The sequence below is a fragment of the Cesiribacter sp. SM1 genome, assembly GCF_020178975.1.
GTDB lineage: Bacteria > Bacteroidota > Bacteroidia > Cytophagales > Cyclobacteriaceae > Cesiribacter.
In genome coordinates this window covers 1-57,671 of record NZ_JAHXBU010000040.1, presented here as the reverse complement: position 1 = coordinate 57,671, position 57,671 = coordinate 1, and the positions used below count along the sequence as shown (strand labels likewise).

Genomic DNA, 57,671 nt, shown 5'->3' with positions numbered 1-57,671 from the left:
ATAAAACCCTGCTGAAAGCAAACATCTTCAGCGGCAGCGAGCAAACCTACCAGGCCTGGTACGGCACGCCCGAGGCAGTTGTACGGGGCGACAGAGCCGGCATAGAGGCTTATATTGCCCGTAACTGGATAGAGGATGAAGATGAGATCAACAACCTGCTGAATGCCGGCCGCACCTACAACTACTACACCTACGACAACGAAACCGACAACTACCAGCAGGACCACTACCAGCTGCTTTTTGGCCGCGACCTTACCGATAACCTGCAGATAAACCTTGCCGGGCACTACACCCGTGGCCGGGGATATTATGAGCAGTTCCGCAATAACGACATGCTTTCTGATTACGGCCTGCCAGATGTGGTTATTGCCGACAGCACCATAAGCGAAACCGACCTGATACGCCGCCGCTGGCTGGATAACGACTTCTACGGCTTTACTTATGCTGCTGCCTGGGAGCCTGCCGGTAAGCTTAAATTAACTTTAGGCGGTGGCTGGAATAAGTACGAGGGTGGCCACTTTGGCGAGATCATCTGGGCCCGCTATGCCAGCACCAGCAACATACGCGACCGCTATTATGACAACAGCGCCACCAAGCGTGATTTTAACACCTTCCTGAAAGGCTATTATGAACTCACCACCAAACTTGATTTATTTGCCGACCTGCAGTACCGCAGCATCAGCTACCAGTTTGGCGGGCTCGACCAGGGGGGTATCACCATAGCCGGTGATTTTGATTACCATTTCTGGAATCCAAAAGCAGGCCTAACCTACCGCTTCAACCCCGGCAGCCGCCTGTATGCCTCTTACGCCATAGGCCAGCGGGAGCCGGTACGCAGCGATTTTATCGATGCACCCACCAACGATATTCCGGAGCCGGAAGTGCTGCGCAACCTGGAAACAGGTGTGGAGGTGCGGGTTAACCGCCAGCTTCAGTTCAGTGCCAACTATTACCTGATGAACTACAAGAATCAGCTGGTGCTCACCGGTGAGCTAAACGATGTAGGAGCCGCCATTCGAATTAATGTGCCGGAAAGTTACCGCACAGGCGTAGAGCTACAGGGGGTTTACACACCCTGGAAAGTACTAAGACTGCAGGGAAATGCTGCTTTCAGCCGCAATATTATCCGCAACTTTGATGATGTGCTTTTCAACTACGATGATGAAACATTTGTAAGAACTGAGTTAAGAGATTCTCCCATTTCTTTTTCACCTAATGTTGTAGCCAATGCCATTGTTACGGTGCTGCCGGTACAAAACCTGGAGCTTAGCCTGCTTTCGCAGTATGTGAGCAGGCAGTATCTCGATAATACCGGCAGCACCACCCGCAGCCTGGATGATTATTTGATAACCGATTTCAGGGTAAATTATGTGCTGCGCCCCCGCTTTGTAAAAGAACTTCGCCTGAACCTGCTCGTAAATAATATTTTCAATGCCATGTATGCCAATAATGGCTATACCTACGGGTATATATCAGGCGGAGAAACCATATATGAGAACTTCCTGTACCCACAGGCCGGCACCAACTTCCTGTTTGGTGTGTCTGTAGGTTTCTGATTGGCAGTTGCTCTTTGCTAAGGTAAAATTGAGCAGTCTTTCTGCAATAAGCCGGAAAGACTGCTACTTTTTAGACTAATTCTTTTATTTATAGAAATAAAGCAGCATTTTTAAAGCCGTATTTTTTACCTGCATGCCTGCAAAGACTTTTATTCCTTTTTCAGCTATCCAGGAACACAACGATGTACTGGTGGTAGACAGCTACCATCCGCGTGGATTTGTGCTCTCGCACTGGAGGGGTGCCCCAAAATTACCCGAGCTACATGATGATACCAGCACCGGCATTGTCCTGAATGCAATCAAGGCAGACCTTCCCCAACTGCAAACGCATCAGTATATAACCAACAACCACTTCGATGTAGATGGCTTCCTGGGCATCTGGAGCCTTATGTACCCTCAAGAGGCTCTGGCGCAAGAAAACCTGCTGCGTGTCATGGCACTGCTGGGCGATTTCAGAGAAATGTATCTTCAGTCTGAAGAAGAACACCTGGCCCTGAAACTGGTCTGCTGGATTAATACGGTAGAAAGCACAAGGTTTTATGCACCTTTTGCCTCCTATGCGCCACGCCAGAGCGAAGTAAAGCTTTGTGTACCAAAGTATAAGTACTTTCTGCAGGAGTTCGGTAATGTGCTTGCCAATCCGGAGGCATACCGGCAAGACTGGGTGAAAGAATACACACAGGTAGTGAAAGACTGGGAGGTACTCATCAGCCCAAAATCTACCCTCACCCTGGATAAGAGCCTGCGCTTACTCATTGTAGAAACACCAGAACCTCTCCACTATTATGCTATTTTTGGCCAGAGCGCACCTGCCGATGTGGTTATGAGCATCTATAGCGGCAACCGCTACGAACTTGAATACAAATACACAACCTGGGTAGATACTGCCTATAGGCCTTCTTATCCACGCCTGGAACTGCAACAGCTGGCGCGCCAGCTCAACCAGCTCGAAGAGGGCCCCTATCGGTGGGCTGCTGATAAAATTACTGATACAGGGCCCATTCTGCGGCTGCAGGGAAAAACCCTTACGAAGGAAGAGCGCTTCGACCACCCCTGCAACCGCCCCATTTATTCCTCCAGCATTCCGGTACGGAAGTTTAAAGCAGTTGTATCCCAATTTTTTGAGGAGGCTTACAGAACACTATCTAAAAAAAGCCACTGGAGCTGGCCGGAACTCAAGGCAATCAACGAACAGTTGTTTAGCAGCGATGGCGATTTAAAGCTAGACCCCCAGGGGCGCAAAAAAGGAAGACTGCCTTCTGCCTGATAGCTGCCAGCTAAAATAAACTACCAGGCTTGCAGAGGTAACACCCCAGCCGTACACTAATTTCGGCAGATCCCTCAATCAAGTCTACTCCAAAACAAACATACAGGCATGTCGAGCCACCACATTGTACGCGACGAACAGGAGCCGGCCCTGCTACTGTGGCAGCCCGGGCAGCTTTCTTTTGAGCAGGCAGGCCAGCTGCTGGAGTGGAGCCCGCGGGTAGTGGTACACCAACCTGCACTGCAGGAAGCACTGACCTGGGGCATCAAGCTCGATGCCGTTTGCACAGCACCTGGTGACATGCCAGAAGTTGTAGCAGCTGTTGAACACCAGCAGCCGGTAAGTATACTCACACTTCCCGGGCATAACGCCTTGCAGGCCGTACTTCAATGGCTAAAAGATAAGCAGCAGGCCAGCCTCTATCTTATTGCCGATGCTTCCGCAGATAATTTTTTGCTTTTACGGCAACTGGAGCCCCTGCAACAGCTGGCACAGATACAGGTAATCAGCCAGGGTTGGCGCTACAGTTACTTTAAACTGGGGCAGGCACAAAAATGGCTGCCTACGAGCAGCATACTAAAAACCATTGCTTTTGATAAGCAGCCCCTGCTAAGTGGTGCAGAAGCTATCCTTAGCAGGCAAAGTGCTGTGCTACAGCATATAGCATTACAGCAGTCGGGTATAATACAGCTACAGTCCGAAACACCTTTTTGGGTTGCTGAAGATATATAACAGAGGGGGGTGGAACCTTCTGCCATTCTAAGGCAAAGCAGATGTTTAGGCACGGGCTGGCTTTATGCCTTCTGCCATGCGCATTTTGCCCTGCATATCTGGTAGTACCTGCACATGTTCAAAGTCAAGCTCCCGCATAAGACTAGCTACCTCTTCTGCATAGGCCTCGTTGATTTCAAAATAAAGCCAGCCGCCGGGTTTAAGCTTTTTTGCTGCTTCCCCGGCAATAGCCCTGTAAAAAAGCAGGGCGTCCTCATCCGGCACAAAAAGGGCTAAGTGAGGTTCAAAGCTAAGTACGTTGGGTTGCATCTGCCTAGCCTCGCTTTGCCGCACATAAGGAGGGTTGCTCACCACCACATCAGGTGCTGTTAGCGGAAAAGGGTGCTTCAATGCATCTGCCTCGACGAACTGTGCCTCCACCTCCAGGCGCTGCCGGTTCTGCTCGGCAACAGCCAGCGCTTCGGGGCTAATATCGGTTGCCCAGATTTTTCCGGCAGGCAACTCTTTGGCCAGGGTAAGGGCAATACAGCCACTGCCCGTGCAAACATCCAGGATGTTTAGCTGGCCCTGCGCTTTGTGGCGCTCCACAATCCGGTGCACCAACTCTTCGGTTTCAGGTCGGGGTATAAGTACGGCAGGCGTTACTAAAAAACTGTAGCCATAAAAACTGGTTTCTCCTAACACATACTGCAAAGGCTCATGCTGCAGGAGCCGCTCTACCGACTGCTGCAGCCGTGCCTCTTTTTCAGGAGGTAGCTTTACAGCCTTGTCCAGCACCACATCCATCAGGCTAATGTCCAGCACCGCCTCCAGCAGCCAGTAAGCCTGCTGGCTGGCCGATTCGCCCAAAGGGCTTAGTTGCTGATAAATATTCCGATATAAAGGACCTGCTGTTTGCATAGAAGCAAAGATAGTAAGGATAGCTTTATGACACAGAAGCCCTTTGAATACAAAACATAAGCCTTTGCCCTTTCTTTTCAACTCTTGCTATAGATCAAAACAATAAGCGCAAAATGCTATATTTGCGTAGCAGCAACAATCATGTCTACAGTCACTTCTACTCCCCACCGGCCACTTCCCTTTTACCGCGATAAGTGGATAATACTGCTGGGGGTTCCGGTTATCACAGCTTTTGAATACTACCTTACTTACAACAACATAAAGTTTAACTGGCTCTTCCTGTACGAGTTTACCAGCGACTGCTTAAAAATCCTGGTGGTGTGGCTCTCACTTCGCACTACCATTGTGTGGCTCGATAAACGCTATGGGTGGGATATTGGACTTATAAAGCGACTGGCCCTGCAGATACCGCTCAGCTGCCTGGTAGGCTGTACCGTATTAACAGTGCTGGTGCACCTGGAGTATTGGCTGTTGCGCCCCTACCCTGTGGAGCATTTCTTCTCCTTCGATCTTATTATTGCGCTTATCTTTCTGTTGCTGGGCAACCTCATCTACATTAGCCTCTACTACTACGACTGCTACCGCATTAGCCTGGCCGATAAAGACGCACTTGTACAAAGCCTGCATCAGGTAAAAAAGCAGCAGTTGGAGGTGTTTACTGTTCGTATGGGCAGGCGGGAAATTTTGATTCCTTATACCGATATCTACTGCTTTTATTCCGAAGAAAAAGAAACTTACCTGCTCACCAACGAGCATAAAGTTTTCCTGACAGACCAGTCCCTGGACCGGCTCGAAAGCCAGCTGCCGGGGCATCTCTTTTTCAGGGCTAACAGGCAGTTCATTATTTCGCTCGATGTGGTCTCGGGCTTTAATTCAGAATCCCATGGTAAACTGGCAGCCCAGCTCAGGCCCTGCCCAAAGCTGCCGGAGCAAATCATCATCAGCCGCCAGAAAGCCCCTGCATTTCGTAGCTGGATGAAGCGCTAGGCTTCATTTCATCGCCATTTTATGTGCGGTTCATCGGCAAAAGTGGCTTTCTTGTCTTTCTAAGGTTTCTTTTCTTTCGTGTTTTGTGTCAGCAAAAGCAACAACTGCAGACATGAAACAAATACCTTTCGTTCCGCTGGAAGGCCAGCGCTTTGCAGGCGACTTCTTTGGCAATAACTGTCTGGTTTTTACCACTGCCGCAGATGGTAGCATTTCTGGCTTCTACTTTAACCGGAAAGGTGTTAGTAAGCTGCTGTTTCACAGACAGCATTAAAACAGCTGCACCAGAACCACTAACTACTCAATGTTAACTTTTAATTTCTATCAAATACAAACATGAAAAAGCTGTTTTTCATAAGCTTACTCCTGTGCCTTTCTGTTACTGCAACAGCACAGCTCCCAAAAAACGAGATCAGACTCTCTGCCGGAATTCTCGATGGTAAAATGCTGGATCTGCAGGCTTCGCCACTGGTGTACCACCACCAGGCAACCGCAGCTGCCATTAGCTATGCACGCAGAACCAGCCGCGCCCGCTTTACAGCCTTACTCTCCCCTGCTTTGGGCACCAACCTGCCCTTTCGCTATGGAGAGCGCACCTTTGGGGATGAGCAGCACCAATACACAGTTGCCTCGGCTTACTACGGTGCCGATTTAAGCTTCAGCTACCTGCGCAGCCTTAGCAAAGTAAACAAAAAGTTAAAGCTGTTCCTGGGCGGAAGGCTGGAGAATAAACTGGCAGTTTCTGATGCAGTTGCCAACTTCTACTGGGCTACAAATGTAGCTGCGCTCCAGGCTCAGCTACAGGGAGAATATAAAGTTGGCTCAAATCATCTGTTCAGTGCCAGTGTAAGCACACCCTTACTGGCTGCCGTTACGCGACATAACTACGCCAACTTTCCTAAATCAGCCGACGACACCAATTTTAAGGCATTTTTCAAGCAGGGAACAGTACTTACAGGGCCTCACCGCCTACACGAGCTGGCTACACAGGCAGGTTACCGTTTTCAGCTTAGCTCCCATTTTGCCTTTGGTGCCGACTGGGGTTTTCGCTGGCTGGTGTACAGCAAACCCAGAGCCATACGTACCTACTCCAATTCTTTTCTTTTCAGCACTGCTTATACTTTCTAACGCTCTTTTTTAACAATCCATCATCATGTCAAGGCTCATACTTACCCTTTGTACCTTCCTGCTTTTACTGCTAAATACTGGCTGTGAAAAAGAACTGCTAAGCCATGAAACACCCAACAGCCCGGAACAGAATTTTGAAGTGCTCTGGCAGGAATTTGACCGCATGTATGGCACCTTTGCCGTAAAGCGCATCGACTGGCAGGCCCTGTACAACCAGTACCGCCCGCAGGTAACACCCACCACCACAGATGGGGAGCTGTTTACCATTATGACCCAACTGCTGGAGCCCCTGGATGATAACCACATTTACCTGCGTGCACCCCGGAAAGCCGGCCTACCAGATTACAGTGGTGGTATTCTGGGCAGAAAGCAACAGAATGATTACGAAAGCAATGTGCTGGACCACTACCTGCAGACAAAGCATAAATACGGAGAAGCTTTTACCTGGGGCTGGCTTAGCGATGGCACTGGCTACATCCATATACATGATTTCAGCTACGACTATGCCTATTACCCCAAGGCCATGGACCATATTCTGGGAGCCCTGAAAGAGGCAGATGCCATTGTAGTAGATGTGCGTGAAAACTGGGGCGGCGAAGACCGGGTGAGCCAGTACATTGCCAACCGCTTTGCCTCCTCAACAAGCCTGTCGTTTACCAGCCGCTTAAGAAACGGGCCCGGCCATAACGATTTTGGCCCCGAGCTACGCTTTTACACCAGGCCCGAGGGCACATTTCAGTATACCAAACCTGTTATGCTGCTTACCAGAAGAGCAACCTTTAGCTCCGGAGAAACCTTTGTACTGGCCATGCGCCAGAACCCCAACATTACCGTTGTAGGCGACACCACCGGCGGCGCCTTTTCAGATGCCATCCGCAGAGAGTTACCTAACGGCTGGATGTACCGCCTGCCCATAGCCGATGTACGCGCTGCAGACGGAAAAAACTACGAGAGCATAGGACTGGCCCCAGATGTGTGGGTTAAAAACACCAGGGAAGAGCTGGAGGCCGGCCAGGATAAAACCCTGGAACAAGCCCTTGCGCTACTGGAGTAAAGCAGCAGGGCAGATACCCTCATCTGCTTTAACTTTTATTACCAGGTAAAGCAGAGCAGCAGCTAAGTCCTACCCACCAATGTATTTAGATTTTGGTAAATAACGGCTCCTTTCAGAAGCTGTCAGGTGAGTGATTTCTTTGCCTGACAGCTTTTTACATTTGTTAAGCTGGAGCAGGTATATGTATCTTTAAGGATAAGCCAAAAAACCACACGCTCTACTCCTGTAGCGCAATGAGCCAGAAAACAGATTTTGATTTTGTTGTGATTGGCTCAGGCTTTGGCGGCAGTGTAGCTGCCCTGCGCCTGAGCGAAAAGGGCTATAAAGTAGCCGTAATGGAAATGGGCCGCCGCTGGACCCCCGAAACTTTACCAAAAACCAACTGGTCGCTCTCCCGCTGGTTATGGTACCCCGGGCTGGCCATGCGTGGCTTTTTTCGCATGCGGCTTTTCCGGCACCTGCTGGTACTGCATGGCTGTGCCGTTGGGGGCGGCTCCATTACCTATGCCAGCACCCTGCTACGGCCAAAAAACAGTATCTGGCGCAGCGGCAGCTGGGCAGGCCTGGCACCCTGGGAGGAGGAAATGGACCAGCACTACGCCACCGCCAGCCGTATGCTGGGCGTTACTGAAAATAAAATACTGGGCCCTGCCGATGAGCTGCTGAAACAAGCCGCTGAAGCTATAGGCAGGGGCAACACCTTTTATCGTACCCAGGTTGGGGTATTTCAGGAAGCTAATGGGGAGCCTGGCGGCAAAACCTATCCCGATCCTTATTTTGGTGGCGAGGGACCGGAGCGTACCACCTGCACTGGCTGCGGCGGCTGCATGATGGGCTGCCGCCATGGGGCTAAAAACACACTGGACCTTAACTACCTTTACCTGGCAGAAAAACGGGGCGCCCGGATTTATCCGGAAACTAAAGTGGTAGACGTAAAACCACTGGGCAACAAAGCCGACGGCAGCGAGGGTTACCAGGTTACCACCGAAAGTGCTACTTCCTTCTTCAGGAAGAACAGGCAAACCTTTACATGCAGGGGGGTAGTATTTTCGGCCTCTGCCCTGGGAACTATGGAATTACTGTTTCAGCTAAAAGACAAAGGCTCGCTGCCCCGCATAAGCCCAGGGCTCGGCAGCTATGTTCGCACTAACTGCGAATCGCTGATTGGGGTGCGTACGGCAGGCCAGGTAGATTACAGCAGGGGTGTGGCCATTGGCTCCGGCATTTATATCGATGATCATACCCACATTGAGGCCACCCGCTATCCAAAGGGGTCCGATGCCATGAGCCTTATGACCACCCTGCTTACCATTGGCAGGCCAGACCCCTCCCGTATTCTGCTGCTGCTGAAAAACCTGTTTTTTTCTTTTATAAAGCACCCCTCTAAAACCTTTCGCGTGCTGCAGCCTGCCGGCTGGGCTAATCAGTCGGTTATTATGTTGTGCATGCAGGCACTGGAGGGGCATATTAACATGCGCTACAAAAGAAGCTGGTACTGGCCCTTTGGCAAAACCATGCAGAGCAGCGGACAAAAGATTCCTACCTTTATACCAGAAGCAAATGCCTTTGCCCAAAAACTATCGGCACTTAGCGGCGGCACAGCCATGAGTATGGTTTCAGAAATTCTGTTTAACATTCCCAGCACCGCCCACATCCTGGGAGGCTGTGTAATGGCCCCTTCATCAGCAGATGGAGTGGTTGACCATCGGCATCGCGTGTTTGGCTATCAGAATATGTATGTGTGCGATGGTTCGGTAGTATCGGCAAACCTGGGTGTAAACCCCAGCCTTTCCATTACCGCCCTTTGCGAACGGGCCATGAGCTTTATACCAGCCGCCCCGGAAAATAAATGGATCGATACTGCCAGGGCAGATCCCAGCGTAAAAGAATTAATAATTGATGAAACTGTGCTGGCCACTGGCGTTAAAAACCAATAGTCTTTGATATCCACAATTAAGCATTCTAATCCTTCCAGCATCCTGCCGGTCATTGTTATTTCACAGGTAGCAGGCACATCGCTCTGGTTTGCCGGCAATGCAGTAATGGCCAGCCTGCAGGCCGAGTTGCAACTGCCTCTCTCGGCGCTGGGCCATATTACCAGTGCCGTACAGATTGGTTTTATCATAGGCACCCTGGCCTTTGCCATACTCACCATTGCCGATCGCTTTTCCCCCTCTAAGGTTTTCTTTGGCTGCGCGCTTTTAGGAGCTGCGGCTAACCTGGGGGTATTGCTTGCAGAAGGCTTTATTTCGCTGCTCCTGCTGCGGCTGCTTACAGGCTTTTTCCTGGCGGGCATTTACCCGGTAGGCATGAAAATAGCCGCCGACTGGCACGAAAAGGGTCTTGGAAAGGCCCTTGGCTACCTGGTAGGTGCACTGGTGCTGGGTACAGCCTCACCACACCTGTTAAAAGCACTTGGCGAATCACTACCCTGGCAGGGCATATTTGTTGCTACCTCCGGCTTTGCGTTGCTGGGCGGTATGCTTATGTTGCTGTTTGTTCCCGATGGCCCCTACCGCCGCAGGAGCCAGGGCTTCGACCCAAAGTCGTTATTGCGCGTTTTCAGCAACCGGTCTTTTCGCGCTGCTGCTTTCGGTTACTTCGGGCATATGTGGGAGCTTTATACCTTCTGGGCTTTTGTACCCCTGCTACTCATGGCATATGAGCAGCAGCAGGAAAACCTTTTACCAGGTATTTCGCTGCTTTCTTTTGCTATAATTGCCATAGGGGCGCTTGCCTGTATATGGGGCGGATACCTCTCCCAGACAATCGGCAGTGGCAGGGTAGCTTTCAGAGCACTGCTGGTATCCCTTTGCTGTTGCCTGCTTTCTCCTCTGCTATTTTATGCCCCGCCACCCCTGTTCCTGGTATTTTTGCTGCTCTGGGGAATGGCAGTGGTTGCAGATTCTCCACAATTTTCGGCACTGGTAGCCCAGAATGCACCCAAAGAAGCTACCGGAACAGCACTCACCATTGTAAACTGCCTGGGTTTTAGTATTACCATCTTCAGTATTCAGCTCATGAACCTGCTTAGTACCTGGATTGCAGCAGAATATCGCTTTATGCTGTTAGCCATAGGCCCTCTGCTCGGCCTTTTTGCACTCAAAAGAGGCATAAAATTCTAAGCAGCTGCTACTATAACTAATAAAAAGACTCCTTTGGCCTTGCAGAGCTAAGTCAGTAAGATTTGTTTGATTTTATCAGACAATATTTCATCAAACATAAAACACTAATTCCGGCAGTGCTCAATAAGGCTGAACAGCATTGCTGCCAGACATTAGGGCGCTTCTTAATGCTGCCCCCGGCCAACTGGTCTTCAAAAAAGCTTCTGCAGGCTGTTACAATATATTATGTATAGCATAATCCCTAAACTGCCACGCAAAGCCCTGGCAGTTTTATGTACCGGCATTATAAAGATATGTTGCCACTACAACTGTACAGCAAGTTTTATCGTAGCATTTCTGTATTATCTTTTCTATTAAAAATAAAACAACTTAACTTAGTCCTTATAAGGCTGATGCTTATTCTTTGCATTAACCCACTCTACCGCTTTACACTGGATTTTTTAAAATATATTAACATGAAAACTAAAAAGAGTAAGCCTTTAAAAGCAATTCCGCTCCTTTGCTGGGATGTGTACAAGATGCAGGAGTACACAATGAACCTGAACAGGGAAGACATGCGCCAGCTGGATGCACTGGCTACTGAAAAGGGCTGGAAGCACAGCTGGAATTTTGAAGAAAAGCTATTCCGGCAGAAAAAAACTATTCTGGTAACAGATACCAGGCAGCAGATTGTTTTTGCCAGCAACAGCCTGTACGATATGGCTGGCTATACCCCTGCCGAGGTATTAGGCAAAACACCTCACCTGTTTCAGGGGCCGGAAACCAGCAGTCAGGTAAAAGAGCATATCCGGAATGCTATTGCCCAAAAGCAGCCTTTTAGTGGTACTCTGACTAATTACAGAAAGAACAAGGAGCCTTACAACTGCTATATAGAAGGGTTTCCTGTATTTAACCGCAAAGGAGACCTGATGAATTACATTGCCTTTGAAACCGAGCTTTCTTAACTCTACTTTAAAATAAACCCATAAATGGACCTGGAGGAAAAGATCCAAGAATCAGAAACACGCATTTTTAAAGCCGTTTTTCCTAACACCACCAATCATTACGATACCTTGTTTGGTGGCACTGCCATGCACCTGATGGATGAAGTAGCCTTTATAACTGCTACACGCTTTAGCCGCAAAAGAGTAGTAACTGTATCATCAGATAGAATTGATTTTACCAAACCCATTCCCGCAGGCAGCATCATAGAGCTGATAGGAAGGGTAGTGCATATTGGCAATACCAGTTTAAAAGTACAGGTAGATATATTTATTGAAGAAATGTACTCCTTCCATCGGGAGAAGGCCATTAACGGCACATTTACTTTTGTAGCGGTAGATGAAAACAAAATACCTGTTAAGGTGCTTTAAAGGAAAAGAGTTTCTACCAACAATGCCCGTTGCTGATGTATAGCTACCTCAGCATGAGCATTTACAGCAGAAGCGTAATAGGCCTCTCAAGCAGGCTTAATTGTGTAATTTTACCAAACAATTGTGATGTTCTGATAAAATTGCACAAATTCGCTTACCTTTACAGGCACTTGTGTATGAAAGATTACTACCGAATACTACAAATCAATCCGGAAGCCTCACAGGAAGAGATCAAAAAAGCCTATAGGCGTCTGGCAAAGGTGCACCATCCCGATGTTGCGGCGAACGGCAGACAAGAGGTGTTCATTATAGATTTAAACGAAGCTTACCGTACACTTAGTAATCCTGAAAAACGAAGCCACTATGACTGGATCAGAACCTACGGCAACAATTACAGCAGTGGGTCCGACAAAGTACAGGATACATTTGTAGCATACACCTCTCCCCAGCAAGCCTACAAGCGCAAACCTTTTTATAAAAATTACAAAAACCCGCTGCCTGAGCGGGAACTGGTTAAGCCTTATCTGGCATATACCTATACCGTTAGTAAAATAGCACTTGTTTTCTGCATTTTGCTGCTCATCGATTTTTTGCTACCGCTGCGCCTGCAAAGAGATCGTGCCGTGTATTTAACAAACATTTACTCTGTGCAGAAGGGTAATCCCATACATGATCACACTCAAATTGAAACATGGTCGGGTAAACAGGTGAAAGTATCTAAAGAAGCGGCCATGCAATTTTCCAGCAACCCTAATATGCTGGTGTACAAAACCAGGCTTTTTTCTAAAGCCCGCTATGTTACCTCTGTACTGAAGCGGGAAACCCGGTACCTTATTGGCCGTTCCATTTACGGAAATTTTATCTTTCTTCCACTTTTACTGCTCCTGACAGCTTTTATGGGCAGCCTCAAACGTTTTCCTCCCGAGCTTGATTTTTCCCTTGGGCTTGTATCGGGAGTACTGATGTTCATTTGCGCAAGTCTGTTACTGGTTTAGTCAACATCTAAACCAATGTACTCCTGCACAGCAGCGAACAGGGCTATCAATGCATATGGTAAATAGCTCAGGCAGCAAAAGCCCCTTTATCAACCTTTTACCGGTAAAAGAATAGTAAGGCCAGGCCTGTTTGTTCCACTTTAAAAATTGCAGCTCCCCCTTTTTACTTTTACCTTTATCGGCATATGCAGGAGCATGACAGGCTATTTATGCAAAGGGCCCTGGAGCTGGCCAGGCTTGGGCTGGGGTACGTAAGCCCTAATCCAATGGTGGGTTGTGTAGTGGTACACCAGGGGTGCATCATTGGCGAGGGCTGGCACCGCCAGTATGGTGGCGCGCACGCCGAGGTGAACGCCATTGAAAGCGTTGCTGATAAATCTTTACTCTCCCAAAGCACGGTTTATGTAAGCCTGGAGCCCTGTAACCACTGGGGCAAAACACCACCCTGCACCGATTTGCTACTTCAGCATAAACCCAAACGGGTGGTGATCTGCAATGCCGATACCAACCCAAAAGCAGCCGGTGGCCTCCAAAGGCTGGCGGCTGCCGGTATAAAGGTAGAAGCCGGCCTGCTGGAAAAAGAAGGCCGCTGGCTCAACCGCCGCTTCTTTGCAGTTGTGGAACAGAACCGCCCCTACATCATCTTCAAATGGGCGCAGACCGCCGATGGTTACATGGCCCGCAGCGACTACAGCAGCAAATGGATCAGCAATGCCTACGCCCGCCAGCTCGTGCACAAATGGCGAGGCGAAGAAGATGCCATTATGGTAGGCCGCAATACGGCCCGCTACGATAATCCGCAGCTCACCAACCGCGACTGGCCCGGTTATCCGCGCCAGCCTCTGCGTGTGGTCATCGACAGACAATTGTTGCTGCCACAAAGCCTGCACCTTTTTGATGGCTCGCACCCCAGTATCTGTTACAACCTAAAAGAGGACCGGGAAGCACACAACCTCATTTTCAAAAAAATACCCTCTGTTGATTTCTGGCAACACCTGCTTCAGGATCTTAAAGGGCGTGGTGTGCAATCTGTACTGATAGAAGGCGGGCCACAGCTGTTTGCACAGCTATCTGAATTAGGGCTGTGGGATGAAATACGGGTATTTATTGCCCCTCACTCCTTTGGTAGTGGGCTGGCAGCACCCCGCCTGCAGGGGCACCTGCTAAAAACAGAAAGCATCCACGACAACCAGCTTCAATGGTGGGTACAGAAGCCATTCTGATTCTTTCTTTTGCCCCGGCACTACCAAAGCTGCAAGGTAATTTACTGTAAAACCTACATCTGAAAAGAGGCAAAGCCAATCTTTTGTTATCTTGTGGTTCTGTAGCTAATACCATTATGGATGAAATGATCAGGAACCTGGAAGAAGCCCTTCTCGTGTCGCCGGATAACCTGCCGCTAAGGCGCATGCTGGCACAGAAGTTTGCCGAAACAGGTAATGCCTCCAAAGCCGAAGAACACTGGAAAAAAGTGCTGGAGCAGCAGCCCGGCGATAAAGGCGCACAGCTGGGCTTAGCCCAGGCCTGCTATACACAGCAGAAATATTCTACAGCACTGGTAGTACTGGAAGATATGGCCGCCAGCAACCCTCCGCTGGAGGCAATGCTGCTATACGCAAAGGCGCTTGTAAAAGACGGAGACCTGGTTAAAGCCCGCGATGTATATGCCGAGGTGCTGGTGCAGAACCCCTCCATGCAGGATGCAGAGCTGGATACTCAGCTCAGGCAGGCAGCAGCTTATGAGGCCAAAGCTGAAGAAAATACTGCCGAGGATAACAGGGTGGAACGTCCTAAGATTACCTTCGAAGATGTAGGCGGCATGGAGGCTGTAAAAGAAGAAATTGAGCTGAAGATCATTCGCCCGCTGCAGCACCCCGAGCTTTACAAAGCCTACGGCAAGAAAATAGGTGGAGGCATATTGCTTTATGGCCCTCCCGGTTGTGGCAAAACCTACCTGGCCCGTGCTACTGCCGGGCAGGTAAAGGCCCGCTTTATTAATGTGGGCATTAACGATGTGCTGGACATGTGGATCGGCAACAGCGAAAAAAACCTGCACCAGCTCTTTGAACTTGCCCGTACGCATAAACCCTGCGTGCTCTTCTTTGATGAAGTAGATGCCCTGGGCGCCAGTCGCTCCGATATGCGGCAGTCATCAGGCCGTAACCTCATTAACCAGTTTCTTTCTGAACTCGACGGGCTGGAGAGCGACAACGAAGGGGTGCTCGTGCTGGGTGCTACCAATGCGCCCTGGCACCTCGATGCTGCTTTCAGGCGGCCGGGCCGCTTTGACCGCATTATTTTTGTAGCGCCACCCGATGCCCCCGGCCGTGCCAACATTCTGCAACTGCTGCTGCGCGATAAACCCACACAGCAGCTCGATCTGCAGGCGGTTGCCAAAAAAACAGAAAACTATTCAGGGGCAGACCTTCAGGCCTTGGTGGATATTTGCATAGAGCAAAAGCTGCGTAGCTCCTTCCGCACCGGCGTGCCCGAACCCATCACCACCCGCGATCTGCTGGAGGCGGCCGGCAAGCATAAGCCCAGTACGCAGGAGTGGTTCAACACCGCCCGCAATTATGCCCTCTATGCCAACCAAACCGGCCTGTACGATGATATCTTAGACTATTTACGCATTAAAAAATAATGGAAATAAAGCTGCACCCGGCACTGCAACGTGCTCAACTACTGGCCGAACACAAGCGCTTTGCCGAAGCCGAGCGGGAGCTCCGTCAGCTACTGGCCGAAACACCCGAGCATGTGTACGCCCTCTACATACTGGCAGAAATACTGCTGGAGCAGGAAAGGCTGGCCGATGCAGAAGAAGTAGTGCACCAGGTACTGCACCTGCAGCCTGCCAGTGCGCCAAGCCACTACCTGCATGCCCGGCTGCTCTCTGCACAAGACCTGCCAAAGCAGGCCATCGAAGCCATTCAGCAGGCCATCAGCCTTGACCCTACCGACCCAGACTATCATGGTATGCATGCCATCATCCTGTTCAGCAACCGCCAGCGTGAGGCAGCACTGGAGGCAGCAGAAAAAGGATTAAGTTTTGACCCCGAACATATTAACTGCCTGAATGTACGATCCAGGGTACTCTTTAAGCTGGGGCGCAAGCAGGAGGCTGTGCAAACTATTGACAAGGCACTGGAGCAGGATCCCGGCAATGCCATAACCCATGCCAATTACGGCTGGGCCTGGCTGGAAAAGAACGATCCTAAACAGGCGCTGGAGCATTTTAGAGCTGCACTTCAGCTAGACCCTACCCTGGATTATGCAAAGGAAGGCATGACCGAAGCCATGAAAGGCCGTTACTGGCTATACCGCCAGTACCTGCGCTATGCCTTCTGGATCGCTAACCAGAGCAAAAGAAATCAATGGATCTTCCTGATAGGGCTGTACGTAGCCTTCAGGTTCATCAGGTCGGCTGCAGATGCGAACGAAACCCTGGCTCCCTTCCTGATGCCACTGATTGTGCTGTACATCCTGTTCGCCTTTTCTTCCTGGCTGCTGGGTCCCCTGGGCAATCTCTTCCTGATGCTGAACCCCTATGGCCGCTATGCACTCTCTGAAAGCGACAGGCGTACGGCAGGCTATGTGGGCATGGCACTGGCTACATCTGTAGCAGGCTTTATCAGCTGGGCAATTGTGGGCAATGATGGCCTACTGGCACTGGGTTTCCTGGGATTCAGCATGATGGTACCGCTGGGATCGATGAATACACCCGATAAGCCAAAGGATAAGCGGTTTCTGGTTATCTACACCCTGGGCCTGCTGCTGGTGGGTGCTGGTGCAGTAGTACTTTCACTGCTAAGCAGCAACCTTACCAATGGCTTATCTTTTGTTTACCTGATAGGTTTTATGGCTTACCAGTGGATTGCCAATGCTAAAATCATGCGTTAAACAGTGCATGATAGCCTGTCTTTTATAACTAAGGCAGGTTTTGCTTTAAAACTATAGGTACCGCTGTCCAGAAAGGTTTGTGCACACAAGCCTTCTGACGTACCTTTGCATCTTTAAGCATAGCTAATCATGGCAGAAGAATTATATATCTCCGAAACAGCTACCAGGGCTGAAAAATATGAGTCGCTCCTTCCGCAGATTGAAGCCCTTACCAGCGGTGAAAGCGATCTGTACGCCAACCTGGCAAACACAGCAGCAGCCCTGCACCAGGCCTTTGGCTTTTTCTGGGTAGGTTTTTACCTGGTGAAGGATGATGAGCTGGTGCTTGGTCCATTCCAGGGGCCTATTGCCTGCACCCGTATCCGCAAGGGCAAAGGGGTGTGCGGCGGCAGCTGGGAGCGCAAAGAAACCATACTGGTACCAGATGTAGACCAGTTCCCGGGCCATATTGCCTGCAGCAGTGCCAGCCGCAGCGAGATTGTAGTACCCGGTTTTAAAGGGGGCGAAGTGGCCCTGGTGCTTGATGTAGACAGTGATCAGCTCAATGACTTCAGCGAAACCGACCAGAAATACCTGGAACAGCTCATGCGTTTGGTGGAGAATTGGGTGTGATTTAGAGGTATTTGGTATTGAGTAGTGAGTATTGAGTACCTGCCCAATGGCCTGCAAATAAGAATAATCAAAAAAGGCAGTGGTTTTCTCCACTGCCTTTTTTGTATTGTGAAACAGACAGAAACAATTCTATTGTGGTCCGCCGCTACGGTCTATTGTCTGTCGTCTAATAATCATTTCACATCCCCTCAAACAAGCCACCTGTGTGCGAGGGTGGTACAACTCCCAGGTGACGGTAGGCCTGCTCTGTAGCCTGTCGGCCGCGACTGGTCCGTTTAATGTATCCCTCCTGGATCAGGAAAGGCTCGTACACCTCTTCAATAGTTTCTGCCTCTTCGCCTACGGCTGTGGCAATAGTGCTTAGGCCCACCGGACCTCCCTTAAACTTCTCAATGATAGTCTGCAGGATGCGGTTGTCCATTTCATCGAGGCCATGCTCGTCTACATCAAGCGCATTGAGAGCCATTTGGGCAATGGCACGTGTAATGGTGCCGGTGCCTTTTACCTGTGCAAAATCACGGGTACGGCGCAGCAGGTTGTTTGCAATACGCGGGGTACCACGGCTGCGGCGGGCTATTTCATAGGCAGCATCATCATCAATGGGTGTATTGAGGATGCTGGAAGAGCGCTGTACAATGGTGGTAAGCAGCTTGGCATCGTAATACTCCAGGCGTGAGTTTATACTGAAACGCGCGCGCAGGGGAGCTGTAAGCAGGCCAGAGCGGGTGGTGGCGCCAATGAGTGTAAATGGGTTCAGGCTGATCTGTACGCTGCGGGCGTTCGGGCCACTGTCCAGCATAATATCAATCTTATAATCCTCCATGGCCGAGTAGAGGTACTCTTCTACCACGGCATTCAGGCGGTGAATTTCATCGATAAACAGCACATCGCCCTGCTCCAGGTTGGTAAGCAATCCGGCCAGATCACCGGGTTTGTCCAGTACCGGCCCGCTGGTGATCTTGATGTTAGAGCCCAGCTCGTTGGCAATAATGTGCGAAAGGGTGGTTTTACCCAAACCGGGAGGGCCGTGCAGCAGCACGTGGTCCAGTGGCTCCTGGCGTTTTTTAGCCGCCTGCACAAAAATACGCAGGTTTTCCAGTATCTTTTCCTGTCCTGTAAAATCTTCAAAAGACAACGGTCTAAGGGCTCTTTCTATATCCCGCTCGCCCTGGGAAAGCGTTTCCCTATCGCCACTCAAATAATCTTCTCGCATGAGGTAAAGGTCTAAATAAACAGCAAATTCCACTCACCCGCAGGGCAAGTTTCTTTCACGTATCTAAAACAAAAATGGGGGCATTAAAAGTCCCGAAATAGCAGCTAAACCCTATTTTTCTGCAGGCTGGCAAGTCTTTCAGAAAACAAACTCGGGCGATGCCAAAGCCTTGTAACGCTCCTTGTGCCGGCGCAGAAAAGTAGCCATATAGCTACAATAGGGCATTACTTTCATGTTGTTTTCTTCTGCATGTAAAAGCGCTGCTTCTGCCAGTGTGGCGGCATAGCCTTTTCCGCTGTGTGCCGGCGGAACTTCGGTATGCATGATCATAAAAGTACCATCGCTGGCCATTTCATACTCGAGGTAGGCCGGTGCTCCCTCAAACTCAATGACAAACCTGTTCTGCTCAGGCAGGTGTACTACATGATTGTTTTGTTCAGGCATTGTAATATACAATTTTAGGCCGCATGAATATTTCAACAGTCATTCGTTACCTTTGCATGATTTTAGAAAAGGTATTCGTTAAAGCTATAAAATTAATCATCATTCCGTGTCACCCAATCAACGTAAAAATATCATTTATTCACTGGTGCTTGCAATAGTTTTTCTGGCTATCTGGGGCTACAGGCAGTGGAGCGACCCTTCTGCTGCGCAGGGAAAAAGAATTGCGCTGCAGGGTACTACCATGGGTACTACCTATTCGGTAAAGTACATGGACCCACAGGGGCGTAACCTGAAACCATCAGTAGACTCCCTGCTGCAGGTGTTTAATATGTCTATGTCTACCTATATTCCGGAGTCGGAGATCAGCCGCTTTAACCGGGATGCCATATTGAAGTACGAGAGCCCATACTTTTACCCGGTGCTGGAGAAAAGCCGGGAAATCTACAGGAAAACAGCCGGGGCCTTTGATCCTACGGTAGGACCGCTGGTAAATGCCTGGGGTTTTGGGCCCGAAGGCCGCCAGACGCCTCCCGATGCTGTTGTTGATTCTTTGCTCCTGCTGGTAAACTACGACAGTGTGTTCTACGATTCTATCTCTATCTGCAAAATGAAAAAAGGCATGAAGCTCGATTTTAGTGCTATTGCCAAAGGATATGGTGTTGATGTGGTAGCAGATTTTATTAAGAGCAAGGGTATTGAAAATATGTTTGTAGAGATTGGCGGCGAGGTTGTGGCCAGGGGAGTAAATGAACGCGGCGAGCCCTGGCGGGTGGGTGTAAACTACCCTACCGAAAATCCCGATGATCAAAACAGGGCACAAGCCATTGTTTCGCTGCATAACCAGGCCATTGCCACCTCGGGCAACTACCGCAACTACTACGAGAAAGATGGTGTTAAATACTCGCACACCATTAGTCCGGTAACCGGGCGCCCGGTACGGCACAGCCTGTTAAGCGCCTCTGTTTTTGCTCCCGATTGCATGACAGCCGACGCCTACGCCACAGCCTTTATGGTAATGGGTGTAGACAAAGCAAAAGAATTGTTGAACAGAGAAAAAGACCTGATGGCCTATTTCATCTACAGCGACGAAACTGGGAAGCTACAAACCTGGGCATCGCCAGGGATCGAAGATCAGATTAAGGTTTTAGCCACCCAGTAAGCAACAGCTCATACTACTGCCCCCTCCCAGCTTCCAGTGCTCTGCTCCAGTAAAAAAGCCTGCTCAACAGCCCCACTGTTTCCATCAGACGGAATGTTGGATCGCTTTTGCTCCTGCTGTAACAGCCATCTGGTATCTGGGGCAGCAGGTGCATGTTTTTGGCATTTTATCCTTATATATCCTCCCCTTTTTATATTTTTGCAATATTGTTACAAGAAGAGCTGATGCCTGCCACTAAAGAATGGTTTGGTGAGTGGTTTAACTCACCCTATTACCATGTACTGTACAAACACCGGGACCAGGAAGACGCCCGATTTTTTATAAACAAGCTGGTTTGGTACTTTGGCTTTACTCCACAGGATAAGATTCTGGATCTTGCCTGTGGTAAAGGCCGCCATAGCATTTACCTGAATCATTTAGGCTTTAATGTAACAGGCCTGGACCTAAGCGAGCAGAACATTCGTGCTGCCCGAAAATCTGAAAATAACCGCCTACACTTCGATGTACACGATATGCGGCAGGTATACCGGGAGCGCTATTTCGATTATGTGCTGAACCTCTTTACTTCATTTGGCTATTTCGATTCTGATGCCGATCATCAGAAAGCACTTTGTGCTGCTGCCAAAGCTTTAAAGCCAGAGGGAAAGCTACTTATTGATTTTCTGAACCCTTACCATGTGCTCAACAACCTGGTATCGGAAGAAGAAAAAGAAGTAGAAGGGCTGCAGTTTAAAATTACCCGCCACCTTAGTGATAGCGGCTTTATCATAAAAGACATTCATTTTGTAGATAGTGGAAGAGTCTACCACTTTCAGGAAAAGGTAAAAGCCCTGACCTACGAGCGTTTTTTAGCCTACTTTGAGGTAGCCGGGCTCCAGCTGGTGGAAACATTTGGCAATTATGCGCTGGATCCCTATGTAGCAGAAAGCTCTGAACGGATGATTTTTGTATTACAGAATAAACCCCAGCAAGCCCGGTGCTAACGTATATACTCATCCTGTTTGTTACTGCCATTTTAGGAGGCGTAGCCGTACTCTGGATACCAGTGCTGGAGGGCAGGGTATACAAGCTGATGCTGGTTTTTGCAGGCTCCTACCTCTTTGCCATTACTGTTGTGCACCTTATGCCTGAGCTTATGCGCAGCTCTGGGGCCAGCAGCAGTAATGTGGGTGTTCTGGTACTGGCTGGCTTCTTTTTACAGTTGTTTCTGGAATATTTATCGGGAGGTGTAGAACACGGGCACCTGCATGGAGCAGGCAGTGATCACCACCACCATGGTATAACACCGGCTACCTTACTCATAGCCCTTTGCATCCATGCTTTTCTGGAGGGCACCCTGCTGCTCCACCCTACTGATACCGGGCACGCCCACCAGACCGACACCCTGCTGGCAGGCATTGTACTGCACAAAGCACCGGCTGCTTTTGCGCTTATGTCGGTACTGCTGCACCAGTTACACAAACGTTGGCTGGCCATTGCCTTCCTGGTAATCTTTGCCCTGGCTTCTCCGGCGGGGCTGGTGGTAAGTGAAATTATCCAGAGCGATAAGGCCGGCTGGGATATTATGACCCACTGGATCTATCCCCTGGTGGCAGGTAGCTTTTTACACATCAGCACAACCATCTTTTTTGAGAACAGCCCTGAGCATAATTTTAACCTGCACAAATTACTGGTAAGCTTAGGCGGGGCTTTTCTTGCTGCAATGACGGAGTTTATAGGCTAAGGCTCATTACCATAGTCTCTTATCTTATCTGATAGTTATAGCAAAGAGAGTTAGAGAGTAGAGTAGAGCAGATTGCACTACTGTGGCCTTTTATTTGGCAGGGTAATGGCAAAGCTGGTACCCTCTCCAAAGGTAGAGCTTACATTTATTTCGCCCCCAAGCTTCATTACCGTTTCTTTTACAATATAAAGCCCCAGGCCACTGCCTTTAGACTCCTGGTGTGCTCTGAAAAACATATCGAAAATCCGGGGCAGGTATTCTTCTTCAATACCAATGCCATTGTCTGATACTTCCAGAGAGGCACTTTCCTCGCTGGTTCTTACCCTGAACAGGATATAGGGATTATCCTGCCTGGGGTTGTAGTATCGTACAGCATTGCTGATGAGGTTCGTTAAAATTACCTTTAGCCGCTGCCGATCGGTATAAAAGGGAATTTCTGCTGAAAAGTCTTTAGTAAGCGCTATAATATCGGCATCGGGCATAAAGCGCAGGCTGGCGGCAACTTCTTCCGTAAGCTCATCAAAATTAATAGCCTCCGGCTTGCTCTCAAGCCGGTTATTGCGCGAATAATCTATGATATCATGAATAAAATTATCCAGTCGGCGAAGGCTGCTCTCCATGAGCATAAAATACTGTGCCCGCACTTCGGGGTCCTGCTCATTTCTTGTAATTTGAATAAGACCCAGTACTGAGGTAATAGGCGCCCGAAGGTCGTGCGATACGCTGTAAACAAAGCGGTCCAGCTCCGAATTTGTCTTCTTCAGTTCTTCATTAGCTTCCAGGAGTTCTTTTGAATTCAGGTCTTTATCGTGTTCTATTAATTCACGCTCTTGTTCAAAATGGTCGTAAGACTTACTAATTGCTTCCAGGAGTGGTTCCAGATCAGCAGCCGGAGCAGAAGGAAGATGTTTCTGCAGCTGGTCTTCCAGCAGGCTATTATACTTTTTCATAGCTCAGGCGGGCCGTATACATCATGTTTAGGTTGTAAAATTCTGTTTGTGGCTGAATTGTGCAGCGAAAATCAGGCGCCCTTGTAATAAAAACTATTTACCGGGCCTGCTGTTCCAAACACTTTCCGCACTTAAGCAGCCTAACGCTAACACTATACAGCCCCAGCGACAATTAGCTGTTCGTGATGAGCAGCTAAGCAGACAAAAAAAAGCGCCTTACGGCGCTTTAGGTTGTGGGTTGCTGTTGCTTGCAGGTGCTGATGACCACTGGTTGTTGGTTCGGTCGGTATCGGCCAGGCGGCCACTGGGATCAATTTCCACCTGCTTTATTTCAGCAAGCGGCCTGCTGATGGCAAATTCATAATCCTGGTATACCCAGGGCCAGTCTGCAGCCAGCGTGCGGGGCATTCCCAGGTCTTCCTGTTTTTCTCCCCACATCATGCGCAGTGGTATGTAAAACAATTCTTTGCTGCCATCGGCATAGGTTACAACCAGGTCTACAGGCATGGGCAGCTCACCTACACGCTGCAGGCGCACCCTGGTTTTGCCATCTTCGGCAGCTTCTACAGCGCGAACGGCATAGTCAATGGTGTTGATAGTACCTACCCATTCCAGGAAGAGCCAGTCAAGCTCCAGGCCTGAGGTTTTTTCCATCACCCGCTTAAAGTCGGTTGGGTTGGGGTGCTTGAACTTCCAGGTATTGTAATAGCGGCGCATGCCCTCCATCATCTGCTCATGCCCCATTACGTAGCTTAGCTGGCTTAAAAGCACGGCGCCTTTAGAGTATGAGTTTATGCCGTAGGTGCGGTTTCTTTTATAACGATCGGCATGAGTGGTAAGGGGCTCCTGCTGATTGCTCCTGGCCAGGCCAATATAGGACTGGATGCTTGCTGTGTGCGGATTTTCCTTGTTCTGATCGAAAAGTATATCCATAACATGATCAGAAGCATAGGTGGTGAAGCCTTCGTCCATCCAGGCATAGAGGCTTTCGTTGGTGCCCAGCACCATCTGGTACCAGCTGTGTACTGCCTCATGCACGGCAACGCCTACCAGGCTCTGCAGGTTTCTTTTACCCGTAATCATGGTAGCCATAGGATATTCCATACCGCCATCGCCCCCCTGAATAAAGGAGTACTGCTCGTAGGGATAAACACCAAAGTCGCGGTTCATGATCTGAAAAGCCCTTACGGCCAGGGGCTGCATCTGCTTCCAGGTAGCGGCATAGGCAGGGTCGTTCTGGTAAAAGAAGTGCAGCACAGGACCATCTGGCACCTGCACCATGTCGTGTACATAATCGGGATCTGCCGCCCATGCAAAATCATGTACATTAGGCGCAACAAAGTGCCAGGTTAATTTCTGACCTTTTTTAAGCTTTGGCTGCTTGGTGCCCGGCGCATAGCCATGGCCTACTTCCTGAGGGTTTTGCAGGTAACCGGTGGCACCTACCACATATTTGCCATCCAGGGTAATCTTTACATCAAAATCGCCCCATACACCATAAAACTCACGGCCTATGTATGCATTGGGGTGCCAGCCTTCATAGTCGTACTCAGCCAGCTTGGGGTACCACTGCGTCATGGTATAGCGAATACCCTCGTTGTTATCGCGGCCGGAGCGGCGAATCTGCAGGGGCACCTGGCCTTCGAAGCGCATATCAAGGGTAGTGCTGTTGCCTGGCAGCAACGGGCTGGCCAGGTTTACAACCAGTATTGTTCCTTCTTCGGTAAATTCAACCGCCTTTCCATCCTGCTCCAGCGACTGGGCATGCAGATAGCCGATTTCATCTGGCTTAAGGGCATTGATACGGCTGCCCACCCGTGGGTCCGGGTCTTCTATGGTGCGGGAGCGTGTATCCATTTCGCTACCCGGCTGAAATGCATTAAAGTAGAGGTGGTAAAAAACCCTGTTGAGTGTATCGGGTGAGTTATTGTGGTACACCAGCTTTTGGGTGCCGGTATAACGATTGGTCGTAACATCCATTTCTACTGCCATTGTGTATTCCGCCCGCTGTTGCCAGCGATCGGGCTGTGCTGTTGCAACTACTTGCAGCAGGCATAGCAGCGAAGTGATCAGAAAAGGTTTATTCATTGTGATTCCTGTACGGTTTGTAAAAGCTTAAAATAAGCTACAAAAAGATATATTATCCAAAATATAGGGATAAACTATCTTCCAAACAGGAAACGGCTTAGAACAGTTGTTATTGCTCTGCCTTTATTTCGCGCAATTGTATTGCCAGGAAGAGTAAGAGCGCCAGGATAAAAACTGCACTGCCTGTTACCAGCTTTGGGTCTGTAACATAAAAAAGTGAAAAGGTGATGATTACTCCAAGCAGTACAGATGCCAGTATAATCAGGAGCAGCTGAAGAAGGCGCAGGTTCATGGCGTAGGCTGAATGGATGCAGAGGTAAAGAGAATTGAACGCTTTGGCTAATACTTAAACAAAAGTAGGCACAAATGCTAAATTTTTAAACTTTTCATATAAAATATTGTATCTATTTTAAGAGAAAATTACTATGGCTAAAACAGCACTGAAGTGGGGATTTTTAACAGCTCTTTTAACTTTTTTATGGATAAGTCTGGAGTATGTGGTAGGTATTCAAACAGATTATATTGCCTTTCACCCGGTAATTACATTACTGGCGCTGTTAATACCCCTCATTTGCCTGTACTATGGCCTGCGTGAAGAAAAGCTTAAAGCACCCCGCGACTTTAATTTTAGCAAAGGCCTGATCACTGGCTTATGCATTTCTGGTGTAGCTGCTGTTTTTGGGGTTGTGGGACAATGGGTATTTCATACCTGGGTAAACCCTGATTTTTTCAGCAACATGATTACCTATGCCGAGAGCAGGGCGCTTGCCCAGGGTGTTGATGTGCTGGTGGCACGCCGCGAGGCAGAAGCCTACTTTAGCATGGAATCTTACCTTTTACAGTCAATTGGAGGAGCATTGCTGGGCGGGGCCGTGGTATCTGCCATACTTTCCTTTTTTATGAGATACCGGCATCCTTAGGTAAAACAGCTCTATTTGAGGTAAGGAATAAAAGCATTATGCCCCAGCAATTCTATCGATTGCTTAAATACCTGAACCCAGCCCTGGTTTTTACGCACTGATGATTGAAACTTACTGTGGCTGAAAAAGCAAGGGCAATCCGGGGCAGCCCTAGTGGCGTATATAATAATAACGCTGCTGCATTGGTTTAAGCAATTCTTATTAAACCTGTTAAAATTGCAGAAAACATAAAGTTGCAGATGAGGTAAAACGAAGCCGTTGCAGCCCAACAGCAGAAAAGCGGGGCTGCGGGGCAACTGCTGCCACCCATTTATCTTTAGAACTTACGCATGTGATGGTGCCCCCTGACTTGACATGCTTTTTCCCTTCTGAAAAAGCAATATTGTCAATTCAATTTTACTACCAACCTCTTTATGCAAGCCAATACTCTTATTGCTGACGTAGATTTCCAGAGAATCCTCCACATAGGTGAAGTGGCATTCTCTTATTACCAGGTACAGCGCTCCTCTCCATCAGAACAAGATTATGAAGGCTGGCTTAACTCCCTGCCTGAGATCATAAGCAGGCAGTACCAGCTGCTGGGCTATGAAAGAGGTAAACATTCTATAGACTTTCGTCGCTATTTTATGGCAATACGCCAGCAGGATATGTTCAACTATATGGAAGAAAACCTCAGCCGTGAGGACTTTAAACTGTGGCTGGAACGTAAAGACCAGCCGGCCAACCTTTGGTAAGTCTAATCCAAGTCGCCATAAAGCTGTTAGTAGCCCGGGCAAAAGCAGCCCGGGTTAACAAATAGTTGCGTTATTAGAAGGATACGCCCTCAGGCTTTATTGCTCTATGCTCTTAAGCTTATCGAAGTGGGCTTTGCTTACTTTAAATATGCTGCCATGGCGCATGCCCTCCGGAAAAGAGATCTGATCAGATACATCCGTCCAGCTTTTCAGATCAGTTGACTGCACTGCTCCCATTTTATGGTCCCTGTATTTATCAAAATATACAAGCCAGGTATTGCCGAGTTTTAAGGTAGTTGGCCCTTCGGCCCAATAGTTACCCGTAATGGGGGCACCGGCAGCAGTGTAAGGCCCGCGTGCATCTTTGCTTTCTGCAATCCTGATGTTCTTTTGAGCTGGTTCTCTTGTTTCATCTTTCAGGAACATCACATACCGGCCTTTGTCCTTTACAATGCTGGCATCAATCACATTAAAGCCTGGTTCGTAAAGGAGTTTGGTATCACTAAAGGTTTTGAAATCTTTTGTGGTGGTGTAATACATGCGGTGGTTGTAGGCATTTTCCTCCTGCGATTGTGTTTCGGGGTAGAGGCCTGTGATGGTGGTGGCCCAGTAAATGATGTACTCATCACGCTCCTCATCATAGGTGAGCTCGGGTGCCCAGGTATTTCTGGCTCCTGCCTCATGCTCCATTACCGGAATATACTGCTGCTCCGACCACTTAATCAGGTCTTCTGAACTTGCATAGCCAATGCCCCGCTCGTTCCAGCTAACTGTCCACACCATGTGAAAGCGGCGGTCTTTACCACGTATTATGCAGGGGTCGCGCATAAGCTTATCTTTGCCTGCCTGGGGCTTCAGGAAAATGGCATCATTATTAAGAGCCGACCAGGTATAGCCATCGGTGCTCCAGGCCAGGTGCAGGCCATCTCCATTGCCCTTAAAATAGGAGAACATAAATACCTCATCGCCCGAGGCTTTTTGCCCCTGCGCTGCACAGGCACAAAACATCAGCAATACATAAATACCTATCAGCTTTCTCATTTCTGCTTTTTTAGGGAGCCTCAAAATTTACCTAAGCCACTGTAGCAGCATCCTTAGGATATTATTGTTTGTACCCAAGCCCCGGCGGCCTACATAAAAGGCCTAACCAGGACGATCAGTCTTTCTTCATCAGGCGTACATAGTAGATGCCACCCGCTACTGAGCCCTGGTGGGCAACAAATTTAGTTACCAGTGTATGATCAGGTGCATGCTTCACCAGCTCAGCCGGAATCGGGTAATCTACTGTGTAAAACGTATCGCCATGGCTGCCATCCAGCTTAACCGTTGCTATTTTAGTATTATTGACCAGTATATCAAAATTCCGGTCTTTGTCCTGGCCGTAGTAAGTAATTCGCAGCAGGGCTGCTTCCCCTTTTTCATCTTTAAGGTTGTAGCTGAACCAGCCAGTGGCATGGCGCCAGTGCCGGTTCTGGTGTACGCCACTCTCCGTGCCCTCTGCTTTGAAGAAATGATCTGATTCGGGTTGTTGCTCACCTGGAGCAACCTGGTCAATGGTTTGCTTTTCCAGCACCATCTTTTCCCTTTCCAGCGCCTGGGTTGCCTGCTGAATGCTATCAAGCTCACGGGGTGTTACCAGCTGCCAGTAGAGCATATAGCGGGCCTCGTGCAGGTTGTAGAAAGGCGTTAGCTCCAGCGATTTGTATTCGGGCTGATGGATAAGACTGGCCGCTGTGAAGGTAAGGGGCTTGCCCGCTACAGGCTTTATTTTTGATACTATATCCTTGTCGGCACTTACAAAAAGGGGTGCCTCCTGCAGCGGATACAGTTCTCCACTGGCTATGTGGCCCATGCGGCTGCTATCTGCAAACAGGCCCTCCAGGTTTTCTGTGCCTGTTTTTGCAGCCATCACCAGTGGTCCGTGCATAACGGCATAATAGGGCGAACCATCCGGCAGCTGCTCCAAACGGGTCTGCATGGGCAGCGTTACAGCAACCCTATCTCCTTTTTTCCATTTTCTGCTGATGGATACATAAGTACCCGGTGCTGCCTGTACGTTAAAGTCTTTGCCATTCACCTGCACTTTCATAGCCCCATTGGCTACCCACTCGGGGTAACGTATTTTCATGGTAAAAGCGCCTGCTTTAGCTTTTTGCACTGTAAGCAGCGTTTGTTCCTCATGAGGAAAGCGGGTTTGCTGTGTAAGCGTTAGCCCCCGCTCCTGCCAGTTGAGCTGTGAAGGAATAAAAAGATTTACATATAGCTCGTTATCGGTATGGGCATAGATAAGCTCGCCATACTTGGCGTGATTTTCCAGACCGGAGCCAACACAGCACCAGAAGCTCTGATGGGGCTGCGAGTACACACGGTAATGCTGCGGGCGCATGGGGGTGAAGTAAACGAAACCTCCCTCTGGGTGCTGCGAAGATAGTATATGGTTGTAGAGGCCTCTTTCATAAAATGCGATGTAGTCCAGATCACTGCTGGTCTGGTAGAGCATCTTCGAAAGCCGGAGCATGTTATAGGTATTGCAGGTTTCCGGCCCTTCCCGGTCTGTGATCATGGGCGTGAAATCATCTGCAGGATGAAAATGCTCGCGCACACTGTTACCACCAATGGCAACCGAGCGGTTATTGGCAACTGTTTCCCAAAAAAAGCGGGAAGCATCCTGCCAGGCCCCATCATTGGCTACCTCTGCCACACGCTTAAAACCTATTACTTTAGGAATCTGGGTGTTGGCGTGCATGCCGGTGAGCTGGTCCTGCCCGGCCAGGAGTGGCTGCAGTACCTTCTGATGGGAGAACTTGCGGGCCAGCTCCAGGTATTTCTGATCTCCTGTTATGGCAGCCACATCAGCGAAAACTTCGTTCATGCCGCCATGTTCTGCGGTAAGCATTTGCTGTATCTGCTGGTCGCTTAAACCTGATACCAGCTGCAGGCTCCAGTCGCTTAGCTTAATGAGCATGTCTTTTGCCTGCTGACTGCCGGCATACACATAAGCATCGCGCAGGCCGGCATAAAGCTTATGAATGTTGTACCAGGGCACCCACTTCTGGTTCAGCGAAAAATTATCGGCCTCTATTTTACCGCTGGCAATTTCCTGCCACATGGCCTCGCCACCCGGAATGCCCCCTATATAACCCCTGTCGTTTGCATCCTGTGCCCTTTTCAGCTCACCCAGCATGTAGTTCAGGCGCTCCAGCACCTGCTGGTTGCCGGTAGAAGCATACATAAGCGAGAGGGCGCTAAGGTAGTGGCCGGCTGTGTGCCCGTCGAGACCTGTTGCCTCCCAGTTGCCGTAGCCCTTTGCTTTAGGGGGCAGGCCTGCTTCGCGAAGAAAGGGCGCCAGAAGCCTGTCGGTCTCGAGCGAAAAGATATATTCCAGATCTGTTTGCTCGGCCTGCTTAAAGGGGCTGTCTAAAAGCCTTACGGCCGATAGGGGAAAGGGCTCTACAGGTTTATCCTGTGCCTTAGTTTCCAGGGCGCAGATTCCCACCACTACCGGTAAAACCAGCAGGCCCCTCATTACACCCTTCATTACTGCTGCCCTGCTACTCATAGCAAACTTTAAATTATTGTTATATAAGAATTTAGAAAGTAAAATACCATCAGCCTCAACAAGGTTCCCTGATCTTTAGCAGAACCAAATTCAAACTGTTGTAGAGGCTGCACCGGAAACAGTTACTGTGCCTTATCGCGCACCTGTTCCACCCCTTCGGTGGTCATCACTACACGCTTCAGGGTACCATCGGGGTTGTAGTGGAGGCGGTCAATGGCTACCGAGCGGCGGAAACTACCGCCATTTGGCTGTATGCCACCGGTATGGTAGATAAAATAGGAATTGCCTTTAAAATCCAGGATAGCCTGGTGGTTGGTATTGGAATTACCCGCCAGCTCATTCAGGATTCCCTTATATTCCCATGGACCTTCTATGCTGCGGCTCATGGCATAGGCTGTTTTTTCCGGAAACTGGTAGGCATAAGAGAGGTAATACCAATCGCCCTTTTTGTGCACCCAGGGAGCCTCTGTGAAATGTGGCAAGCCCTCTATTTTATGAAGTGGGCCATCCAGCTCAATCATGTTATCTTTAAGCTTTGCGTAGTGCATTACAGTATTACCCCAGAAGATGTAGGCCTGCCCGTCGTCGTCAATGAATACAGCAGGGTCTATGTCATCCCAGCTGATGTCGGTATGCTTGGTCATATCGTTGGTGATGAGCGCAGTGCCGCGGGCATCTTTGAAGGGACCTGTGGGGCTGTCGGATACAGCAACGCCAATGGATTTGCCAGGAATGCTATCATGCTCAACGGTTACATACCAGTAGAACTTACCCTCCTTCTCCACCACATGCGCCGCCCAGGCATCGGCTTTGGCCCAGGAAAAGTCGCTTACTTTTAGTGGCACGGGATGTTCCTCCCAGTTCACCATATCTTCAGAGGAGAACACCAGCCACTCATTCATTCTATAAAAATGAAAATCATCCGGAGCCTCGTCGTGGCCGGCATAGAGGTACACCTTATCATCATGCACAATTGCTGCCGGATCGGCCGTGAACTTATGGGTAATGATGGGGTTGCCCGCCCGCTTAACTTCTTCATCAGCAGTAGTAGCAGTAGCAACCGGTGCATCTGCCTTGGTAGAGCAGGAAGCCACTCCTAAACAAGCTGCTACTACCGCACTCAGCACAAGAGATGATTTGTATGTCTGATTCATGATGATGTGTACATTTCAGTTTTAAAATACAGGTTTTGCGTTGCCACCTTACCATATACACCTCCATGACTTTTAGCCATGGAGGTGTGCTAATTGATCCCCTGCGATATTGATTACTTCATTTCCAGCACCACCACTGAAAATGGCGGCAGGGTTACCGTAAGGTTATTGCCTTTGAGTTTTGCTCCCTTAAAAGCCTGTGGTGTAATCTTGTTTGGACTTTCAAAGGTGTTGAAGTCACCTACATTTTTAGAGCTAAGTATGCGTCCGCTTACAGTTTTGTAGTTACCGCCTTCAATGTTAATGGTTACCTCCTGCTTCTGCTTTGCATCGATGTTTACCAGCGAAACGTGGGTAAGGCCATTGGCATCTCTGGATGCAGAGGCAGAAATAGCTGGTAGCTTTTCGTTGCCCATTACATAATCGTTACTCTTTACCGTCATGGGAAGCAGGGTAGCATCCTGGTGCACATTGTACATTTCCATTACGTGGTAAGTTGGTGTAAGCAGCATTTTTTCCTCTTCGGTTAAAATCACTGCCTGCAGCACGTTAACAGTCTGTGCCAGGTTGGCCATGCGCACACGGTCGCTGTGCTTGTGAAAGATGTTTAAGGTAGCACCGGCAATCATGGCATCGCGCATGGTGTTTTGCTGATACAGAAAACCTGGGTTTGTACCCGGCTCTACTTCATACCAGCCACCCCACTCATCTACAACCAGGGCTATTTTCTTTTCAGGATCGTACTTATCCATGATGGCCGAGTGCTTGGTGATGAGCTCATCCATGAACAGGGCACGCTGCATGGTGGTAAAATACTGCTGCTCGCTAAAACCTGTGGCAGGACCTTTTGCACTCCAGTCGATCACAGAGTAGTGGTGCAGGGCTACACCAGATACCATGCTGCTGGGTATGTTCTTCATCAGTGTTTCCGTCCAGTTATAGTCGGCAGAGTTAGCACCAGATGCAATTCTGTACAGGCCGCCTTCATTAGTCCAGCCAGCCATAAAGGTGGCATATTTGCGATACTCATCGGCATAATAATCAGGCTGCATGTTACCGCCACAACCCCAGGCCTCGTTGCCTACTCCCCAGAATTTAACGTTCCAGGGCTTTTCGCGTCCGTTTTCCCTGCGCAGCTTCGACATGGGGCTTTCTCCCTCAAAGTTTACGTACTGCACCCAGTCCATTACGTCCTGTACGGTACCGCTGCCTATGTTTGCTGCCAGGTAAGGCTCTGTGCCCAGCTCCTCGCACATGTTCAGAAAGTCGTGGGTACCAAAGCTGTTATCTTCTGTAACGTTGCCCCACCAGGTGTTTACAATGGTAGGCCGCTCAGATTTAGGCCCGATGCCATCTTTCCACTGGTAGGTATCGGCAAAGCAGCCTCCCGGCCAGCGGAGGTTCGCTATTTTAAGCTTTTTAAGGGCCGCTATCACATCGTTACGCACCCCGTTGGTGTGGGGAATGGTGGTGTTATCCTCACCTACATAAAAGCCTCCGTAGATGCTCCTGCCCAGGTGTTCTGCAAAATGTCCGTAAATGTGTCTGCTGATTTTCTGATCAGAGCCTTTTGCATCCATGCTGATGGTATTTTGCCCGTAGCTTACCAGGCTGCACATGAGCATAAAACCACTTAAAAATATCCTTTTCATCTATGCTGTATGTTTGTTATTGGTTGTTCTTTTTTTGGTTTCGGGTATGAGCTACCATGTTTGCGGCATGAGACGGACCGCCGCTGCGGCCCGGGTGCCTCTGCAGTTTATAATTTTTTGCTTATTCCTTTTGTAGCTGTTTGCCCCAGAGGCTGAAGCCATCTGCAGCCAGGCCGGTAAAAAGAATGGCAGGCGTTTTATTTTCCCAGTCCCAGCCGCGGGATAGGATTACGCTTGTTTCCTGCGCTCCTTGTCCGGAAAGTACCAGCCTGTCGCCATCCAGCTTCCAGCTGGTAAATTCAGGTGAGCCCACCACCTTACCATCGGCTGCCAGGCTGATTTTGGTGGAATTATTGAACATGCTGGTGCTGTAGTGCCAGCCACCGGGAGGTATCTGCCCTTGCCAGAGGGTAACTGTATCTTTCACCTCGGCCAAGTGCATCATTTCCCAGCTTCCGGCAAGCTCATCCTGGCTGATGGGCCGCTGCTCCATGGCCGCATAACGCTCCGGAGACACCACAGGCCATCCGTCTGCTGTCCAGAACATTTTACGGGCGTGCAGCACCATCATCAGGTTTTCGGGCGCAAGCCTGCCCTGGTGGAACATATAGAACTGCCCGCCATCGTTCAGCACTGCCGGATGGGCTACCCCAGCCCAGCCCGGGTGGCCATCGAAACGGTAGGCGTAGGTAAGCACCGGGAAGTTGTTGGTGGTATCAGCCATATCTTTCCCAAACATATCCAGGTAAGGGCCATCGGGCGTAGCTGATCTGCCTACGCGCACATTATAATGTGTAAACAGTGCATCATAAGAAACGAAGAGGTAGTACATCTTTGTCTCGGGATTGTAAACAACCTCGGGAGCTTCTATAATCCTTGTTTTGCCTTCTGCCCTGCGGGCTACTATTTTCCCCAGGTCGCCTTCCTGCATGGCAAGGCCGGTAGCAGGGTTTAACTCCAGCGCAAACAGGCCGCCGAAGTAAGAGCCATAAATCATCCAGTGTTTTCCTGTTTGGGCATCTACCACCACAGAAGGGTCTATGGCGTTCACGGGGCTGCTCTCAAAGGTTTTTACCACCAGCCCCTGCTGTTCCCAGGGGCCTTCTGGCGAATTGCTGGTAGCCAGCCCAATCGTAGAGGTGTTGGCACCAAATACAGAAACTGAATAGTACAGGCGATAGCCGTCACCCCATTTCATGATGTAGGGCGCCCAAATACCGCCGGGCTCTCTTCCGCCAGAGGCTTCGTGTATGTGCTGAACGGCAGCCGGGGGAATGCTATCGAACGCCCAGCCTACAAACTCCCAGTTTACCAGGTCCGCAGAGCGGCGCACATGTATGTTGCCAATATCAATGGAATCGGATTCCTGTACGGCACCCTCGGGCCACCAGATGGCATCGGTAGAGTACATATAGTATGCATCGCCAGCCTTGATAACAGAGGGGTCGTGTACATTGTAGGTGCCCCACTTCCTGTAGTGCTGAATATCAGTAATGGCACTGTAGTCATCTTCGATGTCAGGACCTGTGACCTGCTCATTTGGCTGCTCTGTCTGGCTTTGCTGCGTCTGGCAGGCTCCAAACAGGGTAATCATCAAGGTGAAAAAGCTAGAAAGTTGTGTTAGTCTTATCATATTACAGGGCTACTCCTTTAGCAGGATTTAAGAAGAGAATCTCCCGGGAAAAGCGCAGGCTTTGTACCTGCACAGTCCGGGAGAATCTACCAACCAACCAATTTAGAGTAAAACTTATATCATTGTATTTTAACTAAATAATGCTCGCTGTACACTCCGGCGCTCACTGCTCCAGGGCTACCTGCGGCCAGCCTTGTGCATCCCAGCGAAGCTTTTCGATTCTAAGTTTTGGCCTGCCCTCTTCGGCAGCGGCATAAGCATGGAACACCAGGTAATCGGTATTATCAAAAGTGTAAACTGAATTATGTCCCACACCATACCAGGCCTCATCTCCCTCCAGCAGCAGGCTTGCTTTTCCCTCCAGCATTTGCTCGCCATCACGGTTCAGGTAAGGCCCATGAATGTCTTTTGAACGGCCTACCACCATTTTGTAGGTGCTGTTAACACCCCTGCAGCAGTAGTCGTAGGAGACAAACAGGTAGTAGTAATCTCCTTTTTTGAATAGGAAGGGTGCCTCGATGGCTGCACTTCCGGCCAGGGTATCGTGGGTACTCCATTCCCGGGGCCGCCTTGCCAGGGTATACCACTCTTCGGGCTGGGCCGGCTTTTTCAGATCATTATCCATTTTTACCAGCTTCATGCCTCCCCAGAAAGAGCCAAAGGTTAGCCATGGCTGTCCTTTCTCATCCTTTATCAGGTTAGGATCTATGGCATTCCACAAATCCCTGCCCGGCACCGATTGCACTACTTTACCGTGATCGGTCCATTTATAGTCTGGACTTTTTGGGTCCAGTGTCGGGTTGGTAGCCAGACCTATGGCTGATGTATTTTTACCAAAGGCAGATACTGAGTAGTATAAATAGTAGGTGCCATTGTGATAGGAAATATCAGGCGCCCATATATGGCCCTTAAAGCCTGGAATGGCATCTACTGCCCACTGCGGCGGGCTATCAAAAACAGCCTTCTGGCGGCTCCAGCTTTTCATATCGGGTGATGACCAGACAGCAATACCAGGCCCGGTGGCAAAAAGGTAGTACGTTCCACCCTGGCGGATCATGACCGGATCATGCACCCTGAAGTTTGCACCCTCGCCCTGTGCATTTGCCGTGGAAAAAACGCCAGCAAATAGCAGCACAAGCAGTGAAAGCTTCCAGAAAAAATGTTTTTGAGTTATTAGCATTGCCTTTTCATTTTACATTAGCGATCTGTAGCCGATCAAAAAAATGATTAGATACTGCCTGTGCTGACAGGGCTGCAAAACCAGTGCTGCGGTAAAAGCCCCGCTTGAAAACCTGCTTTTGGGATGGCTTTTTAAGCGTGCTTTACACTCAATACAATATAACTGTTTTTTTTACACTTAAAAAATTTTACAAAGATCCTCCCGAAACTATTTGTCTCAGGAGGATGAAAATTTTGCGTTTCAATCGATTACTACTCCTTATCCCTGCCCGCGCAGGGATAAGGAAGCAGACTTCAGGCGTTAGGTACTGCCTATTCTTTTACTGAAAATTTATAGGTGGTCTGGGTCTGGTAAGTCTCGCCAGGCCTAAGGGTTACAGATGGAAAATTCTCCTGGTTTGGTGAATCGGGGTAGTGCTCTGTTTCCAGGCAAAAGCCGGTGCGGTGGCCATAGGTGAAGCCCTTGCCGCTTAAAGAGCCATCGAGGAAGTTGCCGGTATAGAACTGAATGCCTGGTTCAGTGGTATGCACCTCCATAAAGCGACCACTTTCTGGATGGTGCACGGTTGCCGCCAGGCTCATTGCTCCGGCTTCACCATTCAGGGCCCAGCAATGGTCATAGCCCTTGCCATAGACAATCTGCTGGTCGTTGGCATCTATTCTTTCTCCAACCGCTGTTGGTTCTGTAAAATCAAATGGAGTACCTTCTACAGCTATTAGTTCTCCGGTAGGAATGAGGGTTTCATTAACCGGCACAAGGCTGTCGGCATTGATCATTACCTGGTGGTCCAGGATTTTTTCCCCAAGGTTACCACTTAAGTTAAAGTAAGCATGGTTGGTAAGGTTAACCACTGTGGCTTTATCGGTAGTTGCCTGGTAGTCGATCTTTAGGGCATCATCGTTGGTGAGGGTGTAGGTAACATCTACTGTAAGGTTGCCGGGATAGCCTTCTTCGCCATCCTTGCTAAGATGGCGCAGCTTTACACCAACGCCCTCTTCACCTTCAAACGATTCGGCCTGCCACAAGACCTTATCAAAACCTCTTACGCCTCCATGCAGGTGGTTTGGGCCGTCGTTGGCTGCCAGTTTATAGGTTTGGCCATCCAGCACAAACTGTGCGTTTGCAATGCGGTTGCCATAGCGGCCCACAATGGCACCAAAGTATGGTACGCCTTCCTGCAGGTAGCCTTCCAGGTTATCAAAGCCCAGCACAACATCCTCCAGGGAGTCGTTTTTATCTGCCACTCTTAAAGAGGTGATAATGCCACCATAGTTGGTGATTTTTACTTCGGTGCCATTTGCATTGGTGAGGGTGTACAGATCCACGGTAGTACCATCCTGCATTTTACCAAAATCAGACCTGCTTACGCTGCTGGTATTTTGCACCGTATCTGCAGTACTCTGTGCATCCTGGTTATTTTCGGAAGATCCTGAACAAGCCCAGCCAAACAGCAGTGAGCACAGCAGCAGTGCCGTTAATTGATTTTTTTTCATTGGTTGATTATCAGTTAATATAATGGTTGGCAAAATATAGCTATTTCCAAAGTAGTACACGCTATACAAGGATGTTCCATAGCAAGAGAACCTGATTCTCACACTATGGAACATTCTGACTACAAAATACAAATTAGCTGGCTTTTACCCGCACCACTGTTACAGAATAAGGAGCAAGGGGCAGATTTACCTTATTTCCTTTTACTTTAAGGTTTTGCTCTACCGGGCTGATGTTGATTGGATTTTCAAGCGTATTTACTGCATCCAGCTTATCGCTTTTCATTACAGTTAATTTCGCTTTTGAAGCTAACTTTTTTACACCCTCCACCACGGTTTCGCTGTTCTGTACTTTATCGGTGGTGTTTACAATCTTAAGAATAATCTCCCCCGTCTCATTGTCTTTTACTGCCGAAGCAAACAAACCATTCTGGCCGGTTACCGGCTTATCCTGGTGGAGCATAGGCACTACCTGGGAGCCTTTGTTTGTGGAGAACAGCTTCTGCACATAGTAGTTGGGAGTGCCGTGGGCACGCAGGTTATCTACCCAGATCATGTCGGGGGTCCACTGCCAGCCCTCGGCATGAGCGAAGAGCGGCGCATAAGAGGCCATCACTACTACATCGGCATTACGCTCCAGGCCTGTCATAAAGGCTGCTTCTGAAAGAGCGGTCTCCCAGTTGTTTTTGTTATCGGGACTTGCAATGGCAACACTTTGTGCAGCATACTCTCCTGCAAAAATCTTGGGGCCGTTGCGATCGTAGCTGTCGTAACGGGTAGCATTCTCGCGGAACCACTGCGGCGGGCGGTAGTAGTGCTCATCGATGAGCTCGGCATCCATAGCGCGCAGGGTTTTATCGAGGTACTCAAATTCCTCACCCTCCGGGAAAGGTCCTGTGGTGGTTACAAGGGTAATTTCCGGATGCTTGGCCTTCAGTACTTTTTCAAATTCTTTGTAACGTTCAATGTACTGTTCGCCCCATTGCTCATTACCCACCCCCAGGTACTTCATGTTAAATGGCTCGGGATGCCCCATTTCGGCACGCTTCTTACCCCACTCGCTGGTGGCAGGACCATTTGCAAATTCAATAAGGTCTAGTGCATCCTGTATGTATGGCTGAAGCTCATCCAGGGGTACCAGCTCGCCGGTGTTAAACTGGCAGGCCATACCTGCATTGAGAATAGGCAGCGGTTCGGCACCAATATCCTCTGCTACCTGGAAGTATTCAAAAAAGCCCAGGCCAAAGGTTTGGTAGTAGTCGGGGGTAAGGCGGTGCTTAAATTCGGTGTTCCAGCGGTTCACGATCAGGTCACGCTCTGCAGCAGGACCAATGGTTTTCTTCCACTGAAAGCGCTCATCCAGGGTGCGGCCTTCTACAATACAGCCACCGGGAAAACGCAGGAAGCCAGGCTTCATATCGGCCAGCAGCTGAATCATATCGGCACGCAGGCCACCCGGGCGTCCTTTCCAGGTATCCTGGGGAAAGAGAGAGATCATGTCCAGATCAATCTCGCCCTGTCCTTTGGTCCAGATGTTTAGCCTTGCCTTAGGTTCTGTAGCAGTGGCTGTAAAGCTTGCTGTATACTTTTTCCAGGCCTGCCCTTCAGGCTTTATGGTTGTTTCACCAATCTTTTCGCCATTCGCATTTACCAGCTCCACGTTAAGTACAATGTTGCTACCGGGCTGCTGGCGGGCCATTACAGAAAAATCGTACTGATTGCCCTGCTTGATGCCCATGCCCCGGAATCCTTCGTTGGTAATGCCATAATCACCTGCGGCAGATTTAACCTTTACACGTGCAAAGCGGCGGTTGGCCATGTCTACTTCTCCAAGGTTATAGACAAGCACACTGCCTTCGGCACCTTCTTTTTTCGTTTCTTTCCAGCCCATCATGGGGGTGTCGAATTCAAAAGAGCGGTTTTTCACCAGCTCTGCATATACCCCTCCGTCGGCTCCCATGTTGATATCTTCGAAGAAAAGCCCCCACATGGTGGGCTGTATATCAGCAGTGGGCTGGTTTGCCTTCACCACAAAAGAGGCTGGTTGTTGTGCAGTAACATTTGCTGAAGCGACGATTCCGATCACTAAGGCAGCAAAAGCGTTATACTTCCTTTTCATGTTTATAGAACAAATTTTTTTCTACTCAATTTAAATTAGTCTGCGGCATCTCCGGTCTGTTATCCTTCCCAATAACTGCCGCGTATGAGGCTGGACATTATCTTCTGTTTATCAGAAAATCACCGCTGTTACTGGACTTTTTTCCCCCAGACAGCAGTACCCTCCTGGTTGAGGCCTGTAAAAATCAAGGTTTCCATTACCTGGTTTTCCCAATCCCTGCCGCGTTTTACAAGCACCGTTTCTACGGTGTCATCTGCCCAGTGAAGTGTAAGTGTGCCATCGCTGTAAGTCCACTGGCTATCGGCACTGCCATTGATAGAACCATCGGCACCAAGCGTTAAGGGTACCGACCGCTGAAGATCCGGCGAGCGCTGCTCTTCTGCATAACCAGGCACCACGCGGTAGCCTAAAACAATCCGCTCCCACTCACCTGCCAGTTCTTCGGCTGCCACCGCTGTTTGCTCCAGGCCGCCATAACGTTCGGGAGATACCACAGGCCATCCGTCTGCTGTCCAGTACATTTGGCGAATGTGCATCGTCATGAAATAAACGCCATTTGTTGGCCTTGCCTGGGTAGCTATGTAATACTGACCCTGGCCATCCTGAAACACACCAGGGTGTGATACGCCCTGGTAGCCCGGGTGACCATTGAACTGGTACGGGGCCAGGATCATGGGAAGATCATCACGCTCCTCATTCATATCATGTCCATGAAAATCATAGAAAGGCCCGGTGGGCGAATCGGAGCGGCCAACCCGTACATTGTACTTGGTTTCCAGCCAGTCGTAGGCAATAAACAGGTAATATTTTTGCTGCTCCGGATTATAGATAATTTCCGGGCCTTCGATGTTACCATTTGGCTGGCCATTGGTAAAGCCTCTTTGGGCAACCCTGGTGCCTTTGTCGCCTGCCCTGAGGGCAAAACCAGTGGCAGGATCTAACTGCAGTGCGTAAATACCATCCCAGGCAGAACCGTAGTAGAACCAGTGATTACCGGCCTGGTCAATGATAACTGAGGGGTCAATGGCATTGGTTTGCCTGCTGTTATCAGCAAGAGAGGTTACTACCAGGTCTTTCTCTACCCAGGGTCCCCAGGGATTTGAAGAAGTTGCCAATCCAATTACACTTAGGCGCGGAGTAGGAGAAGACAGTGAATAGTAAAGCCTGTACTCACTTCCCACCTTGATCACATAGGGCGCCCACAGAGAATTGAAGGCAGTACCACCTTTAGAGGATATAAAGCTTGCACCTTTTACCGGTAAACCATTGAAAGCCAAACCCAAGAATTGCCAGTTGACCAGATCTTTAGATCTCCGCATCTGGATGCCCGGGCCTATTACATTGCCATAAGAGGCGTCGGTGCTGTAACAGTAGTAGTAATCACCATCCTTGATGATGGCAGGATCATGAACATTATAAAATCCCCATTGCGATCTGTCGGCATAGGAAGCAATAGCTCTGTAATCATCCGGAAAGCGGCTAAAGTCAAACGGTCCGGCCACAATGTCTTCAGGTTCTTCTGGCTCCTCAGGATCCACAGGATCTTCGGTATCATCTTTATCGTCTACCACAGGTTCATCATCTGCGCAGGATACAGTGACAAGCCCAAAGGCAACAACAAATACCATCAGGTAAAAAAGTCTAAGCAGCCCCAAAACCTTATTCACTATTGTAGTTTTCATGATTATCTTTTCTGCATTCATCATTGCTCACTAAACCTGAATCAATTTAATCCTACAAGGAACTAACCTTCTGCCTATGGGTAAATCTACAGGCAGAAGGTTAGTTTCTCAGCATAGCAAATAATTAATAGCCTGGGTTTTGAACCATGGCAGGATGCCTATCAAGCTCTGCCTGCGGAATAAAATAGAATTCCCTGCCAGGCGTATATCCATTGAACTCACTATCTCTAGCCTTCAGATCTGCTAACATTTCAGGATCTTCCAGCCAACCCCATCTTCTAATGTCGTCAAACCTTTTTCCTTCAAAGGTGAACTCTAGCAGCCTTTGGTGCGCCAATTCCATAAATAATTCATTGGGGCTCATGGCTGCAAGCTCTGCCTCTCTGTCTGGCAGGTTTGCCCTGCTTCTTACCATCTGAATGTATTTTGCTGCTTCCGTCATATTACCCAATGCAATCTGTGTTTCAGCGTACATCAGCAAAACATCGGCATAGCGCATCAGCCTTTCATTGATACCAGAACGCCAGTCAAACTCATCAGGAAGCGTTCTGTAATTTTGGTACTTTTTAGGATAAATATCAGTAGTTCCTTCGCCATACTGCTGCTCATAAGGCACGCCATATACTGTAGCACCCGGGTAGTTATAGAACATGGTGGCATCTAATCTTGGATCTACATTACCCTCTGCGGTAGGCTCTATCATGAACTGCTCAAACGCCCAGCGAGTTGGCAGCACATCTGACCAGCCAAAGCCAACTGGGGCATATGTAATCGCCCTTGCAGATGTTTTACTCCAGTTAGCAGCCGGCATACGAACCCAGCCCAGTTCAGCTCCGCCTACTTCTCTGTCAAACTGAATCTCAAAAATAGATTCAGCGTTGTTTTCGTGCTCCTCAGTAAAATTATCTGCATAATTAGGCATCAGCGAATATCCCATGCCCATTACTTTTTGAAATTCATTGGCTGCTGCCTGGTACTGTTCAGTAAACAGATAAGCTTTGCCAAGGTAGGCTGTGGCGGCACCCTTGGTAGCCCTGCCCAGATCACTTGCATCTGTATAAGACTGAGGGAGCAATTCAGCTGCTTGCTGGAAGTCCTGGATAATTTGATTCCAGACTGCAGCCGGATCTGACTGCTCAGGGTAAAAATCGTCTGGTGTTTCATAAGGCTCCAGCACCAGGGGAATGTTATTGAACCAGGTAACCAGGTGCATATAGTAAAGCCCACGCAGGAACAGGGCCTGTCCGTGCAGCGCATCTCTTGCCTCCTGCGAGCTAAACTCAATTTCCGGATTTTCAATACGGCTGATTACATTATTCGCTCTGTGTACGCCGCCATAAAAGGCAATCCAGGTCCAGTGCTGCAGCAGTTCATCGGTTGCGCGGCCAAACCTGCCGGCCAGGTCAATTACCGGCCAGGGGCTGTCGCCTCTCACATCATCTCCGCGAAGGTCTAAGGCAAGAGGGGCTAAGCGCATATAGGAGCCATCGTAGTACATTGACTGGTAGATCCCGTTAACACCCTTTTCAAAGTCTTCTTCTGTATTCCAGAAAGTTGCTTTATCAATTTGGTTTGGATCTGTCAGTTCCAGATACTCATCGCCGCAGGAAGCCGAACCCAGCATTACCAGTACTATCAGGATATATTTTAAATTTTTCATCTTTGTAAATTTTAGCTTTATAGATTAAAACTGAACCTGTAAGCCCAGCATCAAACCTTTAGGATTAGGCAACCCCCCTGAAAAGGCGTTGAATGCTCTGTTTGGTTCGTCCGGCATGGCAACACCACTGCTAAATATACCTGTACTTCTGAAATCAGGATCCATGCCCTGGAATTTTGTAAAGGTTACCAAGTTCTGGCCTGTTACATAAAATCTCAGGCTAGAAATGTATTTACTCATGATATTGGTAGGCAGTGTATAACCCAGCTGCACACTGTTTAGCCTCAGAAAGCTACCGTTTTCCAGCCAGCGGTCAGATGCTCTGCCATTTCCGTTAGGGTCGCTAAGAATTACACGAGGAACGTCTGTATCTGTGTTGTCCGGAGTCCATCTGTTCAGAGTATTAGTGGAGTAGTTGGTATAGCCCGCTGCGGCTTCAATAGAAGCTCTTACTGCATCCAGTACTTTGTTGCCTGCATTACCCTGCAGCAGCATAGAAAAATCGAAATTTTTATAGGCTGCTGAAAAACTACCACCAAAAGTATATTTTGGAATAGCACTGCCCAGGTAAGTCCTGTCTTCTTCTGTTACCTGTCCATCGCCATCCAGATCCATGAATTTAAAGTCTCCCCGGCCTGTATTCACCTCCTGGTACACACCATCGGGCGCACCGGAATTGAGCGCATCCAGCTCTTCCTGAGTCTGAATGATCTTTTCTATTTTATAACCATAGAATGCAGAAACCTCTCCACCTTCCTCTGTGATGCTGGTATTACCAAAAATTGGCACTCCACCACCAAGAGATACAACTTTGTTATTCAGGGTAGTTAAATTAACAGAAGCATTGTAGGTAAATTCACCCTCAACTTTATTGTAACCTAGAATGAACTCAAAACCTGAGTTTTCCAAGATGCCTGCATTTCTGAAAGGAGCATCTTCATCGTATACTCCAGTGCTCGGAGGTAATGGTACCTGCACCAGTACACCATCGGTCTCTGTTCTGTAGTACTCTGTAGTAAAAGTTAGTCTGTTTTCAAAAACAGCAAGGTCTATACCAACGTTGGTACTCTTTGTTTCTTCCCACCTTAAGTCTTCATTGGCAAAACCTGATTGCGTGGCACCAAGTGCAAGCTGTCCGCCAAAAACAGCATGTGCATACGGGTTGATGTAGGTAGTATGTCCATAATTACCAATTTCCTGATTACCCAGTATGCCATAGCTGCCTCTTAATTTCAATTGATTCAGCCATGAAATTCCTTTCATGAATTCTTCTTCGCTAACTTTCCAGCCCAAAGAAACAGATGGGAATGTACCGAAACGGTAGTTTCTACCAAATCTTGAAGAGCCGTCTCTTCTAATGGTGGCAGTTAATAAATACTTACTGTCGAAATCATACAGAACACGACCAAAATAAGATTCCAGCCGGTTTTCGTTTTCACCTGCATCTACAAATCGCTCCGCACCACTTGAGATAACATCCGGAAAACGCGGATCTATATTATCTGCCCTTGCGTTTAAATTTGTTACTCTAGATTGCAGTGCTGTGTTACCCACTAGCGCTGTAATATGGTGCAGCCCAAGAAATTTCTCGTAGGTCAGAGTGTTTTCTATAGAAGCGGTCATACCCTCGCCTCTCCAGTCATACAATTTTGGAATATTGTTGTTGCGGTTGGTACCCAGGTCAAACTCAGGCTCATTTCTGGTATCTTTCCAGTCGGTACGTTCCAGGCTTAAGCTGGTTCTGAAGTCCAGATCCTTAACAATCTCAATCTCTCCATACAGGTTACCAATAATACGGTAGCGATCAGACTGGTTGCTTAGAATGCTGTTGGCGCCAATTGAATTGATCATCAGAGAGCGGTGAATCACACCATCAGGTCCACCATAACCACCCAACCTGTTAGGATCATAAACAGGCACTGTTGGAATTGCCCTTACTAAATCCTGCACAAAATTACCGGTGTGCAGAAAGCCAGAAAAATCAAAATGCTCTTTCGCGATTTGAATGGATTCTCCGATTTTGAATCTGCCCAGTTTAAAATCTGTGTTTACCCGTACAGAGTAACGATCATAATTAGGGCCATTACCAACTACCGGACCATTGTGATCAAAATAGTTGAGGGATACATAGTAGTTGCCATTATCGCTACCGCCGGAGAAAGACAGTGCATGCTCCATAAGTCTGCCAGTTTTCAAACCAGCATCTTGCCAGTCGGTATCGATATCATTAACAAAATATTGTGAATTTGGATCGTTGCTGGGTGCCACTGTAAGAGTAGGGTCATACAGACGAGCATTATTCACTGCTTCGTTGTTCAGCAGCTGATAACCTTCTCTGCCAACTACATCATAGCGGTTGGTAATGCGCTGCCAGCCATGGGTTGCATTATAATTAACTTTAATTTCGCCTTTGCTGCCGCGCTTGGTAGTAATGATAACCACTCCGTTTGCAGCCCTGGATCCATAAATAGAGGCCGCTGCAGCATCTTTTAGAATTTGTACTGAGGCAACATCTGATACCGGAATTTGGCTGATTGGGGTTTGGATACCATCTACAATATATAAAGGGTCATTATTCCCGAATGATCCAACACCTCTGATGCGCACATTCGGAGAACCCCCAGGCTCACCGCCACCCTGCACTGTAACACCTGCCACCTGGCCCTGCATAGATTTACGAATATCATTGGTAGGCACTTTGTTGATGGTCTCTGTATTTACCACGCCTATGGAACCTGTTAAATCTTGTTTTTTCTGAGTTCCGTAGCCAATTACCACTACTTCATCAAGCTGCTCCAGGTCTGGCGAGAGCGCCATGTCTACAGTTGCCCTTGATCCTACCTGTACCTCCTCTTGCAAATATCCAATGTATGAAAATACGAGCACGGCATCTGCCCCGGGCACATCCAGCCTGTAGTTTCCATCCATATCAGTAACTGTACCTGTGGTGGTGCCCTTGATGAGAACGGTAGCACCTGGCAGAGCCTCTGATGTTAAAGCATCTGTTACCTTACCGGTAACCTGTTGCTGGGCAATGGCTCCGGGTAAAAGCCACCCCATTAACAAAGTAAAAAGTAATAATTTCTTCATAAACTTAATGTGGAATTCTTCGATTAAAATGCAGTATAACACGCAGGAAACAAACGATTGCGGCAACATTTTAAAAAAATTTAGCCTGCACATCATCTACTTTCCAGCTCTCTTTTCACACTTTCAATATTCTTTTACAAACAAGCGAAAGTGACATCTTACACGGCGGTTAAGCTTTGGATGGTGCCTGCTCTTTTATCCGGAGGCTGTTGGTGAGGTGGTTTTCATGATTCTGTTGTTTGGTTTATTCGTATTGTTGGTTCTGTCCGATAGTCAGTTATTAATAGTACAATGTACACTTATTTTTTTAAATGTGAAATCCACATTTATTATTTTTTGCAATCGATTGCGATTTTTTTTTAGCCTCTGCTGCCTAACAATAAGCCTTACTCATTCAGGCATGGTGAAATTTGATGTAAGTAACTGGTAATATGCACATTACACTCACTCTAAAAGCTAACCCATTCGATTTCAGGTACTAATAAGGACTTTATATATTTTTGATCCGCCTTGTTCCTCTATCTTATATAGTATAGCCCCCACACCAGGCAGCACAATAAAGCATAAAGTCTGCTGTGCTAAAAAAGCAGCACCCACAGTCCGGAGACTAAGGAAAAATGGATATACTAAAAAGAATATTTGGTCTGAGGCAATAATAAGGCTAACTCAGATAGCATTTTAAATGTATTTTCAACATTTTTAAAACCTTTTCAAACATCATCTTTAAACCCAACTATCAAATGATGCCAGGCCGAACCCACATGATGTTCTCAAGAAAGATGCTGTGCCTTTACTTTATTCTGATAGGCTTTCAGATCTCCTGTGTGACCAATAAAACGGAAGAGAATCCCGATGAAAATGTAGTTGCCAGTCCCGATGGAAATTTGCGTGTTGCATTTGCACTTCAGGAGAACGGACAGCCTGCTTACAGCATTTTTTACCGCGATAGCCTGGTTTTGACTGACTCAAAACTTGGGCTTAGCCGCACAGACAGTGATTTTTCTAAAGGTATGACGCTGGCATCTGTTTCGGAACCGCAGCTGGTGCGTGATGAGTACGTGATGATGCATGGTAAACGAAGACTGTGCACTTACCAGGCAAATGAAAAGTCCTTTTCGCTTAGCAACACAGCCGGCGAAAAGCTGAACATCATCTTCAGGGTTTCTGATGATGGCGTGGCCTTCCGCTACCACTTTCCCGATAAATCAGCAGACCCTAAAAAGATTGACGAGGAGTTAACCTCTTTCCATTTCAGGGAAGGCACCAAAGCATTTTTACAACCAATGTCGGTAGCAAAAACAGGTTTTGAAGGCACCAACCCCTCTTATGAAGAGCATTACCAGCAGAACATTCCGGCAGATCAGCCCGCACCCACAGAAGCCGGCTGGGTGTACCCCGCTTTATTCAACTATGGTGACACCTGGCTGCTCATTACCGAGGCAAACCTGGACAGAAATTACTGCGCCACCCGCTTAAAGCAGCATTCTCCGGGAAATGAATATGCCGTAGGCTTTCCCATGGCTGCAGAAGTGATGCCTGGCGGTGCCTTAAATCCAGAATCTGAGCTACCGTGGTACTCGCCGTGGCGCATTATTACCATCGGATCGCTGGGCACTATTGTAGAATCCACCCTGGGCACCGATCTGGCTGCTCCTGCCATCAAGGAAGACTTTTCTTTTGTGGAGCCAGGTGTTGCTTCCTGGAGCTGGGTAATTTTGAAAGACAATTCAATCAATTATGAGGTTCAAAAGCAGTTTGTTGATTATGCCGCCAATATGGGATGGGAGTACTGCCTGATTGACGTAAACTGGGATACAACGATAGGCTACGACAGGATAGAAGAGCTCTCCCGCTATGCGGCCTCCAAAAATGTAGGGCTTGTGCTCTGGTACAATTCTGCCGGCAGCTGGAATACGGTGCAGTACCATCCAAAAGATAAACTTCTTACCCCAGAAAGCAGAAAGGAAGAATTCAGCCGCCTGCAAAAAATGGGTATCAGGGGAATCAAGGTAGATTTCTTCGGGGGCGATGGTCAGTCGGTAATTGCCTATTACCATGATATTTTTAAAGATGCTGCCGCATATGGTATTATGGTAAACTGCCATGGTTCTACTCTTCCCAGGGGCTGGCACCGCACTTACCCTAACCTCTTAACCATGGAAGCCATTAAGGGCATGGAATTTATCACCTTTGAACAGGCAAATGCAGACCTGGCGCCCAGCCACAGTGCTATGCTGCCATTTAGCCGCAATGCTTTTGATCCGATGGATTTTACGCCCATGGTTTTACACGAGATACCAGGCATAGAACGCAAAACAACAAACGGCTTTGAGCTGGCGCTACCCTATCTTTTCTTATCTGGCATTCAGCATATTGCCGAAACACCAGCAGGCATGGAACAGGTACCAGATTATGTAAAGGAGTTTGTAAAAGATATTCCGGTTGCCTGGGATGATACCCGTTTTGTTGATGGCTATCCCGGTAAGCTGGCTGTTATAGCCAGAAAGAAAGGCGACACCTGGTATGTAAGTGGCATTAATGGAGAAGCGCAGGCGAAAACCCTGAACCTGGATCTTTCCTTTATTGGCCGCGGAAAAGAAGGAGTGCTGATCACTGACGGCGAAGAGCCAAAGTCTTTTAGTAAAACTAACGTAAGTGTACCTGCCTCTGCTTACCAGCTGAACGTTGAACCTAATGGTGGATTTGTGATGAAGTTTTAGGTTTACTTCGGTCTGCCTTGCATATTCTGGCATACCCCGGACTTAAGTCGGGGGTATGCCAGACCGAGATGTATGTCCAACCACACAAATAATAAACAGCCTTATAAACAAAAGAGCCCCAGGTTAACATCCGGGGCTCTTTTATATTAGCTACTAAAGCTGTGCTTATTTATTCAGCTGATAGTACACCTCGCTCCAGCGCAGCTCGTTTTTCAGCTGGTTGAGCCTGGTATCTTTATCGATCACCACGGATTCGATACCTGCCATTTCTGCGAAGTCAAGCAGGTTATCGGTGCTTAGGTTCTGGCTGTAGCAGGTATGGTGAGCACCACCGGCCAGGATCCAGGCAGCACAGCCGGTTTTCATATCCGGCAGTGGCTTCCACAGCACGCGGGCAACAGGCAGTTTAGGTAAATCGTGCTGCGGCTCTACAGCTTCTACCTCATTTATCAGCAGGCGGAAACGATTACCCATATCAATAATTGATGCGTTTAAGGCCGGGCCACCGGCTACATTGAATACCAGGCGAACCGGGTCTGCCTTGCCGCCAATGCCCAGGGGATGAACCTCGCACGAAGGCTTACCATTAGCAATAGATTCGTCAATCTCCAGCATATGTGAGCCAAGCACCAGGTTGTTGTTTGGCTCAAAATGGTAGGTATAATCTTCCATAAAGGCGTTACCACCTTTAAGCCCGCTACCCATTACTTTCATGGCACGCACCAGGGCTGCCGTTTTCCAGTCGCCCTCGCCGGCAAAGCCATAGCCCTGGCCCATAAGGCGCTGCGCTGCAATACCAGGCAGTTGTACCATGCCGTGCAGGTCTTCGAAAGTATCTGAAAAGCCTTTGAAATTACCCTCTTCCAGGAAGGTACGCAAACCAATTTCTATCCTGGCTGCCTCCTGCAGCGATTTATACTGTTCTCCGCCTTTGCGCAGTGATGCTACTACAGCATAACGCTCTTCATACTCTGCCGTAAGCTGTGCTACTGCACCATCGCTTACCTCATTGATTACTTTTACCAGATCGCCAATGCCATAGGTATTTACAGAGAAGCCAAACTTCATTTCTGCTTCTACCTTATCGCCTTCGGTTACGGCCACAAAGCGCATGTTATCGCCAAAGCGGGCAAACTTGGCTCCCTGCCAGTCGTACCAGCCGGCAGCCGCACGGCTCCACCCTGCAATTTGCTCTCTTACGGCATCTTCTTCCCAATGGCCAACCACAACTTTACGGTTAATACGCATGCGCGATACCATAAAACCAAACTCACGGTCGCCGTGGGCACTCTGGTTCAGGTTCATAAAGTCCATATCAATGGAGCTCCATGGAATATCGCGATTAAACTGGGTATGCAGGTGCAGCAGGGGCTTTTGCAGGATCTTTAAGCCACCGATCCACATTTTAGCAGGCGAAAAAGTATGCATCCAGGCAACGACACCAATACAGTTCTGTGCCACGTTTGCATCCTGACAAATGCGAAAAATTTCTTCGGTGGTTTTAACTACCGGTTTAAACACAACTTTAACAGGTATCTGTTCAGCACCATCCAGCCCGCTGGCAATACGCTGAGAATGCTCTGCTACCTGTTTAAGCGTTTCTTCTCCATATAAGTGCTGGCTGCCGGTAACAAACCATACTTCAAGTTGCTTTAGATTTATCATCTGTTTCAGGTTAATTATTCAAATAAGTAAAAGGTGTGGGCGTATCCCTGTGGCCTTGCCGGGCTGCCTACATCCAGAAAAAGTAATAGAGTAAGGTAATGATGAGCACAACACCTGCAGCTCCAATATTGAATGGAGTACCGGTGTTATAAAGCACAGGATCTGAAGAAAGCGCTTTCCTGTCTTCCAGATCCATTTTTACATTGGTATACAAAATAATGCCTATCATGGCGAAAAGCACTGCCAGCATATAGGCTGCTTCTATGCCCAGGTAATTGTACTGCGGCAGCAGTACTGTAGTAAGAATAGCTGTAATGAGTGCAAGTGCAAAGAAGAAGTAAGACACCTTGATCAGGTAGCTTTGTCTTGCAGGAGAAGGAAGCGGCGATTTAACCTTATGCCCTTTCTCAACAAAGCTTATCACTGAGGCAATCACACACAGGATCATGAATACATAACCCATGCGCAGCAGGAAGGGCATTTCAGGATAAACCAGGGCTATGATGATACCTGCAGGAATGGTGGCAATGGCCGTCCAGAGTGCTGCATTTGGTGTAATCTGTTTCCAGAACAAGCCCATGGCAAACACCACCACAACACCCGGATAGATATAACCGGTATACTCCTGTATGTACTGGAACACCTGATCGAGCGTGCTTAGCCTTGGGGCCACCAGCATGGCAATGCCCAGGGCAATCAGGGCTACAACCCTACCTACGCGCACCAGTTGTTTGCTGGTTGCCTCGGGCTTAAAGTAAGGCCGGTAAATATCCATGGTAAAAATAGTAGAGGTACTGTTTACCATAGAGGCCAGCGAAGACACAATAGCTGCAGCAAGGGCTGCAAATGCAAGACCACGCACACCTGCAGGCACAAAGTTCTTCAGCAGCCAGGGGTAGGCAGAGTCAGACTTTTCAATGGTACCAATGGCTTCAATAGGCTTGCCCAATATCTCAGATAATTGCTCAGGAGAATAGTTATTGATCAGTACGTAGGCAGCAATACCAGGGATTACTACAATCAATGGCATCAGGATTTTAAGGTATGCAGCAAAGAGAAGACCGCGCTTGGCTTCGTTGATGCTCTTTGCCGCCAGACCTTTTTGAATGATGTACTGGTTAAAGCCCCAGTAGCCCAGGTTAGTGGCCCACATGGCACCCAGGATTACAGCAACACCGGGCAGGTCTTTAAACGCATCCCGCTGTCCACCCTGGCCATCCGGCACAAAGAGTGTGTTTTCAGGAATGATCATCATAAAGTGGTTGCGTCCTTCTTCGTAAAGGTTTGCAAAGCCGGCTAAAACACCCTCGCCCGCTCCTACTGCATCCAGTGCCAGGTAGGTTGTTACCAGACCACCGGCTACCAGCACCACTACCTGCACAACGTCTGTCCAGGCAACAGCCTCCAGACCACCATAAATAGAGTAGATACCGGAAAACAGCAACAAACCAATGATGCCATACACCAGCGGAACTCCCATGATGGTTTCCATGGCCAGGGCACCCAGGTAACTAACAGAGGTTAGGTTTACGAACACATACACAAGCAGCCAGAAAACAGCAAAGGCTGTACTTACACCCCTGTTAAAGCGCTGCATCAGGAACTGGGGCATGGTGTACACCCCATTGTGAATGAAAACCGGAAGGAAAAATTTTGCTACAATAATCAGTGCAACGGCTGCCATCCATTCGTAGGCAGAGATGGCCAGACCAATGGCATAGCCGGAACCTGAGGTTCCAATAAAGTGCTCGGCAGAAATGTTGGCCGCAATAAGTGATGCACCTACTGCCCACCAGGTTAATGATTTGTCTGCAAGAAAGTACTCCTGCGCAGTTTTATCTACGCCTTTCTTGGATCTTGATACCCATAAGCCCAGGAACAAGATTACCAGGGCATACAGGATAAAGATAATGTAATCCAGGGTTGAAAATCCAGCTGTCATTCGGGGTGAATTGATTGGTATAAAATAGCTTTGCTTGAAGATTATCTGTTGCTAACACTTTGCATGAAAAAGCTTCTTACTGACCGTAGTAGGAGTGTGGCCCGTGCTTTCTTTCATAGTGCTTCTTAATTAGAGAATCCTTTAAACGTGGGGCATCTGCCCTAATTTGTTCGGTAAGATAAGCCATTCTGGCTACTTCTTCCAACACTGCGCTATTATATACCGCTTTATCTGCTGTTTTCCCCCAGGTAAAAGGGGCATGGTTGCCAACCAGCACCATTTCCACCTCTTCGTAGCTCATGCCTTTGGCCTTCAGGTAGTCCATGATCTGAAAGCCTGTTTCATATTCATAATCTCCATGGATCATTTTATCATCCATTGGCGGAGCACAGGGAATATCTACCGTGTTATGATCGGCATGTGTTGTTCCGAAGATAGGGATATCGCGCTGCGCCTGAGCCCAGGCAGTAGCATAGGTAGAGTGCGTATGCACAATGCCTCCTATCTTTTCCCAGTGTTTGTAAAGCACTGCATGGGTTTTGGTATCTGAAGAGGGCCTTAGGCTGCCCTCTACCGTATTCCCGTCAAAATCTACAATTACCATTTTATCGGGCGTTAACTCATCGTATGGCACCCCGCTGGGCTTGATGGCAAAAACACCCGCTGCTCTGTCTGCGGCACTAACATTACCAAAAGTAAACAGCACTAAGCCTAGTTTAGGCAGCTGCATATTAGCCTTATAGGCCGCTTCCCGAATATCCTGATACCTGTTCATATATGTTTATTGGCGAACAACTTCTTCCTGTTTATCAGTAACCTGCAGGGGTGCAGGAGCCGTCTGCTCTTCTATGGCCTCTCCCAGTGCAGTAAACTTCTCATATCTTTTTGCATAAACAGCAGCACGTTTAGGATCCGGGAAGTACTCCAGATCGAAGCCCTGCCCCATGGCAGCCATGGCATCTTCTACTTTTGGGTACAGACCTGCTGCCGTTGCGGCAAACATAGCGGCGCCTATGGCACAAGTCTGCTCCGACTTATGAATGCGAATGGGCATGTTCATCACATCGGCCATCATTTGCATGATAAAGGGCGATTTTCTGGCAACCCCTCCCAGGCCAATCAAACCTTTTACCGGCACCCCCTGCTCCACAAACCTGTCTACAATCTTCTTTGCGCCAAAACAGGTGGCTTCTGCCAGTGCCCTGAATACTCGCGGTGCATCGCTGCCCAAACCTAAGCCGGCAATAGCGCCTTTCAGCAGCTGGTTGGCATCTGGTGTACGGCGTCCGTTAAACCAGTCGAGGGCATATTCGCTGTTTAACGACAAGGGTAGTTCAGCAGCCTGTCGGCTTATTTCCGGTATAATCCTAGCTTCTATCTCTTTCTGAAGGGCCTCAGCAGTTTCTGCACTGATCACGGCAGAACCAGATAACAGGTTTTGCAGGGGCCACATCAGTAGTTTCCTGAACCAGGCATAGGTATCGCCAAAAGCAGACTGACCTGCCTCCAGGCCAATCATATCAGGAATGATAGAGCCAGGCACCTGGCCGCAAATCCCTCTTACTAGTGTATCTTCTACCTCCGCAGTAGGAGCAATAAGCATATCGCAGGTAGAGGTACCCATAACTTTGCTTAGGTGGTACGGCTCAATTTGCCCGCCAACGGCACCCATATGGGCATCGAAGGCACCTATGCCTACCACCACATCTGTAGAGAGCCCCAGGCGCTCTGCCCATTCGGGACTTAAGGTACCTGCCGCCTGGTCCGAAGTATAAGTTTCTTTGAACAAACGATCAGTAAAGCCATCCAGCAGGGGATCCAGCGAGGCGAAAAACTCATTGGGCGGCAGGCCATTCCATTCTGCAGCCCACAGCGCCTTGTGTCCGGCCGAGCAGCGGCCACGCTTCATTTTGTCGGCATCGTTACCACCAGTGAGCAAAAAGGGAATCCAGTCGCAATGCTCTACCCACGAATAACAGGCCTTACGTACCTGCTCATCGTCTCTTACAATGCGCAGCAGCTTAGCCCAAAACCATTCCGAAGAGTAGATTCCGCCTACGTACTTCAGGTAATTGGGCTGAAACTTTTTAGCGTGCTCGTTTATTTCTGCAGCCTCGCCCACAGCAGTATGGTCTTTCCAGAGCACAAACATGGCTGCCGGGTTGTTTTCAAATCCCGGTAATAAGGCCAGGGGAGTACCGCTTTTATCTACAGCAACAGGTGTAGAGCCTGTAGTATCCACAGATATGCCTTTAACTGCTTTTGCTACGGTGCTACCTGCCTGCCTGATACATTCTTTTATAGTATGCTCCAGACCTTCAATATAATCGAGTGGGTGCTGCCGAAATCGATTGTCCTCGGCAGAACAAAACAAGCCCTGCTGCCAGCGTGGATAGTAGTAAACAGAAGAGGCAATCTCTTCTCCATTTTGTGCGTCTGCCAGAACGGATCTTACTGAGTCAGACCCGTAATCAACTCCTATCACATATAAGCGCTTATCCATGATTGCTCCTTATTTAAAAATTTTTTGACCTTATAAGCACATGACCCTGTGTGCTTTAGCCGGCACTCCTCCTGTTCCGGCATACCACTCAACCTTTAAACTGCACAAAAGCCATTATTTTGCTAGTGTCAAAGTAACACTTAATTTAATAAATACAAACTCTGCTGCTCTATTTACAAAACAACAGTGTTAAATAAGCATGGCCTCCTGCTTTGGTATCAGGTTAAGAAAAGCCTCAAATTTATGGTTGTACTGTTCTTTATCTATTTTATAATAGAAGGCTCCTTTCCTGGAGTTTCCTTTATCCTTCTCGTCCTGTTTAATTAAAAAACCTGTAGATAATACTTTCCGGAAAAAGTTTCGCTTATCAAATTCAGTTTCATACAAGCCCTCGTACAAGGTTTGTAATTGCGGTACAGTAAATTTTTCCGGCAACAGCTCAAACAGAATCGGATGCATGGCTGCTTTATACTTAAGCCTGTTTTTTGCCATCTGCACCATCTTTTCGTGGTCAAAAATCAGCTGTGGCATATCGTTCAGCAAAAACCACTTGGCATGAAATTCCTGGCTTAGCTGTTGTTCGTATTTCTGAATGTCAATCAGGGCTACATAAGCAACGGCAATGGTTCTTTCCGCAGGGTCGCGAAACGGATCTCCAAACGCATGCAGCTGCTCCATAAATACATTTTCCAGACCAGTAAGCTGCTTGAGCACACGGTTTGCCGCCTGATCGAGGCTTTCGTTCACCTGAACAAAGCCCCCCATGAGGCTCCATTTCTTTTTTTCCGGAGCAAACCCCCGCTGTATCAGTAGCAGTTTGAAGTTATCACCATCAAAACCGAAGATTATACAATCCACTGCAACTAATGCACGTGTTTGGCCAGCGTATCTTATCACTTTTTTACCGGTTTATATTGCTGTACAAATCATGAGAAGAACTCTAACTCATAAAGTGTGAAAATAACAATTATTTTCTAAAATAAAACACGCCCTGGCTCGATTTAAAACGTTTGTGAAACATTTAACAGCAACAAGGGCACTGGAGGGCATAATTTATGTGTATTTTTTACCCTTATAGCAGGTATGGTGTGCACCCGAACCCCATCAGCCATTCAGCAACCTGCCACCCCTTTATTTCTTTCTTCTGTTTGAAGAATCGCGAATGATAAGCTCTGTTCTAAGGATGATCTTTTGCGGAATGAAATCTCCGGGACTACTGATCTGCTCAAGCACATGACTTGCCGCGAGCTTTCCTATCTGAAAGGCCGGCTGTGCTATTGTTGAAATAGAGGGTTCAACCAGGGAAGTAACAGGCTCGTTATTGAAACCAATCAGGGCTATATCTTCCGGCATACGCAATCCTTTTGATTTGATTACCAGCATGGCCTGTATAGCCGCTGCATCGTTAATGGCAAAGATGGCATCTGGCGGAGAAGACAGCTCCAGCAAGTTCTGCACCTGCACTGCCAGGTCTTTGTCGGTTAAGGTGCTGTGTGTGGCGGATTAGCTCCTCCCTCAAGGGGATGTCATACCTCTGCAGCGCATCTGAATACCCCTGCAGCCTGCGCCTGCTGATTGATAAATTCTCCGGACCCGATAAATGGGCTATACGTTTACAACCCATTTCAATAAGATGCTCTGTAGCTTTTAAGGCGCCATCATGTTCATCTACCATGATGCGGGTAGTTTCAATATCATCACAAACCCTATCGAACAGGACCAGGGGTATACCCTTTTTGTATAGTGCCTGCAGGTGGTCGTAATTGCTGGTTTGCTTGGAAAGAGAGATGATAAGGCCGTCAACCCGGCTGGCCATCAGGGTACTGATGTTTCTCAGCTCTTCTTCGTAAGATTCATTCGACTGGCAGATCATAACATTATAGCCCTTTTCTGCTGCCACCTCCTGAAAACCGCTAAGATTGGCAGAGAAGAAGTATGTGGTTAAATCAGGCACTATAATGCCAAGGGTGTTGGTCTTATTGGTGCGCAGGCTCTGCGCCACCTGGTTTGGTGCATAAGCCATTCTGCCGGCCATTTCCACCACGGCCTTCCTGGTTTCTGCATTGATATCATGAGACCCACCCAGCGCCCTGGAAACGGTAGAGATTGAAACATTCAGCGACCTCGCAATGTCTTTAAGCCTTGCCTGTCCTCTTTTTACCTCAAAACCTCCAGCGCCTGCTGAATTACCATCATCCTGCTGCATGTCTTTCATTCTTGTCGTGGGAAAATTGTTCCGGAAGCTTTACCCGGCACGAGCGAGCTGCCTTCTTAAAGTACTTTCACGGCCTGCCCTTTCAGAGAGGCCGTGAAAGCCTATAGCGGCCGCAGTGCGGCCGCCTGATTATTTCTTCCGCTCCATTACTTTTTTCACGGCTTTGATGATGTGCTCTGCATCCAGGCCATACTTTTTCATGAGCTGTTCTGGGGTACCGCTTTCGCCAAAGCTGTCGTTTACCGCCACATATTCCTGTGGCACCGGGTGATGCCCCACCAGCACCTGTGCGATGCTGTCGCCCAGGCCGCCCAGCCTGTTATGCTCCTCTGCCGTTACCACACAGCCTGTCTTACGGGCTGATTTCAGCACTGCCTCCACATCCAGGGGCTTGATGGTGTGGATGTTGATGATCTCTGCATCTATGCCCATCTCTGCCAACTGCTCCCCTGCCTGTATGGCCTCCCACACCAGGTGACCGGTGGCAAAGATAGATACGTCTGCTCCTTCGTTCACCATCCAGGCTTTGCCGATGATAAACTCCTGGTCGGGGGCTGTGAAGATGGGC

Annotated in this window: 47 protein-coding genes (1 of these 47 running past the window's edge); 22 read left to right on the top strand and 25 right to left on the bottom strand. The window is 48.6% G+C overall.

The features are described from left to right. The 3 genes from KWJ01_RS05350 to KWJ01_RS05340 all read left to right on the top strand — a co-directional run. Positions 1-1,556, top strand: partial view of a TonB-dependent receptor gene (locus KWJ01_RS05350; RefSeq protein ID WP_224995391.1) — the 3' portion only. It extends 898 nt beyond the left edge of the window; 1,556 of the gene's 2,454 nt are visible here — the last part of the coding sequence; its start codon lies off the left edge, out of view; it ends in the stop codon at positions 1,554-1,556. A 133-nt stretch (positions 1,557-1,689) separates the two neighbouring features. Next, positions 1,690-2,823 carry a DUF6687 family protein gene (locus KWJ01_RS05345; RefSeq protein WP_224995390.1) on the top strand — a complete coding sequence of 378 codons (1,134 nt, stop codon included), beginning with the start codon at positions 1,690-1,692 and terminating at the stop codon, positions 2,821-2,823. A 108-nt stretch (positions 2,824-2,931) separates the two neighbouring features. After that, positions 2,932-3,555, top strand: coding sequence for a hypothetical protein (locus KWJ01_RS05340; protein ID WP_224995389.1), 624 nt, complete (start codon positions 2,932-2,934; stop codon positions 3,553-3,555). A gap of 45 nt (positions 3,556-3,600) precedes the next feature. Here KWJ01_RS05340 and prmC read toward each other — a convergent pair whose 3' ends face one another. Further along, positions 3,601-4,455 carry a peptide chain release factor N(5)-glutamine methyltransferase gene (prmC, locus tag KWJ01_RS05335; RefSeq protein ID WP_224995388.1) on the bottom strand — a complete coding sequence of 285 codons (855 nt, stop codon included), beginning with the start codon at positions 4,453-4,455 and terminating at the stop codon, positions 3,601-3,603. Between the two features lie 141 nt (positions 4,456-4,596). Here prmC and KWJ01_RS05330 point away from each other — a divergent pair, with 141 nt between their 5' ends. The 13 genes from KWJ01_RS05330 (at position 4,597) to KWJ01_RS05270 (ending at position 17,608) form a co-directional block, all read left to right on the top strand. Beyond that, the gene (locus tag KWJ01_RS05330) at positions 4,597-5,442 is read left to right on the top strand and encodes a LytTR family DNA-binding domain-containing protein (RefSeq protein ID WP_224995387.1); all 846 of its coding nucleotides are present in this window, start codon (positions 4,597-4,599) and stop codon (positions 5,440-5,442) included. 112 nt (positions 5,443-5,554) lie between these two features. Beyond that, complete coding sequence (locus KWJ01_RS05325) at positions 5,555-5,716, top strand: hypothetical protein (RefSeq protein ID WP_224995386.1); 162 nt, start codon at positions 5,555-5,557, stop codon at positions 5,714-5,716. 62 nt (positions 5,717-5,778) lie between these two features. Then, on the top strand, positions 5,779-6,570 hold the full coding sequence (locus KWJ01_RS05320; protein WP_224995385.1) for a hypothetical protein: 792 nt from the start codon (positions 5,779-5,781) through the stop codon (positions 6,568-6,570). A gap of 25 nt (positions 6,571-6,595) precedes the next feature. Continuing rightward, positions 6,596-7,624 (top strand): S41 family peptidase, encoded by a 1,029-nt coding sequence (locus tag KWJ01_RS05315; protein ID WP_224995384.1) that lies wholly within the window; start codon positions 6,596-6,598, stop codon positions 7,622-7,624. A gap of 233 nt (positions 7,625-7,857) precedes the next feature. Then, positions 7,858-9,561: a GMC oxidoreductase gene (locus tag KWJ01_RS05310; protein WP_224995383.1), complete on the top strand. Its 1,704-nt coding sequence runs from the start codon at positions 7,858-7,860 to the stop codon at positions 9,559-9,561. Between the two features lie 3 nt (positions 9,562-9,564). Continuing rightward, positions 9,565-10,749: an MFS transporter gene (locus KWJ01_RS05305; protein WP_224995382.1), complete on the top strand. Its 1,185-nt coding sequence runs from the start codon at positions 9,565-9,567 to the stop codon at positions 10,747-10,749. A 455-nt stretch (positions 10,750-11,204) separates the two neighbouring features. Continuing rightward, the gene (locus tag KWJ01_RS05300; protein ID WP_224995381.1) at positions 11,205-11,693 is read left to right on the top strand and encodes a PAS domain-containing protein; all 489 of its coding nucleotides are present in this window, start codon (positions 11,205-11,207) and stop codon (positions 11,691-11,693) included. Positions 11,694-11,717: 24 nt separating this feature from the next. Next, positions 11,718-12,101 carry an acyl-CoA thioesterase gene (locus KWJ01_RS05295; protein WP_224995380.1) on the top strand — a complete coding sequence of 128 codons (384 nt, stop codon included), beginning with the start codon at positions 11,718-11,720 and terminating at the stop codon, positions 12,099-12,101. A gap of 176 nt (positions 12,102-12,277) precedes the next feature. Next, positions 12,278-13,096, top strand: coding sequence for a J domain-containing protein (locus KWJ01_RS05290; RefSeq protein ID WP_224995379.1), 819 nt, complete (start codon positions 12,278-12,280; stop codon positions 13,094-13,096). Positions 13,097-13,281: 185 nt separating this feature from the next. After that, positions 13,282-14,319 (top strand): bifunctional diaminohydroxyphosphoribosylaminopyrimidine deaminase/5-amino-6-(5-phosphoribosylamino)uracil reductase RibD, encoded by a 1,038-nt coding sequence (gene ribD / locus KWJ01_RS05285; RefSeq protein ID WP_224995378.1) that lies wholly within the window; start codon positions 13,282-13,284, stop codon positions 14,317-14,319. A 116-nt stretch (positions 14,320-14,435) separates the two neighbouring features. Further along, a complete protein-coding gene (locus tag KWJ01_RS05280) occupies positions 14,436-15,740 on the top strand; it encodes an AAA family ATPase (protein WP_224995377.1) in 1,305 nt (434 codons plus the stop codon). Continuing rightward, complete coding sequence (locus KWJ01_RS05275) at positions 15,740-16,996, top strand: tetratricopeptide repeat protein (RefSeq protein WP_224995376.1); 1,257 nt, start codon at positions 15,740-15,742, stop codon at positions 16,994-16,996. Before KWJ01_RS05280 ends, KWJ01_RS05275 begins: the two co-directional genes overlap by 1 nt. Before the next feature lie 129 nt (positions 16,997-17,125). Next, positions 17,126-17,608, top strand: coding sequence for a GAF domain-containing protein (locus KWJ01_RS05270; protein ID WP_224995375.1), 483 nt, complete (start codon positions 17,126-17,128; stop codon positions 17,606-17,608). 178 nt (positions 17,609-17,786) lie between these two features. On the opposite strand, the gene ruvB is transcribed toward KWJ01_RS05270, so the two are convergent. After that, positions 17,787-18,821, bottom strand: a complete 1,035-nt coding sequence (gene ruvB / locus KWJ01_RS05265) for a Holliday junction branch migration DNA helicase RuvB (protein WP_224995374.1) — start codon at positions 18,819-18,821, stop codon at positions 17,787-17,789. Positions 18,822-18,959: 138 nt separating this feature from the next. After that, positions 18,960-19,265 carry a GNAT family N-acetyltransferase gene (locus KWJ01_RS05260; RefSeq protein ID WP_224995373.1) on the bottom strand — a complete coding sequence of 102 codons (306 nt, stop codon included), beginning with the start codon at positions 19,263-19,265 and terminating at the stop codon, positions 18,960-18,962. Positions 19,266-19,371: 106 nt separating this feature from the next. Between KWJ01_RS05260 and KWJ01_RS05255 the strand changes: the two genes are divergently transcribed. The 3 genes from KWJ01_RS05255 to KWJ01_RS05245 all read left to right on the top strand — a co-directional run bounded on the left by KWJ01_RS05255 (position 19,372) and on the right by KWJ01_RS05245 (position 22,147). Next, the gene (locus tag KWJ01_RS05255) at positions 19,372-20,424 is read left to right on the top strand and encodes an FAD:protein FMN transferase (RefSeq protein ID WP_224995372.1); all 1,053 of its coding nucleotides are present in this window, start codon (positions 19,372-19,374) and stop codon (positions 20,422-20,424) included. A gap of 206 nt (positions 20,425-20,630) precedes the next feature. Next, a complete protein-coding gene (locus KWJ01_RS05250) occupies positions 20,631-21,407 on the top strand; it encodes a class I SAM-dependent methyltransferase (RefSeq protein WP_370634655.1) in 777 nt (258 codons plus the stop codon). Next, positions 21,401-22,147, top strand: a complete 747-nt coding sequence (locus KWJ01_RS05245; RefSeq protein WP_224995371.1) for a ZIP family metal transporter — start codon at positions 21,401-21,403, stop codon at positions 22,145-22,147. Before KWJ01_RS05250 ends, KWJ01_RS05245 begins: the two co-directional genes overlap by 7 nt. 77 nt (positions 22,148-22,224) lie before the next feature. Here KWJ01_RS05245 and KWJ01_RS05240 read toward each other — a convergent pair whose 3' ends face one another. From KWJ01_RS05240 to KWJ01_RS05230, 3 genes are all read right to left on the bottom strand, one after another. After that, positions 22,225-23,097: a HAMP domain-containing sensor histidine kinase gene (locus KWJ01_RS05240; protein WP_224995370.1), complete on the bottom strand. Its 873-nt coding sequence runs from the start codon at positions 23,095-23,097 to the stop codon at positions 22,225-22,227. Positions 23,098-23,313: 216 nt separating this feature from the next. Further along, complete coding sequence (locus tag KWJ01_RS05235; protein WP_224995369.1) at positions 23,314-25,185, bottom strand: M1 family metallopeptidase; 1,872 nt, start codon at positions 25,183-25,185, stop codon at positions 23,314-23,316. Positions 25,186-25,294: 109 nt separating this feature from the next. Then, positions 25,295-25,477, bottom strand: coding sequence for a hypothetical protein (locus KWJ01_RS05230; RefSeq protein WP_224995368.1), 183 nt, complete (start codon positions 25,475-25,477; stop codon positions 25,295-25,297). A 133-nt stretch (positions 25,478-25,610) separates the two neighbouring features. On the opposite strand from KWJ01_RS05230, the gene KWJ01_RS05225 reads away from it, so the two are divergent. Further along, positions 25,611-26,105, top strand: coding sequence for a DUF4199 domain-containing protein (locus tag KWJ01_RS05225; RefSeq protein ID WP_224995367.1), 495 nt, complete (start codon positions 25,611-25,613; stop codon positions 26,103-26,105). Between the two features lie 413 nt (positions 26,106-26,518). Continuing rightward, on the top strand, positions 26,519-26,839 hold the full coding sequence (locus KWJ01_RS05220) for a hypothetical protein (RefSeq protein ID WP_224995366.1): 321 nt from the start codon (positions 26,519-26,521) through the stop codon (positions 26,837-26,839). A gap of 96 nt (positions 26,840-26,935) precedes the next feature. Here the strand turns inward: KWJ01_RS05220 and KWJ01_RS05215 are convergent, their stop codons facing one another. The 11 genes from KWJ01_RS05215 to KWJ01_RS05165 form a co-directional block, all read right to left on the bottom strand. After that, entirely contained in the window at positions 26,936-27,880 is a 945-nt protein-coding gene (locus KWJ01_RS05215) for a glycoside hydrolase family 43 protein (RefSeq protein ID WP_224995365.1), read from the bottom strand. A gap of 115 nt (positions 27,881-27,995) precedes the next feature. Then, positions 27,996-30,398, bottom strand: coding sequence for a glycoside hydrolase family 127 protein (locus KWJ01_RS05210; protein ID WP_224995364.1), 2,403 nt, complete (start codon positions 30,396-30,398; stop codon positions 27,996-27,998). Positions 30,399-30,520: 122 nt separating this feature from the next. Beyond that, on the bottom strand, positions 30,521-31,552 hold the full coding sequence (locus KWJ01_RS05205; RefSeq protein WP_224995363.1) for a glycoside hydrolase family 43 protein: 1,032 nt from the start codon (positions 31,550-31,552) through the stop codon (positions 30,521-30,523). Between the two features lie 113 nt (positions 31,553-31,665). Next, on the bottom strand, positions 31,666-33,204 hold the full coding sequence (locus tag KWJ01_RS05200; RefSeq protein WP_304502764.1) for an alpha-N-arabinofuranosidase: 1,539 nt from the start codon (positions 33,202-33,204) through the stop codon (positions 31,666-31,668). A gap of 121 nt (positions 33,205-33,325) precedes the next feature. Further along, positions 33,326-34,798, bottom strand: coding sequence for an arabinan endo-1,5-alpha-L-arabinosidase (locus tag KWJ01_RS05195; protein ID WP_224995362.1), 1,473 nt, complete (start codon positions 34,796-34,798; stop codon positions 33,326-33,328). A gap of 202 nt (positions 34,799-35,000) precedes the next feature. Then, entirely contained in the window at positions 35,001-36,017 is a 1,017-nt protein-coding gene (locus KWJ01_RS05190) for an arabinan endo-1,5-alpha-L-arabinosidase (RefSeq protein ID WP_224995361.1), read from the bottom strand. Positions 36,018-36,328: 311 nt separating this feature from the next. After that, entirely contained in the window at positions 36,329-37,510 is a 1,182-nt protein-coding gene (locus tag KWJ01_RS05185; protein ID WP_224995360.1) for an aldose epimerase family protein, read from the bottom strand. A gap of 133 nt (positions 37,511-37,643) precedes the next feature. Then, the gene (locus KWJ01_RS05180; protein WP_224995359.1) at positions 37,644-39,626 is read right to left on the bottom strand and encodes an alpha-L-arabinofuranosidase C-terminal domain-containing protein; all 1,983 of its coding nucleotides are present in this window, start codon (positions 39,624-39,626) and stop codon (positions 37,644-37,646) included. A 128-nt stretch (positions 39,627-39,754) separates the two neighbouring features. Next, entirely contained in the window at positions 39,755-41,308 is a 1,554-nt protein-coding gene (locus KWJ01_RS05175) for an arabinan endo-1,5-alpha-L-arabinosidase (protein WP_224995358.1), read from the bottom strand. Between the two features lie 124 nt (positions 41,309-41,432). Next, a complete protein-coding gene (locus KWJ01_RS05170; RefSeq protein ID WP_224995357.1) occupies positions 41,433-42,968 on the bottom strand; it encodes a RagB/SusD family nutrient uptake outer membrane protein in 1,536 nt (511 codons plus the stop codon). Positions 42,969-42,992: 24 nt separating this feature from the next. Further along, the gene (locus tag KWJ01_RS05165) at positions 42,993-46,058 is read right to left on the bottom strand and encodes a TonB-dependent receptor (RefSeq protein WP_224995356.1); all 3,066 of its coding nucleotides are present in this window, start codon (positions 46,056-46,058) and stop codon (positions 42,993-42,995) included. Between the two features lie 740 nt (positions 46,059-46,798). Here KWJ01_RS05165 and KWJ01_RS05160 point away from each other — a divergent pair. Beyond that, the gene (locus tag KWJ01_RS05160; RefSeq protein ID WP_224995355.1) at positions 46,799-48,778 is read left to right on the top strand and encodes a glycoside hydrolase family 97 protein; all 1,980 of its coding nucleotides are present in this window, start codon (positions 46,799-46,801) and stop codon (positions 48,776-48,778) included. A gap of 165 nt (positions 48,779-48,943) precedes the next feature. On the opposite strand, the gene araA is transcribed toward KWJ01_RS05160, so the two are convergent. The 8 genes from araA to KWJ01_RS05125 form a co-directional block, all read right to left on the bottom strand. Then, on the bottom strand, positions 48,944-50,443 hold the full coding sequence (gene araA / locus KWJ01_RS05155) for an L-arabinose isomerase (RefSeq protein WP_224995354.1): 1,500 nt from the start codon (positions 50,441-50,443) through the stop codon (positions 48,944-48,946). A 67-nt stretch (positions 50,444-50,510) separates the two neighbouring features. Further along, positions 50,511-52,385, bottom strand: a complete 1,875-nt coding sequence (locus tag KWJ01_RS05150; RefSeq protein WP_224995353.1) for a sodium/solute symporter — start codon at positions 52,383-52,385, stop codon at positions 50,511-50,513. Between the two features lie 76 nt (positions 52,386-52,461). Beyond that, positions 52,462-53,160 (bottom strand): L-ribulose-5-phosphate 4-epimerase, encoded by a 699-nt coding sequence (locus KWJ01_RS05145; RefSeq protein ID WP_224995352.1) that lies wholly within the window; start codon positions 53,158-53,160, stop codon positions 52,462-52,464. Positions 53,161-53,166: 6 nt separating this feature from the next. Continuing rightward, the gene (locus tag KWJ01_RS05140) at positions 53,167-54,888 is read right to left on the bottom strand and encodes a ribulokinase (RefSeq protein ID WP_224995351.1); all 1,722 of its coding nucleotides are present in this window, start codon (positions 54,886-54,888) and stop codon (positions 53,167-53,169) included. A 189-nt stretch (positions 54,889-55,077) separates the two neighbouring features. Next, the gene (locus tag KWJ01_RS05135) at positions 55,078-55,785 is read right to left on the bottom strand and encodes an NUDIX hydrolase (RefSeq protein ID WP_224995350.1); all 708 of its coding nucleotides are present in this window, start codon (positions 55,783-55,785) and stop codon (positions 55,078-55,080) included. 234 nt (positions 55,786-56,019) lie between these two features. Next, on the bottom strand, positions 56,020-56,352 hold the full coding sequence (locus KWJ01_RS27940) for a substrate-binding domain-containing protein (protein ID WP_370634654.1): 333 nt from the start codon (positions 56,350-56,352) through the stop codon (positions 56,020-56,022). Beyond that, positions 56,294-57,103 carry a LacI family DNA-binding transcriptional regulator gene (locus KWJ01_RS05130; protein ID WP_255651029.1) on the bottom strand — a complete coding sequence of 270 codons (810 nt, stop codon included), beginning with the start codon at positions 57,101-57,103 and terminating at the stop codon, positions 56,294-56,296. The genes KWJ01_RS27940 and KWJ01_RS05130 overlap by 59 nt, the downstream gene beginning before the upstream one ends. Positions 57,104-57,232: 129 nt before the next feature. Continuing rightward, positions 57,233-57,671, bottom strand: a 439-nt coding sequence (locus KWJ01_RS05125; protein WP_304502763.1) for a transketolase family protein, incomplete at its 5' end; no start/stop codon positions are given.

Coding starts and splice junctions, on each gene's coding strand:
- prmC (WP_224995388.1), bottom strand. CDS start 4,455: ATGCAAACAGCAGGTCCTTTATATCGGAATATTTATCAGCAACTAAGC.
- KWJ01_RS05280 (WP_224995377.1), top strand. CDS start 14,436: ATGGATGAAATGATCAGGAACCTGGAAGAAGCCCTTCTCGTGTCGCCG.
- KWJ01_RS05340 (WP_224995389.1), top strand. CDS start 2,932: ATGTCGAGCCACCACATTGTACGCGACGAACAGGAGCCGGCCCTGCTA.
- KWJ01_RS05170 (WP_224995357.1), bottom strand. CDS start 42,968: ATGAAAAATTTAAAATATATCCTGATAGTACTGGTAATGCTGGGTTCG.
- KWJ01_RS05345 (WP_224995390.1), top strand. CDS start 1,690: ATGCCTGCAAAGACTTTTATTCCTTTTTCAGCTATCCAGGAACACAAC.
- KWJ01_RS05215 (WP_224995365.1), bottom strand. CDS start 27,880: ATGAGAAAGCTGATAGGTATTTATGTATTGCTGATGTTTTGTGCCTGT.
- KWJ01_RS05145 (WP_224995352.1), bottom strand. CDS start 53,160: ATGAACAGGTATCAGGATATTCGGGAAGCGGCCTATAAGGCTAATATG.
- ruvB (WP_224995374.1), bottom strand. CDS start 18,821: ATGCGAGAAGATTATTTGAGTGGCGATAGGGAAACGCTTTCCCAGGGC.
- KWJ01_RS05230 (WP_224995368.1), bottom strand. CDS start 25,477: ATGAACCTGCGCCTTCTTCAGCTGCTCCTGATTATACTGGCATCTGTA.
- KWJ01_RS05300 (WP_224995381.1), top strand. CDS start 11,205: ATGAAAACTAAAAAGAGTAAGCCTTTAAAAGCAATTCCGCTCCTTTGC.
- KWJ01_RS05205 (WP_224995363.1), bottom strand. CDS start 31,552: ATGAATCAGACATACAAATCATCTCTTGTGCTGAGTGCGGTAGTAGCA.
- KWJ01_RS05320 (WP_224995385.1), top strand. CDS start 5,779: ATGAAAAAGCTGTTTTTCATAAGCTTACTCCTGTGCCTTTCTGTTACT.
- KWJ01_RS05295 (WP_224995380.1), top strand. CDS start 11,718: ATGGACCTGGAGGAAAAGATCCAAGAATCAGAAACACGCATTTTTAAA.
- KWJ01_RS05185 (WP_224995360.1), bottom strand. CDS start 37,510: ATGAAAAAAAATCAATTAACGGCACTGCTGCTGTGCTCACTGCTGTTT.
- KWJ01_RS05315 (WP_224995384.1), top strand. CDS start 6,596: ATGTCAAGGCTCATACTTACCCTTTGTACCTTCCTGCTTTTACTGCTA.
- KWJ01_RS05130 (WP_255651029.1), bottom strand. CDS start 57,103: ATGAAAGACATGCAGCAGGATGATGGTAATTCAGCAGGCGCTGGAGGT.
- KWJ01_RS05195 (WP_224995362.1), bottom strand. CDS start 34,798: ATGATTACCCTGTTTGGAGCCTGCCAGACGCAGCAAAGCCAGACAGAG.
- KWJ01_RS05325 (WP_224995386.1), top strand. CDS start 5,555: ATGAAACAAATACCTTTCGTTCCGCTGGAAGGCCAGCGCTTTGCAGGC.
- KWJ01_RS05225 (WP_224995367.1), top strand. CDS start 25,611: ATGGCTAAAACAGCACTGAAGTGGGGATTTTTAACAGCTCTTTTAACT.
- KWJ01_RS05220 (WP_224995366.1), top strand. CDS start 26,519: ATGCAAGCCAATACTCTTATTGCTGACGTAGATTTCCAGAGAATCCTC.
- KWJ01_RS05260 (WP_224995373.1), bottom strand. CDS start 19,265: ATGCCTGAACAAAACAATCATGTAGTACACCTGCCTGAGCAGAACAGG.
- KWJ01_RS05165 (WP_224995356.1), bottom strand. CDS start 46,058: ATGAAGAAATTATTACTTTTTACTTTGTTAATGGGGTGGCTTTTACCC.
- KWJ01_RS05270 (WP_224995375.1), top strand. CDS start 17,126: ATGGCAGAAGAATTATATATCTCCGAAACAGCTACCAGGGCTGAAAAA.
- KWJ01_RS05150 (WP_224995353.1), bottom strand. CDS start 52,385: ATGACAGCTGGATTTTCAACCCTGGATTACATTATCTTTATCCTGTAT.
- KWJ01_RS05200 (WP_304502764.1), bottom strand. CDS start 33,204: ATGAAAAGGATATTTTTAAGTGGTTTTATGCTCATGTGCAGCCTGGTA.
- KWJ01_RS05160 (WP_224995355.1), top strand. CDS start 46,799: ATGATGCCAGGCCGAACCCACATGATGTTCTCAAGAAAGATGCTGTGC.
- ribD (WP_224995378.1), top strand. CDS start 13,282: ATGCAGGAGCATGACAGGCTATTTATGCAAAGGGCCCTGGAGCTGGCC.
- KWJ01_RS05180 (WP_224995359.1), bottom strand. CDS start 39,626: ATGAAAAGGAAGTATAACGCTTTTGCTGCCTTAGTGATCGGAATCGTC.
- KWJ01_RS05140 (WP_224995351.1), bottom strand. CDS start 54,888: ATGGATAAGCGCTTATATGTGATAGGAGTTGATTACGGGTCTGACTCA.
- KWJ01_RS05210 (WP_224995364.1), bottom strand. CDS start 30,398: ATGAGTAGCAGGGCAGCAGTAATGAAGGGTGTAATGAGGGGCCTGCTG.
- KWJ01_RS05330 (WP_224995387.1), top strand. CDS start 4,597: ATGTCTACAGTCACTTCTACTCCCCACCGGCCACTTCCCTTTTACCGC.
- KWJ01_RS05290 (WP_224995379.1), top strand. CDS start 12,278: ATGAAAGATTACTACCGAATACTACAAATCAATCCGGAAGCCTCACAG.
- KWJ01_RS05190 (WP_224995361.1), bottom strand. CDS start 36,017: ATGCTAATAACTCAAAAACATTTTTTCTGGAAGCTTTCACTGCTTGTG.
- KWJ01_RS05175 (WP_224995358.1), bottom strand. CDS start 41,308: ATGAAAACTACAATAGTGAATAAGGTTTTGGGGCTGCTTAGACTTTTT.
- KWJ01_RS05240 (WP_224995370.1), bottom strand. CDS start 23,097: ATGAAAAAGTATAATAGCCTGCTGGAAGACCAGCTGCAGAAACATCTT.
- KWJ01_RS05235 (WP_224995369.1), bottom strand. CDS start 25,185: ATGAATAAACCTTTTCTGATCACTTCGCTGCTATGCCTGCTGCAAGTA.
- araA (WP_224995354.1), bottom strand. CDS start 50,443: ATGATAAATCTAAAGCAACTTGAAGTATGGTTTGTTACCGGCAGCCAG.
- KWJ01_RS05275 (WP_224995376.1), top strand. CDS start 15,740: ATGGAAATAAAGCTGCACCCGGCACTGCAACGTGCTCAACTACTGGCC.
- KWJ01_RS05310 (WP_224995383.1), top strand. CDS start 7,858: ATGAGCCAGAAAACAGATTTTGATTTTGTTGTGATTGGCTCAGGCTTT.